The organism is Verrucosispora sp. WMMC514, assembly GCF_027497295.1.
Taxonomy (GTDB): Bacteria; Actinomycetota; Actinomycetes; order Mycobacteriales; family Micromonosporaceae; genus Micromonospora; species Micromonospora palythoicola.
In genome coordinates this window covers 6407708-6463133 of sequence record NZ_CP114906.1, presented here as the reverse complement: position 1 = coordinate 6463133, position 55426 = coordinate 6407708, and the positions used below count along the sequence as shown (strand labels likewise).

59 protein-coding genes and 2 pseudogenes (2 of these 61 cut by a window edge) are annotated in these 55426 nt (G+C 71.9%); 36 read left to right on the top strand and 25 right to left on the bottom strand.

Features of this window, described 5'->3' with window-relative positions; translation table 11 throughout:
- Positions 1 to 1304: the end of a LuxR family transcriptional regulator gene (locus tag O7597_RS30015; RefSeq protein ID WP_281581457.1), read on the top strand. 1459 nt of this gene lie to the left of the window's left edge; the window shows 1304 of its 2763 coding nt (coding positions 1460-2763); the start codon falls outside the window, past its left edge; it ends in the stop codon at positions 1302 to 1304.
- 76 nt (positions 1305 to 1380) lie between these two features.
- On the opposite strand, the gene O7597_RS30010 is transcribed toward O7597_RS30015, so the two are convergent.
- From O7597_RS30010 to pflB, 3 genes are all read right to left on the bottom strand, one after another.
- Positions 1381 to 2055, bottom strand: a complete 675-nt coding sequence (locus O7597_RS30010; RefSeq protein ID WP_281581456.1) for a 4'-phosphopantetheinyl transferase superfamily protein — start codon at positions 2053 to 2055, stop codon at positions 1381 to 1383.
- A gap of 202 nt (positions 2056 to 2257) precedes the next feature.
- Positions 2258 to 3037, bottom strand: a complete 780-nt coding sequence (pflA, locus tag O7597_RS30005) for a pyruvate formate-lyase-activating protein (RefSeq protein ID WP_281581455.1) — start codon at positions 3035 to 3037, stop codon at positions 2258 to 2260.
- A complete protein-coding gene (gene pflB, locus O7597_RS30000) occupies positions 3034 to 5313 on the bottom strand; it encodes a formate C-acetyltransferase (protein WP_281581454.1) in 2280 nt (759 codons plus the stop codon). The genes pflA and pflB overlap by 4 nt, the downstream gene beginning before the upstream one ends.
- Positions 5314 to 5482: 169 nt before the next feature.
- Between pflB and adhE the strand changes: the two genes are divergently transcribed.
- Entirely contained in the window at positions 5483 to 8143 is a 2661-nt protein-coding gene (gene adhE, locus O7597_RS29995; RefSeq protein ID WP_281581453.1) for a bifunctional acetaldehyde-CoA/alcohol dehydrogenase, read from the top strand.
- Between the two features lie 149 nt (positions 8144 to 8292).
- Here the strand turns inward: adhE and O7597_RS29990 are convergent, their stop codons facing one another.
- Positions 8293 to 8673 (bottom strand): VOC family protein, encoded by a 381-nt coding sequence (locus tag O7597_RS29990; protein WP_281581452.1) that lies wholly within the window; start codon positions 8671 to 8673, stop codon positions 8293 to 8295.
- A 355-nt stretch (positions 8674 to 9028) separates the two neighbouring features.
- Here O7597_RS29990 and O7597_RS29985 point away from each other — a divergent pair, with 355 nt between their 5' ends.
- From O7597_RS29985 to O7597_RS29935, 11 genes are all read left to right on the top strand, one after another.
- On the top strand, positions 9029 to 9820 hold the full coding sequence (locus tag O7597_RS29985; RefSeq protein WP_281581451.1) for a MarR family transcriptional regulator: 792 nt from the start codon (positions 9029 to 9031) through the stop codon (positions 9818 to 9820).
- A gap of 222 nt (positions 9821 to 10042) precedes the next feature.
- Complete coding sequence (locus O7597_RS29980) at positions 10043 to 11317, top strand: ATP-grasp domain-containing protein (protein ID WP_281581450.1); 1275 nt, start codon at positions 10043 to 10045, stop codon at positions 11315 to 11317.
- Positions 11314 to 12162 carry a DUF364 domain-containing protein gene (locus O7597_RS29975; protein WP_269742041.1) on the top strand — a complete coding sequence of 283 codons (849 nt, stop codon included), beginning with the start codon at positions 11314 to 11316 and terminating at the stop codon, positions 12160 to 12162. Before O7597_RS29980 ends, O7597_RS29975 begins: the two co-directional genes overlap by 4 nt.
- The gene (locus tag O7597_RS29970) at positions 12156 to 13232 is read left to right on the top strand and encodes a PLP-dependent cysteine synthase family protein (protein ID WP_281581449.1); all 1077 of its coding nucleotides are present in this window, start codon (positions 12156 to 12158) and stop codon (positions 13230 to 13232) included. Before O7597_RS29975 ends, O7597_RS29970 begins: the two co-directional genes overlap by 7 nt.
- Positions 13229 to 14251, top strand: a complete 1023-nt coding sequence (locus tag O7597_RS29965; RefSeq protein ID WP_281581448.1) for an enolase C-terminal domain-like protein — start codon at positions 13229 to 13231, stop codon at positions 14249 to 14251. The genes O7597_RS29970 and O7597_RS29965 overlap by 4 nt, the downstream gene beginning before the upstream one ends.
- Positions 14248 to 15483: an MFS transporter gene (locus tag O7597_RS29960; RefSeq protein ID WP_269742039.1), complete on the top strand. Its 1236-nt coding sequence runs from the start codon at positions 14248 to 14250 to the stop codon at positions 15481 to 15483. The genes O7597_RS29965 and O7597_RS29960 overlap by 4 nt, the downstream gene beginning before the upstream one ends.
- Complete coding sequence (locus tag O7597_RS29955; protein WP_269742038.1) at positions 15480 to 16283, top strand: class I SAM-dependent methyltransferase; 804 nt, start codon at positions 15480 to 15482, stop codon at positions 16281 to 16283. The genes O7597_RS29960 and O7597_RS29955 overlap by 4 nt, the downstream gene beginning before the upstream one ends.
- 32 nt (positions 16284 to 16315) lie before the next feature.
- A complete protein-coding gene (locus tag O7597_RS29950; protein ID WP_269742037.1) occupies positions 16316 to 17881 on the top strand; it encodes an ABC transporter substrate-binding protein in 1566 nt (521 codons plus the stop codon).
- On the top strand, positions 17878 to 18822 hold the full coding sequence (locus O7597_RS29945; protein ID WP_281581447.1) for an ABC transporter permease: 945 nt from the start codon (positions 17878 to 17880) through the stop codon (positions 18820 to 18822). Before O7597_RS29950 ends, O7597_RS29945 begins: the two co-directional genes overlap by 4 nt.
- On the top strand, positions 18819 to 21203 hold the full coding sequence (locus O7597_RS29940) for an ATP-binding cassette domain-containing protein (RefSeq protein ID WP_281581446.1): 2385 nt from the start codon (positions 18819 to 18821) through the stop codon (positions 21201 to 21203). The genes O7597_RS29945 and O7597_RS29940 overlap by 4 nt, the downstream gene beginning before the upstream one ends.
- On the top strand, positions 21200 to 21772 hold the full coding sequence (locus tag O7597_RS29935; protein ID WP_281581445.1) for a GNAT family N-acetyltransferase: 573 nt from the start codon (positions 21200 to 21202) through the stop codon (positions 21770 to 21772). Before O7597_RS29940 ends, O7597_RS29935 begins: the two co-directional genes overlap by 4 nt.
- 24 nt (positions 21773 to 21796) lie before the next feature.
- Here the strand turns inward: O7597_RS29935 and O7597_RS29930 are convergent, their stop codons facing one another.
- Both O7597_RS29930 and O7597_RS29925 read right to left on the bottom strand, forming a co-directional pair.
- Positions 21797 to 22990, bottom strand: coding sequence for an FAD-dependent oxidoreductase (locus tag O7597_RS29930; RefSeq protein ID WP_281581444.1), 1194 nt, complete (start codon positions 22988 to 22990; stop codon positions 21797 to 21799).
- Between the two features lie 181 nt (positions 22991 to 23171).
- A complete protein-coding gene (locus O7597_RS29925; RefSeq protein ID WP_281583343.1) occupies positions 23172 to 24299 on the bottom strand; it encodes a serine hydrolase domain-containing protein in 1128 nt (375 codons plus the stop codon).
- A 327-nt stretch (positions 24300 to 24626) separates the two neighbouring features.
- Between O7597_RS29925 and O7597_RS29920 the strand changes: the two genes are divergently transcribed.
- Entirely contained in the window at positions 24627 to 24773 is a 147-nt protein-coding gene (locus O7597_RS29920; protein WP_166458961.1) for a hypothetical protein, read from the top strand.
- 151 nt (positions 24774 to 24924) lie between these two features.
- Here O7597_RS29920 and O7597_RS29915 read toward each other — a convergent pair whose 3' ends face one another.
- On the bottom strand, positions 24925 to 25521 hold the full coding sequence (locus tag O7597_RS29915) for an iron transporter (RefSeq protein WP_281581443.1): 597 nt from the start codon (positions 25519 to 25521) through the stop codon (positions 24925 to 24927).
- A 241-nt stretch (positions 25522 to 25762) separates the two neighbouring features.
- Between O7597_RS29915 and O7597_RS29910 the strand changes: the two genes are divergently transcribed.
- Positions 25763 to 26530 carry a GNAT family N-acetyltransferase gene (locus O7597_RS29910; protein WP_281581442.1) on the top strand — a complete coding sequence of 256 codons (768 nt, stop codon included), beginning with the start codon at positions 25763 to 25765 and terminating at the stop codon, positions 26528 to 26530.
- A 36-nt stretch (positions 26531 to 26566) separates the two neighbouring features.
- Here the strand turns inward: O7597_RS29910 and O7597_RS29905 are convergent, their stop codons facing one another.
- Positions 26567 to 27121 (bottom strand): hypothetical protein, encoded by a 555-nt coding sequence (locus tag O7597_RS29905; protein ID WP_281581441.1) that lies wholly within the window; start codon positions 27119 to 27121, stop codon positions 26567 to 26569.
- 169 nt (positions 27122 to 27290) lie between these two features.
- Here O7597_RS29905 and coaD point away from each other — a divergent pair, with 169 nt between their 5' ends.
- The 4 genes and pseudogenes from coaD to O7597_RS29885 form a co-directional block, all read left to right on the top strand.
- Positions 27291 to 27818 carry a pantetheine-phosphate adenylyltransferase gene (coaD, locus tag O7597_RS29900; RefSeq protein WP_269742029.1) on the top strand — a complete coding sequence of 176 codons (528 nt, stop codon included), beginning with the start codon at positions 27291 to 27293 and terminating at the stop codon, positions 27816 to 27818.
- A gap of 43 nt (positions 27819 to 27861) precedes the next feature.
- The gene (locus tag O7597_RS29895; protein WP_281581440.1) at positions 27862 to 28860 is read left to right on the top strand and encodes an RNA polymerase subunit sigma-70; all 999 of its coding nucleotides are present in this window, start codon (positions 27862 to 27864) and stop codon (positions 28858 to 28860) included.
- Positions 28861 to 28992: 132 nt separating this feature from the next.
- Positions 28993 to 29451 carry a hypothetical protein gene (locus tag O7597_RS29890; protein ID WP_281581439.1) on the top strand — a complete coding sequence of 153 codons (459 nt, stop codon included), beginning with the start codon at positions 28993 to 28995 and terminating at the stop codon, positions 29449 to 29451.
- Positions 29452 to 29473: 22 nt separating this feature from the next.
- Positions 29474 to 30028, top strand: a pseudogene (locus O7597_RS29885) (GNAT family protein); the annotation flags it as partial.
- Here the strand turns inward: O7597_RS29885 and O7597_RS29880 are convergent.
- Genes O7597_RS29880 through O7597_RS29850 form a run of 7 tightly spaced genes read right to left on the bottom strand, consistent with a single transcriptional unit; the run spans position 30029 to position 35378 of the window.
- Entirely contained in the window at positions 30029 to 31045 is a 1017-nt protein-coding gene (locus O7597_RS29880) for a HAMP domain-containing sensor histidine kinase (RefSeq protein ID WP_269742026.1), read from the bottom strand.
- Positions 31042 to 31752 carry a response regulator transcription factor gene (locus O7597_RS29875; protein ID WP_281581438.1) on the bottom strand — a complete coding sequence of 237 codons (711 nt, stop codon included), beginning with the start codon at positions 31750 to 31752 and terminating at the stop codon, positions 31042 to 31044. Before O7597_RS29875 ends, O7597_RS29880 begins: the two co-directional genes overlap by 4 nt.
- A gap of 24 nt (positions 31753 to 31776) precedes the next feature.
- Complete coding sequence (locus O7597_RS29870; RefSeq protein ID WP_281581437.1) at positions 31777 to 32217, bottom strand: hypothetical protein; 441 nt, start codon at positions 32215 to 32217, stop codon at positions 31777 to 31779.
- Positions 32214 to 33428 (bottom strand): molybdopterin-dependent oxidoreductase, encoded by a 1215-nt coding sequence (locus O7597_RS29865; protein WP_281581436.1) that lies wholly within the window; start codon positions 33426 to 33428, stop codon positions 32214 to 32216. Before O7597_RS29865 ends, O7597_RS29870 begins: the two co-directional genes overlap by 4 nt.
- Complete coding sequence (locus O7597_RS29860) at positions 33425 to 34066, bottom strand: class I SAM-dependent methyltransferase (protein ID WP_281581435.1); 642 nt, start codon at positions 34064 to 34066, stop codon at positions 33425 to 33427. The genes O7597_RS29865 and O7597_RS29860 overlap by 4 nt, the downstream gene beginning before the upstream one ends.
- Positions 34063 to 34722, bottom strand: a complete 660-nt coding sequence (locus O7597_RS29855; protein WP_281581434.1) for a TIGR04282 family arsenosugar biosynthesis glycosyltransferase — start codon at positions 34720 to 34722, stop codon at positions 34063 to 34065. Before O7597_RS29855 ends, O7597_RS29860 begins: the two co-directional genes overlap by 4 nt.
- Positions 34719 to 35378, bottom strand: a complete 660-nt coding sequence (locus O7597_RS29850) for a glycosyltransferase family 2 protein (protein WP_269742020.1) — start codon at positions 35376 to 35378, stop codon at positions 34719 to 34721. The genes O7597_RS29855 and O7597_RS29850 overlap by 4 nt, the downstream gene beginning before the upstream one ends.
- A gap of 124 nt (positions 35379 to 35502) precedes the next feature.
- Here O7597_RS29850 and O7597_RS29845 point away from each other — a divergent pair, with 124 nt between their 5' ends.
- From O7597_RS29845 to O7597_RS29835, 3 genes are read left to right on the top strand one after another with little or no spacing between them, the layout of a single operon-like run.
- Positions 35503 to 36552, top strand: coding sequence for an NAD-dependent epimerase/dehydratase family protein (locus O7597_RS29845; RefSeq protein WP_269742019.1), 1050 nt, complete (start codon positions 35503 to 35505; stop codon positions 36550 to 36552).
- Complete coding sequence (locus tag O7597_RS29840; protein WP_281581433.1) at positions 36549 to 37937, top strand: hypothetical protein; 1389 nt, start codon at positions 36549 to 36551, stop codon at positions 37935 to 37937. Before O7597_RS29845 ends, O7597_RS29840 begins: the two co-directional genes overlap by 4 nt.
- A 38-nt stretch (positions 37938 to 37975) precedes the next feature.
- A complete protein-coding gene (locus tag O7597_RS29835; protein ID WP_281581432.1) occupies positions 37976 to 38779 on the top strand; it encodes an S-methyl-5'-thioadenosine phosphorylase in 804 nt (267 codons plus the stop codon).
- A gap of 98 nt (positions 38780 to 38877) precedes the next feature.
- Here O7597_RS29835 and O7597_RS29830 read toward each other — a convergent pair whose 3' ends face one another.
- Together O7597_RS29830 and O7597_RS29825 are read right to left on the bottom strand one after the other, a co-directional pair.
- The gene (locus O7597_RS29830; RefSeq protein ID WP_281581431.1) at positions 38878 to 39459 is read right to left on the bottom strand and encodes a histidine phosphatase family protein; all 582 of its coding nucleotides are present in this window, start codon (positions 39457 to 39459) and stop codon (positions 38878 to 38880) included.
- On the bottom strand, positions 39456 to 40298 hold the full coding sequence (locus O7597_RS29825; protein ID WP_281581430.1) for a PHP domain-containing protein: 843 nt from the start codon (positions 40296 to 40298) through the stop codon (positions 39456 to 39458). The genes O7597_RS29830 and O7597_RS29825 overlap by 4 nt, the downstream gene beginning before the upstream one ends.
- A gap of 131 nt (positions 40299 to 40429) precedes the next feature.
- Between O7597_RS29825 and O7597_RS29820 the strand changes: the two are divergent.
- Positions 40430 to 40732: pseudogene (locus O7597_RS29820) on the top strand (VOC family protein); the annotation flags it as partial.
- Here O7597_RS29820 and O7597_RS29815 read toward each other — a convergent pair.
- Positions 40725 to 41222 carry a DinB family protein gene (locus O7597_RS29815; protein WP_269742015.1) on the bottom strand — a complete coding sequence of 166 codons (498 nt, stop codon included), beginning with the start codon at positions 41220 to 41222 and terminating at the stop codon, positions 40725 to 40727. The pseudogene O7597_RS29820 and the gene O7597_RS29815 sit on opposite strands and share 8 nt — an antisense overlap.
- Positions 41223 to 41339: 117 nt before the next feature.
- Here O7597_RS29815 and O7597_RS29810 point away from each other — a divergent pair, with 117 nt between their 5' ends.
- Positions 41340 to 41567, top strand: coding sequence for a hypothetical protein (locus O7597_RS29810; RefSeq protein WP_269742014.1), 228 nt, complete (start codon positions 41340 to 41342; stop codon positions 41565 to 41567).
- A 32-nt stretch (positions 41568 to 41599) separates the two neighbouring features.
- Positions 41600 to 41743, top strand: coding sequence for a hypothetical protein (locus tag O7597_RS29805; protein ID WP_281581429.1), 144 nt, complete (start codon positions 41600 to 41602; stop codon positions 41741 to 41743).
- A gap of 8 nt (positions 41744 to 41751) precedes the next feature.
- Here the strand turns inward: O7597_RS29805 and O7597_RS29800 are convergent, their stop codons facing one another.
- Together O7597_RS29800 and O7597_RS29795 are read right to left on the bottom strand one after the other, a co-directional pair.
- The gene (locus O7597_RS29800) at positions 41752 to 42111 is read right to left on the bottom strand and encodes a VOC family protein (protein ID WP_281581428.1); all 360 of its coding nucleotides are present in this window, start codon (positions 42109 to 42111) and stop codon (positions 41752 to 41754) included.
- Positions 42112 to 42204: 93 nt separating this feature from the next.
- Positions 42205 to 42543, bottom strand: coding sequence for a hypothetical protein (locus O7597_RS29795; protein ID WP_269742011.1), 339 nt, complete (start codon positions 42541 to 42543; stop codon positions 42205 to 42207).
- 183 nt (positions 42544 to 42726) lie between these two features.
- Here O7597_RS29795 and O7597_RS29790 point away from each other — a divergent pair, with 183 nt between their 5' ends.
- From O7597_RS29790 to O7597_RS29780, 3 genes are all read left to right on the top strand, one after another.
- Complete coding sequence (locus O7597_RS29790) at positions 42727 to 43677, top strand: aminoglycoside phosphotransferase family protein (protein WP_281581427.1); 951 nt, start codon at positions 42727 to 42729, stop codon at positions 43675 to 43677.
- A gap of 52 nt (positions 43678 to 43729) precedes the next feature.
- Complete coding sequence (locus O7597_RS29785) at positions 43730 to 44260, top strand: GNAT family N-acetyltransferase (RefSeq protein WP_281581426.1); 531 nt, start codon at positions 43730 to 43732, stop codon at positions 44258 to 44260.
- Between the two features lie 173 nt (positions 44261 to 44433).
- Positions 44434 to 45060 carry a DUF4291 domain-containing protein gene (locus tag O7597_RS29780; protein ID WP_281581425.1) on the top strand — a complete coding sequence of 209 codons (627 nt, stop codon included), beginning with the start codon at positions 44434 to 44436 and terminating at the stop codon, positions 45058 to 45060.
- 217 nt (positions 45061 to 45277) lie between these two features.
- On the opposite strand, the gene O7597_RS29775 is transcribed toward O7597_RS29780, so the two are convergent.
- Entirely contained in the window at positions 45278 to 45685 is a 408-nt protein-coding gene (locus O7597_RS29775; protein WP_281581424.1) for a nitroreductase family deazaflavin-dependent oxidoreductase, read from the bottom strand.
- 197 nt (positions 45686 to 45882) lie between these two features.
- Between O7597_RS29775 and O7597_RS29770 the strand changes: the two genes are divergently transcribed.
- Positions 45883 to 47067 (top strand): hypothetical protein, encoded by a 1185-nt coding sequence (locus O7597_RS29770; protein WP_281581423.1) that lies wholly within the window; start codon positions 45883 to 45885, stop codon positions 47065 to 47067.
- Positions 47068 to 47083: 16 nt separating this feature from the next.
- Here the strand turns inward: O7597_RS29770 and O7597_RS29765 are convergent, their stop codons facing one another.
- Complete coding sequence (locus O7597_RS29765; protein ID WP_281581422.1) at positions 47084 to 48199, bottom strand: MerR family transcriptional regulator; 1116 nt, start codon at positions 48197 to 48199, stop codon at positions 47084 to 47086.
- On the opposite strand from O7597_RS29765, the gene O7597_RS29760 reads away from it, so the two are divergent.
- Positions 48198 to 48458, top strand: a complete 261-nt coding sequence (locus O7597_RS29760; RefSeq protein ID WP_281581421.1) for a hypothetical protein — start codon at positions 48198 to 48200, stop codon at positions 48456 to 48458. The genes O7597_RS29765 and O7597_RS29760 overlap by 2 nt on opposite strands.
- Before the next feature lie 71 nt (positions 48459 to 48529).
- On the opposite strand, the gene O7597_RS29755 is transcribed toward O7597_RS29760, so the two are convergent.
- On the bottom strand, positions 48530 to 49543 hold the full coding sequence (locus tag O7597_RS29755; protein WP_281581420.1) for a hypothetical protein: 1014 nt from the start codon (positions 49541 to 49543) through the stop codon (positions 48530 to 48532).
- Positions 49544 to 49608: 65 nt separating this feature from the next.
- Here O7597_RS29755 and O7597_RS29750 point away from each other — a divergent pair, with 65 nt between their 5' ends.
- From O7597_RS29750 to O7597_RS29740, 3 genes are all read left to right on the top strand, one after another.
- A complete protein-coding gene (locus tag O7597_RS29750; RefSeq protein WP_269742002.1) occupies positions 49609 to 50190 on the top strand; it encodes a TetR/AcrR family transcriptional regulator in 582 nt (193 codons plus the stop codon).
- Positions 50191 to 50255: 65 nt separating this feature from the next.
- Positions 50256 to 50753, top strand: a complete 498-nt coding sequence (locus O7597_RS29745; protein WP_281581419.1) for a metallophosphoesterase — start codon at positions 50256 to 50258, stop codon at positions 50751 to 50753.
- A 135-nt stretch (positions 50754 to 50888) separates the two neighbouring features.
- Entirely contained in the window at positions 50889 to 51179 is a 291-nt protein-coding gene (locus O7597_RS29740) for a DUF427 domain-containing protein (protein ID WP_269742000.1), read from the top strand.
- Between the two features lie 7 nt (positions 51180 to 51186).
- On the opposite strand, the gene O7597_RS29735 is transcribed toward O7597_RS29740, so the two are convergent.
- A complete protein-coding gene (locus tag O7597_RS29735; protein ID WP_269741999.1) occupies positions 51187 to 51780 on the bottom strand; it encodes a TetR/AcrR family transcriptional regulator in 594 nt (197 codons plus the stop codon).
- A 71-nt stretch (positions 51781 to 51851) separates the two neighbouring features.
- Here O7597_RS29735 and O7597_RS29730 point away from each other — a divergent pair, with 71 nt between their 5' ends.
- Positions 51852 to 52901, top strand: coding sequence for a zinc-binding dehydrogenase (locus tag O7597_RS29730; RefSeq protein WP_281581418.1), 1050 nt, complete (start codon positions 51852 to 51854; stop codon positions 52899 to 52901).
- A 33-nt stretch (positions 52902 to 52934) separates the two neighbouring features.
- Here the strand turns inward: O7597_RS29730 and O7597_RS29725 are convergent, their stop codons facing one another.
- The gene (locus tag O7597_RS29725; RefSeq protein ID WP_281581417.1) at positions 52935 to 53780 is read right to left on the bottom strand and encodes a MaoC family dehydratase; all 846 of its coding nucleotides are present in this window, start codon (positions 53778 to 53780) and stop codon (positions 52935 to 52937) included.
- A gap of 262 nt (positions 53781 to 54042) precedes the next feature.
- On the opposite strand from O7597_RS29725, the gene O7597_RS29720 reads away from it, so the two are divergent.
- Positions 54043 to 55002 carry an ABC transporter substrate-binding protein gene (locus tag O7597_RS29720; RefSeq protein WP_269741996.1) on the top strand — a complete coding sequence of 320 codons (960 nt, stop codon included), beginning with the start codon at positions 54043 to 54045 and terminating at the stop codon, positions 55000 to 55002.
- Positions 54999 to 55426 carry the beginning of an ABC transporter ATP-binding protein gene (locus O7597_RS29715; RefSeq protein WP_281581416.1) on the top strand. The gene runs 442 nt beyond the window's last position, so 428 of the gene's 870 nt are visible here — the first part of the coding sequence; the start codon lies at positions 54999 to 55001; its stop codon lies beyond the right edge, outside the window. The genes O7597_RS29720 and O7597_RS29715 overlap by 4 nt, the downstream gene beginning before the upstream one ends.

Below are 55426 nucleotides of genomic sequence, written 5' to 3'. Positions count from 1 at the left end.
TCATCACCCGGCCGTTGATGCTCGCGACGTACCCGTCCTTCCGGCCGCTGCTGCACCCGGGCATCCAGCCGCCGGTGGCGATGCCGACGGTGTCGGCCAGTCATCGGCTGTCGGCGGCCACCGCGCTGGCCGGGGTGCTCAGCGACGGCCCGTCGGAGCGGGCGATCGCGGTGGCCGAACGGATCCTGCGCAACTCGCGCCTGGACGAGATGAGCCTGGACACCGTGGAGAGTGCGTTGCTGGCACTCACCTACGGTGGCTGCCCGGCCAGCGCCGCGGTGTGGTGTGACGCGTTCGTCGACGAGGCGCGGATGCGACGCTCGCCGAGCCGGCAGGCGCGGCTGGCGGCGATCCGCGCGGAGATCTCGATGCGCCTGGGCGACCTGACCGGGGCACGGCAGTACGCCACCGACGCGCTGACGGTGATGCCGTCGAGCAGTTGGGGCGTCGCGGTGGGTGGTCCGCTGGCTGTTCTGATCATGGCGACCACCGCGATCGGTGACATCGGTGCGGTCCGCGACCACCTGGATCAGCCGGTGCCGGAGGAGATGTTCCAGACCCGGTTCGGACTGCACTACCTGTACGCCCGGGGCCGGTACAGCCTCGCCGTCGGTGAGCTGCCGCTGGCGTTGCGCGACTTCAGGCTCTGCGGCCAGTTGGCCGCGCAGTGGGGGATGGACACCCCCGGCCTGGTGCCGTGGCGGGTCGACGCGGCCGAGACGTTGTTGCGGATGAACGCGCCGGAGCAGGCCCAGCAGCTGGTCGAGGACCAGCTGAAGCGCTGCGGCGACGGCCAGCCGCGGGTGCGCGCCATGGCCCTGCGCCTCTACGCCGCCTGCGGTGAGCTCCGGCACCGGCCGATGTTCCTGCGCCAGGCCGCCGACCTGCACAACGGCGGTGACGACTACGAGCTGGCCCGCACCCTGGTCGACCTGACCGAGGCGTTCCAGACGCTCGGCGAGTCGCGGCGGGTCCGCCTCATCGCCCGGCGGGCGCGGGCCACGGCCGAGAAGGCGGGGGCGCTACCGCTGCTCCAGGCGCTCAGCCTGGAGTCCGGCTGGGACGAGGGGGACACCCCGGATGCGATCAACCCGGTCGTGGCGGTGGCGGTCCTGAGTGAGGCCGAGCATCGCGTCGCCGCCCTGGCGGCGGCCGGTTACAGCAACCGGGAGATCTCCGCGAAGCTGTTCATCACGATCAGCACCGTCGAGCAGCATCTGACCCGTACGTACCGCAAGTTGAACGTCGCCCGCCGTGGCGACCTGCCGGCGAGTCTGAGCCCGGACTACTCCGCCAGCGTCTGAGCGACAGGCAGCAGGCCGCACCCATCGGTGCGGCCTGCTGCCGTGGCTTCGCCAGTCGTGCGGTCCGTCCAGCGGATCAGACGACGGCGAACGCGGGTGCCACCACCGCGATGGCGGTCACGACCAGCCCGTTCCGGGCCAGCCAGCGGCCGTTGAAGCCGGTGAGCCGGCGCCCGTGCAACTGCGCCCCCGTCACCAGTATCCGGGCCTCGAAGGTGCCGGCCAGCGGGTCGAAGGTGATGTCGGCGTCCTCGAAGTCCAGCCAGCGCCCGGTCAGCGGAAACCAGGCCTTGTAGACGGACTCCTTGGCGCTGAACAGCAACCGGTCCCAGCACACGTCGGGGTGATCGCGCCGCAGCAGGCCGATCCGGTCCCGTTCCTGCGGCAGCGACACGGCCGGCAGGACATCGTCGAGCAGCGGTGCGTTCGGCTCGGCGTCGATGCCGATGGTGGTGACGACCTCGGTTTCGGCGAGCACCGCGGCGCGGTAGCCGTCGCAGTGCGTGATGCTGCCGATCAGGCCGGCCGGCCAGCGCGGTTCACCGCGTGGCCCGGGCGGTACCGACGCCGGTGCGCGACCGAGGCGGGCCATCGCCTGCCGGGCGCACCAGCGGCCGGTGGTGAACTCGCGCCGCCGTTTGTCCACCGCGGCGCGGACGACCCTTTCCTCGTCCGGAAAGAGGAATGGGTCGGGCGCCTCGGTGAAGGTGTCGACGGCGACGGTGCCGGCCGGGAGAATCGCCTCGATCATGGCACGCTCCGAACCGGTGACTGTTTCTCCATTCCCGCCGTCGATGGCGGCGGGGCGCTCTTGTCGACAGTGGGCATGTAACGAATGCTAAGGACCGGCACCGCGTACCGGAATGCGTGGCGGCGGTCTCTCGGGCTCGGACCGGCACGGTTACGGGAGGTCCAGGGCGAGTAGGGGAGTGTCGGTGGGGCCCGACGGGTGGTCACCGGGCCACCAGCCCCCGATCCGTGAACTGGGCACGGACCCGTGCGAGCAGCTCGGGGGTGGGCGGCTCGGTGTCGGCGCACGGGTAGGGCAGCCCCAGCTCGCGGTACTTGTGCGCGCCGAGCCGGTGGAACGGCAGCACCTCCACCCGCTGCACCGTGGCCAGGGTGGCGACGAAGTCGGCGACGCCCGCCACATTAGCCGGGTCGTCGGTGAGACCGGGCACGAGCACGGAGCGGATCCAGATCGGGATGCCCCGATCGGCGAGCCGGTGGGCGAAGCGCAGCGTCGGCGTGACCGTACCGGTTCGGGTGACCCGGCGGTAGGTCGCCGGATCCCGGCTCTTGATGTCCAGCAGCACCAGATCGGTCGCGTCGAGCAGCTCCGGGGTGGCGCGGTCGCCGAGGAAACCGCTGGTGTCCAGCGCGGTGTGCAGCCCCAGCTCCGTGCAGCGGCGCAGAACCGCCGCGGTGAACCGGGGCTGTTGCAGCGGCTCGCCGCCGCTGAGGGTGACGCCACCACCGGCCACCTTGATGAACCGCTCGTATCGCCGGATCTCGGTGACCAGGTCGTCCACCGTCATGGTCCGTCCGCTGCGCTGGTACCAGGTGTCCGGGCTGTGGCAGAAGCGGCAGCGCAGCGGGCAGCCGGCGAGGAAGGCCACGAAGCGGGTGCCGGGTCCGTCCACTCCGGTTGAGGTGTCGAAGGAGTGGACGGAACCGAGCACCGTGCCGGCGGGCACGTAGGACGGGCGCGACGGCCAGGCCACGGCGGTCACAGCCGGCCGTGGACGGTGCGGGAGATGACGTCGCGCTGCTGCTCGCGGGTCAACCGGACGAAGTTCACCGCGTACCCGGAGACCCGGATGGTCAGTTGCGGGTACCGCTCGGGGTGGGCCATGGCGTCTTCGAGGGTGGCCCGGTCGAGGACGTTGACGTTGAGGTGGAAACCGCCCGCGTCGGTGTAACCGTCGAGCACTCCGACGAGATTGTCTATCTGCTCGTCGCGGGTGCGACCGAGCCCGTCGGGGGTGACCGTGGTGGTGAGCGAGATGCCGTCGCGGGCGCTGGCGTACGGCAGCTTCGCCACCGACAGCGCCGCGGCGACCAGGCCGTGGGTGTCCCGGCCGTTCATCGGGTTCGCGCCCGGCGCGAAAGGCTCGCCGGCTCGACGACCGTCCGGGGTGTTGCCGGTGTGCTTGCCGTAGACCACGTTCGAGGTGATGGTGAGCACCGACAGGCTCGGCTCGGCCCCCCGGTAGGTCGGCTGCGCCCGTACCTTCGCCATGAAGCGCTCCACCAGGTCCACGGCGATGGCGTCGGCCCGGTCGTCGTTGTTGCCGAAGGCGGGGTAGTCGCCGTCGACGGTGTAGTCGGTGACCAGACCGGTGCCGTCACGCAACACCTTCACCTGGGCGTGCCGGATCGCCGAGAGGCTGTCCACGGCCACGGAGAGCCCGGCGATCCCGGTGGCGAGGAAGCGGTGCACCGGGTGGTCGTGCAGCGCCATCTCCAGCCGCTCGTAGGCGTACTTGTCGTGCATGTAGTGGATGACGTTGAGCGCCCGGACGTAGGTGCGGGCCAGCCAGTCGAGGGTCCGGTCGAAGGCGGCCAGCACGGTGTCGTAGTCCAGCACGTCGTCGGTGACCGGCGGCGTCGCGGGCGCGACCTGCTCACCGGTGATCTCGTCCCGGCCGCCGTTGATCGCGTAGAGCAGGGCCTTGGCGAGGTTGGCGCGGGCGCCGAAGTACTGCATGTCCTTGCCGACGCGCATGGCCGACACGCAGCAGGCGATCGCGGTGTCGTCGGAGTACACCGGCCGGATCAGGTCGTCGTTCTCGTACTGGATGGCGCTGGTGTCCAGCGACACCTGCGCGCAGAAGCGTTTGAAACCGGCGGGCAGGTCGGGCGACCAGAGCACGGTCAGGTTCGGTTCCGGCGCCGGACCGAGGTTGTACAGCGTCTGCAGGAAGCGGAAGCTGGTTCGGGTCACCAGCGGCCGACCGCCCGCGTCGACGCCGCCGATCGCCTCGGTCACCCAGGTGGGGTCGCCGGAGAACAACTCGTCGTACTCGGGGGTGCGCAGGAACCGGATGATCCGCAGCTTGATCACGAAGTCGTCGATCAGCTCCTGGGCGGCGGACTCGGTGAGCCGGCCCTCGGCGATGTCGCGGTCCAGGAACACGTCGACGAACGTCGACGTGCGGCCCAGCGACATGGCGGCGCCGTTCTGTTCCTTGGTGGCGGCCAGGTAGGCGAAGTAGAGCCACTGGATGGCCTCGCGGCCGGTGGTGGCGGGCGCGCTGACGTCGTAGCCGTAGCCGGCGGCCATCTCCTTGAGCTCGCCGAGGGCGCGGATCTGCTCGGCCAGTTCCTCCCGGTCCCGGATGACCTCCTCGGTGCCGGGACGGTCGTCCAGGGACGCCTTGATCGCCGCACGTTCGGCGACGAGGCGGTCGACGCCGTAGAGCGCGACCCGCCGGTAGTCGCCGATGATCCGGCCGCGGCCGTACGCGTCGGGCAGTCCGGTGACGATGTGCGAGCGCCGCGCCGCCAGCACGTCGGCGGGGTAGGCGTCGAAGACCCCGGCGTTGTGCGTCTTGCGGTACGCGGTGAAGATGTGGCGCACCTGCGGGTCCATGGCGAAGCCGTACGCGGTCAGCCCGCTCTCCACCATCCGCAGCCCACCGTTGGGCATGATCGCCCGGCGCAGCGGCGCGTCGGTCTGCAACCCGACGATCAGCTCGCGGTCGCGGTCGATCCAGCCGGGCGCGTGCGAGGTGATCGTGGCGGGGGTGTGCGGGTCGACGTCGTAGACGCCGCGCTCGCGTTCGACGGTGAACATGTCGCGTAGCCGGTCCCACAATCCGGTGGTGCGCGGGGTGGGCCCGGCGAGGAACCGGGCGTCGCCCCAGTACGGGGTCACGTTGTCCCGGACGAACGCGGCCACGTCGACGCTGTCGCGCCAGGCGTCGCCGTGGAAGCCGCGCCACGGGTCGGACCCGGCCGTGGTGTGCTGCTCGGGCCGGACTGCCGTGCTGTGCTGCTGGACCATGTCTCCTCCTGGAAGCTCTCCTCGAGCCTCTCCCGGCGCCGACCGGGCGGTCAGGGGCGAAAGACCCGGTCGGTCCGGGCCGCTGGGCACCGGCGCGGTCGCGGGGGCATCGGTGACGATCAGAGTGTGACCGGACGACGTGACCGGCACTGACGATCGGAGTATCCGGATGACCGCCGTGCCCGCGACGAGCCTCCTACCCGCCCCGGCCACGCCGCCGCAGAACGGCACCGCCGGCGCGCCCGGAACGACGATCGACACCCTGGTCGACAACGGACTGCGGGCCCTTGACGACTACGCCGCCTTCGACCAGGAGCGCGTCGACCGGATCGTGGCGAAGGCCTCGGTGGCGGCGCTGGGCCGGCACGCCGACCTGGCCCGGATGGCGGTGGCCGAGACCGGACGCGGCGTCTTCGAGGACAAGGCCGTCAAGAACATCTTCGCGTGTGAGCACGTCACCAATCACATGGCGGGTCTGAAGACGGTCGGGGTCATCTCCCGGGACGAGATCAACGGCATCGTCGAGATCGCCGAACCGGTCGGCGTGGTCTGCGCCGTCACCCCGGTCACCAATCCCACCTCGACGACCATCTTCAAGGCCCTGCTCGGCCTGAAGACCCGCAACCCGATGATCTTCGCCTTCCATCCGGCCGCCCAGCGGTGCAGTGCCGAGGCGGCCCGGGTGGTCCGGGACGCCGCCGTCGCGGCGGGCGCACCCGAGCACTGCATCCAGTGGATCGAGCAGCCCTCCGTCGAGGCCACCGGCGCGCTCATGAAGCACCCGGGCGTGTCCACCATCCTGGCCACCGGCGGCAACGGCATGGTGCGCGCGGCGTACTCGTCGGGCAAGCCGGCCCTCGGCGTCGGTGCCGGCAACGTGCCGGCGTACGTGCATCGCGGTGCGCGGCTGCGCCGGGCGGTGCACGACATCGTGCTGTCGAAGTCGTTCGACAACGGCATGGTCTGTGCCTCGGAGCAGGCGGTGATCATCGACGCCGAGGTGTACCCGGCGGCGCTCGCGGAGTTCCAGCGGCTGCACGCGTACGTGGCCACCCGGGACGAGAAGCGCCGGATCGAGGAGCTGATCTTCGGCGGTGCCGCCGGTGGCGCCGACTGCGCCGGCGGGCGCCTCAACCCGCAGGTCGTCGGCCAGAGCGCGGCGTGGATCGCCGAGCGCGCCGGGCTGACCGTGCCGGCCGACACGTCGGTGCTCCTGGTCGAGGTGGACCACGTCGGGCCGGCCGAGCCGCTCACCCGCGAGAAGCTCTGCCCCGTCCTGGCGGTGCTGCGCGCGGAGTCCACCGAGGACGGCATCCGGTACGCCGAGCAGATGGTCGAGCTGAACGGCCTCGGCCACAGCGCGGTCATCCACAGCGAGGACGAGCAACTCGTCGAGGAGTACGGACGGCGGGTCAAGGCGGTACGCATCATCTGGAACGCTCCCGCCTCCCAGGGCGGCATCGGCGACATGTACAACGCGTTCCTGCCGTCGTTGACGCTGGGCTGCGGCAGCTACGGACGCAACTCGGTGTCGAACAACGTCACCGCGGTCGACCTGGTCAACGTCAAGCGGATCGGCCGCCGGACCAACAACCTGCAGTGGTTCAAGGTCCCGCCGAGGATCTACTTCGAGCCGAACGCGATCCGCTACCTGGCCGACCTGCCCGACGTGCACCGGGTCACCGTGGTCACCGACCACACGATGACCCGGCTGGGGTACGTCGACCGGCTGATCACGGTGCTGCAGCAGCGACCCGGACGGGTGGCGTTGCAGATCATCGACGACATCGAACCGGAGCCGAGCGTCGGCACGGTGGACCGGGGCGCGGAGCTGATGCGCTCCTTCCAGCCCGACACGATCATCGCGTTGGGCGGGGGATCGGCGATGGACGCCGCCAAGGTGATGTGGCTGCGCTACGAGCACCCGGAGGTGGTCTTCGCCGACATGCGGGAGAAGTTCTTCGACATCCGCAAGCGGGCGTTCAAGTTCCCGACGCTGGGGGAGCGGGCCCGACTGGTCTGCATCCCCACCACCTCCGGCACGGGCGCCGAGGTGACGCCGTTCGCGGTCATCACCGACACCGCCACCGGGAAGAAGTTCCCCCTCGCGGACTACGCGCTGACGCCGAGCGTCGCCATTGTCGACCCGGTGCTCGCCGCCGACCTGCCGCCCAGGATCACCGCGGACAGCGGCTTCGACGCGCTGACCCACGCTACCGAGTCGTACGTCTCGGTCTACGCCAACGACTTCACCGACGGCCTCGCGTTGCAGGCCATCAAGCTGATCTTCAACTACCTGGAGCGGGCGGTACGCGACGGCGCGGCCGACGCCGAGGCCCGGGAGAAGATGCACAACGCGGGCACCATCGCCGGCATGGCCTTCGGCAGCGCCTTCCTGGGCATCGTGCACGCCATGTCGCACACCCTGGGCGCCACCTTCCACGTGGCGCACGGCCGCACCAACGCGATCCTGATGCCGCACGTCATCCGCTACAACGGTGCCACGCCGGCGAAGCTGACCGGGTGGCCCAAGTACGAGCACTACCGGGCGCCGGAGCGGTTCCAGGACATCGCCCGGATGCTGGGCCTGCCAGCCGCCACCGCGCAGCAGGGGGTCGAGTCGTACGCCGCCGCGGTGGAGCGGCTGCGCGACGCCGTCGGCATCGAGTCGTCCTTCCAGGCCGTCGGTGTGGACGAGGAGGCGTTCCTCGCGGCCCTGCCGCACCAGGCTCTCAACGCCTACGAGGACCAGTGCGCCCCGGCCAACCCGCGGATGCCGATGCTCGACGACATGCAGGAGCTGATGCGCGCCGCGTACTGCGGCAAGTGATCGCCGCCGCCGTGTCACCCTCGTCGCGGCCTCGGGTGGCCGCCGGGATCCGCTGAGCGGCGGCGGCCCGGGTGGTGTCGCCCCTGGCCGCGCCGGGCAGGCGCCCGATACTCCGGCCGATGCCGTGGGCCGCGGCCGGTCCGGTCCGCCTACCGTGCGGGCTGGAACAGCTCGATGAGGTTGCCCGCCGGGTCGCAGAGCAGAATCTGGCGACCGCCCGGCCCGCTGATGGCCTCACCGCGGAACGTCAGTCCGGCGTCGCGCAGCCTGCTGATCTCGGCGTCGAGATTCTCGACGGGCAGGTGGATCCGGTTGCGTCCGGGGCTGTTGGCGTCAGCCGGTGTGGCGCGGGCACCGGAGCTGGGGGCGCCGGAGAGCAGCAGCCGCAGCCGGCCGCGGACCACGTCGGCGAAGGCGGGCGCGGCGCTGGCGTTGAGTGTGAAGCCGAGGTGGGTGGTGTAGAAGTCGATGGCGGCCTGAACGTCATCGACGATGTACCGGACGCTGGCGTACCTGTCGTCTCCGGTCATGGGCGGGTTGCTCCTTCACATTCGTTGGCGCAGTGGCGGCAGGCTCCGGACTCGCGATGGTTCTCAGCTATGCCCTGCAGCGAGATTACATCAAACCAGATTGATGCATCAATTGGCCTTGACGTAGCGTCGATGGGTGGCTTGACGCGTCGTCCCTGACGTGGTCGCTGTCCTCCTACGAGATCGCCGGGATGCGGGGCGCCATGATTCTGGCCGCGGTGCTCAGCGCGTTCTCGGTCGTTGCGCTCCTGCGGACCCGGGTACCGGCGCAGTCGGCGGCGGTGGTCGGGGAGCAGTCGGATGGACGCGTCGCCATCAGGGATCCAACTAACTGATTCGATGTAAAGTTCCGCTTGTGTGTGCCGCCCTCGATCCGGAGCCACCGGGAGTCCTCCGTCTCGCCGCGCACCCGGTGCGTTGGCGGTTGTTGGCCGAGTTGGCGCGTAGCGACCGACAGGTTCGCGAGCTGATGGGGCTTGTCGGCCAGCAGCAGAGCCTGACCTCCTACCACCTGGGGCAGCTGCGGGCAGGCGGACTGGTCACGGTCCGCCGAAGCTCGGCGGACAAGCGGGACAGCTACTACAGCCTCAATCTGCTTGCCTGCCGCAACCTGCTTGCCGAGGCTGGTGCTTCGTTGCACGACGGCCTACAGCTTGTGCCCGCCGCGCTGGCGCCGCCCGGACCGAATCCGCGTCGACCGGATCAGCCACCGACCCGGGTGATCTTCCTCTGTACGGGCAACAGCTCCCGATCGCAGATGGCTGAGGCGATACTGCAGCAGATGGGCGGTGACCGGATCGACGTCGTCAGTGCCGGAGGGCAGCCGAAGCCGCTGCATCCGAACACGGTGCGGGTCATGGGCGAGGGCGGCGTCGACATGACCACGCGGCATCCGAAGCAGCTGAGCCATTTCCTGGAACAGCGCTTCGACTACGTGATCACCCTGTGTGACCGCCTCCGCGAGATCTGTCCCGATTTTCCCCGAGCGGGAAACGTGGCGCATTGGAGCATGCCTGATCCAGCTGCCGAGCGTGGCTACGCGCCGTTCCAGCGGACCGCAGCGGAACTCAGGACGCGGGTCGCGTTCCTTCTCCATGCGATCGACCACGCCTTGCCGGGCCGGGAGGGCCGCGAGAGGCGGGCCTGACCTTCCCCGGCTGCTGGTCGAGACGCGGCCGGCGGGCCTCCCCAACACCATCGCCGCCGGTCGGAAGGGTGGCGGATCCTCGCGACTGGCGGCAACTGCCTCCCGTTGGCGGACGGGTGGCTGAAGCGCGCCCCGCTGCCTTTCATGGGCCCGAGCTAGCCATCGCAAATGACAACCGTTATCGTCTGGTGGTCGGGATCCCCTGAACATCGGGAGCGCGCGGTGGGACATGTGCTGGTGGTCGAGAGCTGGGTCGGCGCGATGAGCACCCTGCTGCCCCGGGCGATCCGGGAAGCGGGACACCGGTTCACCTTCCTCACCAGGGACCTGCACCACTACCTGCGCCAGGGCGGTGGCGACGGGGTGCATCCGCTGCTCACCGCGGACAACGTGCTCACCGTCGAGACCAACGACCCGGCCGTGCTGCTGCCCCAGGTCCAGCGGCTGCACGAGGTGCTGCGCTTCGACGGGGTCGTCACCTCCTGCGACTACTACCTCGGCACGGTCGCCCGGCTCGCCGCGCACCTGGGGCTGCCGGGCGCCCGGCCGCAGGCCGTCGAGGAGGCCTGCCGCAAGGACCTGGCGCGGCACCGGATGCGGGCGGCCGGCCTACCCGGTCCGGCGTTCGCGGTCACCGAGGGCTGGCCGGGTACGCGGGCCGCGGCACGTGCGTTGGGCTTTCCGCTGGTGGTCAAGCCGGTCGACCTGTGCGCCGGGATGCTCGTCCGGCTGGTGACCGATCTGACTCAACTGCGCGCGGCCTTCGACGCCCTCGACGCGTTCCCGGTCAACGCGCGTGGCCAGCAGCGCTCGCCGCGCGTGCTGCTGGAGGAGGTGCTGGTCGGACCGGAGGTCAGCGTCGAAACCGTCACCGTCGACGGCGCGACGACGGTACTCGGCGTGACGGACAAGAGCCTGGCCGGTGCGCCGTGGTTCGTCGAGACGGGTCACATGTTCCCCGCCGCGCTGGACGCCGCGACGGTCACCGCGGTGCGCGACATGGCGGTCACCGCCCTCGCCGCGGTCGGCTTCGACCGGGGGGTCGCGCACACCGAGCTGCGGCTCACGGCCGCCGGGCCACGGGTGGTGGAGATCAACCCCCGGCCGGCCGGCAACCAGATCACCGAGCTGGTGCGGCGGGGTACCGGGGTGGACCTGCCCATGGTGTACACCCAGCTCGCCCTCGGTGAACAACCGGACCTCACGGTGACCGACACGGGCGTGCGTAGCGCGGCCATCTCGTTCCTGCTGCCGCCCCGCGCCGGCACCGTCGCCGGGATCGACGGTGCCGCCGCGCTCGCCGCCGCGCCCGACGTCGTCGACTGGGCGGTGAAGCCCGTCGGGCACCGCACCGGCGAGGCGGTGAGCAACAACGCCTACCTCGGGCACGTCATGGCCGTGGACACCACCGGCCTCGGCGCCCGCGCGCGGGCCGAGGAACTGGTCGCCGGTCTGCGGGTGCGCTACGCCGACGAGCTGGCCGGAGCGCTGGCGTGACGACACCGGCACCGGTCGGGACCGGTGCGCCGTTCACGTCGGTGACGGACCTGATCGAGGCCGTCAGCGCGGGCCGTCTCGGTCCTGACCCGGGCACCGAGCAGGTGAGCGTCGCGTTCACCACCCGGCAGGGTGCCCGGCACACCGGGCGCGACCGCGGCTACCGCAACCAGGTGCTGAGTCTGCGGGTGGACGCCACCGTCGGGTCCTGCGCGACGGAGCCGGACGAGCTGACCGACGACGTCGCGTACGACTGCGTGGGCCGCAGCGTCGCGGAGCTGCTCGCCCACCGGGTGCCGGCGGTCCGCGTCGCGGCCCTGGACGCCTACCTGGCCGCCGCCCGTCCGCACGCGCACACCGCCGACGACGCGGTCACCATCCCCGCCGGCACCTCGCTGGCCAAGTCGACCGCCAGGGCCGCCGCGGTGGTGGACCTGCTGACGGTTGCCCCGGGGCAGCACGTCCTGGTCGTCGGCGTGGTCAACTCCCTGCTCGGGCAGCTGCGCCAGCGCGGCCTCAGCTACCTGCCCTGCGATCTGGCGGGCGGCAGCACCGAGTGGGACGAGCCGTGCCTGCCGGACGCCGCCGCCCTGCTGGACCGCTGCGACGCGCTGCTGGTGTCCGGCATGACGCTGGGCAACGGCACCTTCGAGCCGCTGCTGCGGCACGCCCGCGCCACCGGCAAACCGATGGTGGCCTTCGCGCAGACCGGCAGCGCCGTCCTGCCCTGTTTCCTCGGCGCCGGCCTCAGCGCCGTGTCCGCCGAACCGTACCCGTTCTTCTGGCTCGACGGCGGACCGACGACGCTGTACCGCTACCGCGCCGCCGGCCGGCCGACATGCTGACCGACCCCGCGCCGACGACGTGCGCACCGCACCTGCTGGGCCTGCTGGGCCGCTCCCCGGTGGCGTTCGTCGACACCCCACTGCCGCACCCGCACGGCGGCTTCCACGCCAAGGTGGAGTATCTGAGTCCCGGCGGGATGAAGGCCCGCGCCGCCGTGGCCATGCTCCAGGCCGCCCGGCAACGCGGCGACCTGCGGCCGGGAGCCACCGTGGTGGAGTCCACGAGCGGCACCCTGGGCCTCGGGCTGGCGTTCGCCGGCCAGGCACTGGGCCACCCGGTCATCCTCGTGGTGGACCGCGAGATCGAGCGACCGATGCGCGCCTTGCTGACCGCGTACGGGGCGGTGGTCGAGCAGGTCGACCGGCCGCACCCGGTCGGCGGATGGCAACAGGCCCGCCTGGACCGACTGCACGAGATTCTGGCGCGCACCCCGGGCGCCTACTGGCCCGACCAGTACCACAACCCGGACAACGTCGCCGGCTACCACGCCCTCGCCGCCGAGCTGACCGGGCAGGTCGAGGCCGCCGACGTGCTGGTGTGCAGCGTCGGCACCGGCGGGCACAGCGCCGGCCTGGCCCGGGCGCTGCGGCGGCACTGGCCACGGCTGCGGCTCGTCGGTGTCGACACCGTCGGCTCGACGATCTTCGGACAGCCCGCGCGGCCGCGGCTCATGCGGGGTCTGGGCAGCAGCATCTTTCCCCGCAACGTCGACTACACCGCCTTCGACGAGGTGCACTGGATCGGCCCGGTGGAGGCGGTGGACACCTGCCGTAGGCTGGCCCGTTCGGCCTTCGTCACCGGCGGCTGGAGCACCGGCGCCGTCGCCCGGGTCGCCGCGTGGATCAGCCGCATGCAGCCCGGCGCCCGGGTGGTCACGGTCTTCCCGGACGGCCCGCACCGCTACCTCGACTCGATCTTCGACGACGCGTACTGCGCCGCCCACGGGCTGTTCGCCCCCGCTCCGGGCCACCCGATCGAGATCCCCCACCCGAACGCCGTCGAGGTCACCCGGTGGAGTCGCTGCCGGACCGTCCTCGACCCGCTGCGCCGCCTGGCGGTGCCGGCATGAGACTCGGCTGGCGCAGCTACCCGCTGCGGCTCCGTGAGCCGCTGCGGATCTCCCGCTCGACGATGTCGGGCCGCGACGCCGTCCAGGTCGACCTGTCCCACGACGGCGTCACCGGCCACGGCGAGGTCGTCACCAGCGCCTACTACGGCCTCGACCGGGCCACGATCCTCGATCTGCTGGCCGGTCTCGGCCAGCGGGTGTCCGACTACGGCGAACCCGGGACGCTGCTCGCGGAGCTGCCCGCGCTCGCCGCCGAACTGCCCGCCGGGGTGCTGGCGGCCCTGGACGCCGCCGTCCACGACCTGCTGGGTCGTCGCGTCGGGATGCCGGTGTACCAGTGGCTCGGCCGGCCGACCTTCGCCCCGGCGCCCACGGCCCACACCATCGGCCTGGTCAGGCCGTCCGACGCTGCCGCCACCGCACGGGCGCTGGCGCGGCGCGGCTTCCAGCTCGTCAAGGTCAAGTGCGGTGACGCCGCCGACCCGGACCGGATCGCCGCCGTACGGGCCGCCATGCCGCAGGCCCGGCTGGTGCTCGACCCCAACGGTGCCTGGACACCCGAGCAGACCGTGCGGCTGCTCGACACGCTCCGGCCGTACCGTGTCGACGCCGTCGAACAACCCATCGCGCCCGGCACACCGCGGCTGCTCGCCTGGATCAGCGCGCGCACCGACGTGCCGGTCATCGCCGACGAGGACGCGGCCACGGTGGCGCACCTCGACGCCCTCGCGGGCGCGGTCGCCGGCATCAACGTCAAGATTGCGAAGTGCGGCGGGATCCACGCCGCAGCGCGGATCGTCGCCACGGCCCGCGGGTACGGCATGGATCTCATGCTGGGGTGCCTGGTGGCCAGCTCGCTGGGCATCGCGCCGGCCGTGCACCTCACCGGCGACGCCCGCTGGATCGACCTGGACGGGCACCTGCTGCTCACCGACGACCCGTGGACCGGGATCGGCGGCCAGGACGGTGTCCTGCGGCTGACCGACGAACCCGGACTCGGCGTACGGGCGGCCCGATGAGCACGTGGACCACCCTGCGCGGCTTTCCGCTGCCGATCCGGCTGCTGGTGGTCAACCAGCTCGGCGTCAACGTCGGCTTCTACCTGCTGCTGCCCTACCTCGCCGGCCACCTGGCCGACGACGTCGGTCTGTCCGCCGCCGTGATCGGCATCGTGCTCGGCGTGCGCAACCTCAGCCAGCAGGGGCTGTTCCTGCTGGGCGGCTCGGCCGCCGACCGGCTCGGTGCCCGTGGCGTCATCATCGCCGGCTGCGCCCTGCGGGCCGTCGGCTTCGGACTGTTCGCCCTCAGCGTCTCGCTGCCGTCGCTGCTGGCCGCGTCGGTCCTGTCCGGGTTGGCCGGAGCGTTGTTCAACCCGGCCGTACGCAGCTACGTGGCGCAGGCCGCCGCCGACCGACGCGCCGAGGCGTTCGCGTTGTTCAACGTGTTCGCCAGCGCGGGCGCGCTGCTCGGACCACTGCTCGGGGCCGCACTGCTGCTCGTCGACTTCCGGGCTGCCGCGCTGAGCGCCGCGGCGGTGTTCGCCGCGCTCACCGTGGCGCAGGCGGTCTGGCTGCCCGCCCAACCGGTGACCGCCAGCGAGGCCACCGTCTGGCACGACTGGCGCACCGCCGTCACCGACCGCCGGTTCCTGGCGTTCAGCACGGCGCTGGCCGGCATGTTCGCGTTGCAGACCCAGCTGTACCTGATCCTGCCGGTGCAGGCGGAACACGTCACCGGGCAGCCCGTGGCGGTGGCCGTGCTGTTCGTCGTCTCCACCGTCGTGACCCTCACCCTGCAACTGCCCCTGACCGGCTGGCTGCATCGCCGCGCCAGCCGTGGCGCGTGCATCACCGCGGGCATGGCCGTCATGGGAGCCGGCTTCCTGCTGCCGCTGCTGCGGGTGGAATCGGCACCACCGGTGGTGCGACTGCTGCCCGTGCTGGCCGCTGCCGTCCTGCTCACCGTCGGGGTGATGATCACCCAGCCGTTCGTCCTGGAGCTGATCCCCGCCTTCGCCGGGCCGCGACTGACCGGCACCTACTTCGGCCTGTTCTACCTGGTGTCCGGAATTCTCGCCGCCGGCTGCACCGCCGCCGTCGGCGCGGCGGTGGGCAGCTCGGCCGGCGTGCCCACCACGGCGTGGCTGCTCACCGCCGGCGTCGGCCTCGCCTCGGCCGGCGCGGTGTGGCTGCTGCGCCGTGGCGGCCTGCTCACGCCCGCAGCGACCGCGGCGCCGGCGGGTGTGTCGTGAACGGCCAGAACTTCCTCACCGACAACCCGGAGCTGTACGAGCAGCAGTTCCCCGACCCGGAGCACGTCGCCGCCCGCTTCGTCGACGACCTCGTCCGCCGCTTCGCCGACCGCGTCGTCGCCACGCCGCGGTTGCTCGACGTCGGGTGCGGCACCGGCCGCGACGCCGGGCACCTCGCGACCCTCGGCTACACCGCCACCGGGCTGGACACGTCGCTGCCGATGCTGACGTACGCGCGGCGACGACATCCCGGAGTCCGGTTCGTCCACGCCGACCTGCGCACCTTCGACCTGGTCGACCGCTTCGACGTCGTCACCTGCCTGGACAGTGCGTTGCTGTACTGCCACCGCAACGCCGACCTGACCGCGTTCCTGGGGCGCTGCCACCGGCACCTGCGCCCCGGTGGGTTGCTGCTGGCGGAGATGCGCAACGGCGCGTTCTTCCTCGGCAACACCGAGCTGCTCGACGGCACCCGTACCCGCACCGTGACCTGGCGCGCCGTCACGTACACCTCGGCGACCCGGTTGTGGATCGACCACCGGGATCAGCTGCTGCGCCGTGAACGCGTCTGGACCTGGCCGGCCTGCCCGCGACCGCTGGTGCAGACCTCGGCCTGGCGGCTGCTGTTCCCCGCCGAGCTACGGCACCTGCTCGCCACCGCCGGGTTCGACGTCGTGGCCCTGTTCGACACGCCCGGCCCCCGGACCGACCCGCCCTGGCATCCGGCAGCGGCGCTGTCGGACGTCCTGTCCGGCGACCGCCTGCACCTGGTCGCCCGCCGTCGCGACGACGCGGCGTAACGCTCACCTGTGCATCGAGAGGAAAACCTATGATGATCCATCAGCCAGTCGCCGTGCCGCGCGTGTCGCGCCGCGGCCTGCTCGGCGGCGCCGCCGCCATCTCCGCCGCCCTGCTGACCGGCTGCGGCCCGAGCGGGGACCCGGCCGGCACCTCGGCCGGACAGCCCCGGCGTGGCGGTCGGTTGCGGGCGGCGTTCGCGGGCGGCGGTGTCAACGAGACGCTGGACCCGCACCTGGCGAACCTGTTCAACGAGGCGTCGCGCGCCAAGGCGATGTTCGACAAGCTCGCCGACTACGGCCCGGACGTCTCCATCCAACCCCGCCTCGCCGAACGCTGGGAGCCCAGCAGCGACCTCACCCGCTGGCGGATCACCCTGCGGCAGGCCGCATTCCACGACGGCAGGCCGGTCCGCGCCGCCGACGTGCTCTACAGCTATGCCAGGATCACCGACCCGAAGCGGGCCTTCCGCGCCAAGGCCAGCCTCGACCTGCTCGACCTGCCCAACAGCCGCGCCATCGACGACCGCACCCTGGAACTGGTCCTCAAGCGGCCCTTCGCCGAGTTCCCCAACGCGCTGGCCGCGTTCGGCGCGTACATCGTCCCGCAGGACGCCGACAGCTTCGAGCGGCCCGTCGGCTCCGGACCGTTCACCTTCGACTCCTGGCAGCCCGGCCGGTCGTTGCTGCTCAAGCGGTACGACGGCTACTGGGAGGGCGCCGCGCACCTGGACGAGCTGGAGTACCTGATCAGCAACGAGGAGTCGGCACGGGTCAACGCCCTGCTCGCCGGCCAGGTGGACTACGCGCACGACATCACCCCCACCACCGCCCGTACCCACGCCGACGGTGGCCGGATGGCCGTCACCCGGATGCCGAACAGCACCATGCAGTCGCTCGCCATGAAGGTCGACCGGCCGCCGTTCGACAACCGTGACCTGCGCGAAGCCATGTTCCTGCTCACCGACCGACAACAGCTGGTCGACACCGTCCTCGCCGGCTCCGGGCAGGTCGGCAACGACCTGTTCGGCAAGGGCTACCAGTACTACGCCGACGACATCCCCCAGCGCACCCGTGACCTCGACCGGGCCCGGTTCCTCATCGACAAGGCCGGCGCCAGGGGCCTGCGCATCCCGCTCGACACCGCCCCGGTGGCCAGTGGTTTCGTCGAGGCCGCCAGCGTCTTCGCCGACCAGGCCAAACAGGTCGGCCTCGTCATCGAACCCGTGCTGGGCAACAAGGACACCTACTGGAAGGACATCCTCAACTCCGGTGTGCTGGCCTCGTACCGCTCCGGTGCCATGCCCATCGAAACGCACATCTCCCAGCGGCTGCTGACCAACTCCACCACCAACGCCACCCGGTGGGCCCGAACCGAGTTCGACGCCCGCTACGCCGAGGCCGTCTCCAGCGCCGACGAAGCGACCCGCCGACAGGCGTACGGCGACATGCAGCGCACCCTGCACGCCGAGGGTGGATTCCTGATCTGGGGCTTCGCGGACTTCCTCGTCGCCACCGCGCCCCGCGTCGGTGGGGTGTCCGCCGACGCCCCGGCCAACACCCTCGACTGGGCCCGCTTCGACAAGGTCTGGCTGGGGTGAGTCTGCCCCGCTACGCCGCCGGGCGGTTGCTGCTCGGCCTCGGGCAGGTCGCCGGGATCACCACGATCGTGTTCGTGCTCACCGAGGCGCTGCCCGGTGACGCCGCCGTGGTGATCGCCGGCGACCACCCGGACCCGGCCCGCATCGCCGCGATCCGGGCGCAACTGGACCTCGACCAGCCGGCCTGGCAGCGCTACCTCGACTGGCTGACCGACCTGCTCCGGGGCGACCTCGGCGTCTCGCTGATCTCGCAGCGGTCGATCGTCGAACGGCTCGCCGACAGCGCGGCCGCCACCCTGCTGCTGGCGGCGGTGACCCTGCTGGTGCTGGTACCGCTCGCCGTCGCGTTGGGCATGCTGGCCGCCCGCCGGGAAGGCGGGCGACTGGACCGGGTGGTGTCCGCGGTGTCGGTCGCGCTGTACGCGGTACCCGAGTTCGCCCTGGCGATCCTGCTCATCGCCGTCTTCGGCGTCCAACTCGGCTGGCTGCCACCCACCGCGTTCGGTGCCGACCTGCTCGCCCGGCCGGCCGTGCTCGTGTTGCCGCTGCTGGTGCTGCTCGCCCGGCCGATCTGCACGATCAGCCGCCTCACCCGCGCCGGCCTGCTCGACGCCCTGCGCGGCGAGCACGTGCGCCACGCCCGACGGCTCGGTATCACCGGCGGCCGGCTCTGGCTTCGCCACGCGCTACCCGGCGCGCTGGCGCCGGTGGTGCAGCAGCTCGCCCGGACCACCGACTGGCTGCTCGGCGGCGTCATCGTCGTCGAGGCGGTGTTCGTCATCCCCGGACTCGGCACCGCCCTCGTCGACGCGGTGTCCACCCGCGACATCCCCACCGTGCAGGCGCTGTGCGTCCTCGTGGCCGTCACCACCGTGGTGGTGAACCTGGTCGCCGACCTGGTGGCGTTCCGTCTCGCACCCCGCACCGGGGTCGTGCGATGAGCCGGCTGCGCACGCTGACCGGAGCGGCGCTGCTGGCGGTGCCGCTCGCGCTGGCCGTGGCCGGCCCGTGGCTGGTCGGCGAGCCGGGTGAGCGCGCGTTCCCGTTCGCCGACGACGGGCTGCTGGGCACCGACTTCGTCGGCCGCGACGTGGCGCGGCAGGTACTGCTCGGCGGCCGGTCCGTCGTCGTGGTCGCCGTCAGCGCGACGTTGCTGGCGTACCTCCTCGGCGTGCCGGCCGGCCTGGTGGCCGCCGCCACCCGCCGCCGGTGGGTCGACGAGCTGCTCATGCGCCCCCTGGACCTGGCGCTGGCGGTGCCGTCGCTGCTGCTGCTGATCCTGCTGGCCGCCACCGCGCCGCCCGGGCCGCTCACCCTCGTCGGGATCGTCGCGCTGATCGGGTTGCCGGAGATCACCCGGATCACCCGGGCCGCCGCGCTGCCACTGGCCCACGGGCCGGCCATGGAGGCGATGCGCCTGTACCGCGAGACCTGGTGGCGACGTGGTCCCGGCTACGTCGGCACCGGCATCCGCCGGGTCCTGCTCGCCGACGCCGGAGTCCGGTTCATCGGGGCCATCTACCTGGTGGCCACCGCCAGCTTCCTGGGCATCGGCGTGGCACCCGACGCCGCGGACTGGGCCGTCATGGTGGACCGCAACCGCACCGGCCTGTTCCTGCAACCCTGGTCCGTCGCCGTGCCGGCCGCGCTCATCGTCTGCCTGGCCGTCGGTCTCAACCTGGTCACCGACCGGATGCTGGACACCCCTGCCGTCCCCAGCCCGGCACCACCGCCCGCACCGGCCACGACCGGCGCCCACGCCCACGACTCTCTCCTCCAGGTGCGGGAGCTGGCGGCCACGACCGCCGACCGGACGCTTGTCGACGGCGTCTCCTTCAGCCTGCGAGCCGGCGAGATCCTCGCCGTCATCGGCGCATCCGGCAGCGGCAAGACCACCACCGCCCGCGCCCTGCTCGGCGAGGCGACCCCTGGCGTCACCCACACCGGCACCATCACCCTGGCCGGTCGGCCGGTCACGACCGCCAGCCCGCCGGCACCCGGCACCGTCGGCTACGTACCCCAGCAACCCGGTGCCGCCCTGCACCCCGTACGCCGAATCGGTGCCGTGCTCCACGAGATCGCCCGGCACCAGGCACCCGGCGCCAGCCGCGGCACCCGCGGACGTGCGGTGGCGGCCACCCTGGAACGCGTCAGCCTGCCGACCGACCGCCGGTTCCTGCGCCGGTTCCCCCACCAGCTCTCCGGCGGACAGCAGCAACGCCTCGTCATCGCCCACGCCCTGCTGGCGCACGCCGTCCTGCTCATCGCCGACGAACCCACCACCGGACAGGACGCGCTCACCCGCGACGCCGTCGCCGCAGAGCTGACGAAACTCGCCCGCGCCGGCATCGCCGTCATCCTGCTCAGCCACGACCTGCACCTCGTCAGGGCCGTGGCCGACCAGATCCTCGTGCTGCACCGAGGTGCCGCCGTCGAATCCGGTCCGGCCGCCGAGGTGCTCGCCGTACCGCGCCACCGGCACACCCGGCAGTTGCTCGCCACACCACCGGCCCGGCCACCGGCGACGGTCCGACCGGATCGGCCGCTGCTCCGCGTCACCAACCTGAGCGCCGCCCACCGCGACGGCGGTCGGCAGCGCGACGTGCTCCGCGACGTCAACCTGGCCGTGGCCGCCGGCCGCTGCCTGGCCGTGGTCGGCCGGTCCGGAAGCGGCAAGACCACCCTCGCCAGGTGCGTCGCCGGCCTGCACCCGGCCCACACCGGACAGGTGTCCCTCGCCGGGCAGCGCCTCGCCGCGCACCTGGACCGACGCCAGCCACACGAGCTCGGCGCCATCCAGTACGTCTTCCAGGACGCCCGGGCCAGCTTCGACCCCTACCGGTCGGTCGTGGACCAGATCGGCAGGCCCGCCCGCCGCCTGCGCGACGCCACGCCGGAACAGGCCCACCACACCGCCCGGCACCTGCTCGACCGGGTGGGCCTGGCCGAACACACCGCGACCCGGCGTCCCGACCGGCTCTCCGGCGGCGAACTGCACCGCGCGGCGCTCGCCCGCGCACTCGCCAGCGAACCCCGCGTGCTCATCTGCGACGAGACGACCGCCGGGCTCGACCGCATCACCCGGCTCGGCATCCTCACCCTCCTCGACGAGCTGCGACGCGACCTCCGGCTGACCGTCGTCGTGATCACTCACGACCGCGACGTGGTGGCTCACCTCGCCGACCACGTCGTCGTCCTCGACGACGGAGTTGTCGTCGACAGTGGCCCGGCCGACGCCCTGCTCCACCACGCACACCACCCGCTGACCCGCGCGCTGCTGCACACCGACCCGGCGACCGCCCCGACACCGCCCAACCCATGACCGGAGGAACCATGCCGCAGTACCCGCACGACGTCGGCCCGTACGAGGTCCAGCCGGCCGACCGCCGGCACCTCGACGGTGCCCGCGGCGTCATGCTCGACACCTTCTACCGCGACTTCGGCTACGGCTACCGGCCCGACTGGCACCGGGACGTCATCGACCTGGCCGGCACCTACCTCGTGCCGGAGCAGCACGCCCTGTTCGTCGCCACCAAGGGCGACGAGGTGGTCGGCACCACGGCGGTACGCGCCGGCGGGCCCAAGAGCCCACCGCACCCTGGTTTCCTCGCCCGGCGCTATCCGGACGACACCACGGCCCAGCTGTTCCGGGTGTACGTGCGCCCGGAACACCGACGCTGCGGTCTGGCCCGGGCACTCGTCGGCCTCGCCGTCGACTTCGTCGCCCGGCAGCCCCGCTACCGTGCGCTCTATCTGCACACGGACCCACGCGTCGACGGCGCCGAACCGTTCTGGCGGAGCGTCGCCACGCTGATCCACGACCCACGTGGCGGCTGCGACGACACCTACCAGACGGTCCACTTCGAGATCGTGCTGTCCGGCCGCCCCTAGCGCGACCGGGCGGACCGCGTCGCGCTACGCCGGCTGGTCAGCGGCAGCCGCTACCGGGGCCTGTGCCTGGAGCAGTTGCCGACGCTTGTTGTTGCCGAGCCACCGGTGCGATCCGGGCTTGCGAGCCTCGTTCGTGAGGTGACCGACGGCGAACCGGTAGGTCAGGGCCTTGAGTCTCGCGCCGAGGCGGCCTCCGACGAACATCCTGTTCGCGGTGTCGTCCCGGCCGGCGAGTTGGTAGATGCCGGCATGCGAGCCCAGGCCGACACACATCGCGCCGAAGAAGACGCTCGCCGGCTCGGGAGCGGTGCCCGCGATGCGCCGCAGCACCGTGTCCGCGGCGTGCGCGCCGAGGCAACTGGCCGTGTACGCGCTCATCCGGTACGGCACGCCGGACGGCGCGGCCGAGTCCCCGGCCGCGACGATGCGCTCGTCGTCGAGGCTGGTCAGCGTCTCGTCGGTGATCAGGCGTCCGATGGCGTCGGTCCGCAAACCGCTGCGGGTGGCCAGATCCGGCACCCCGAAACCGGCGGTCCAGATGGTGATCGCGCTCGGCAGCGTACGACCGTCGTCGAGCCGCACCGTGTCCCGCGTGACCTCGGTGACCGTGCCACCGGGACCGGCCAGTACGTCCACGCCGATCCCACTCAGCGACCGGGCGGCGGCACGTCGTGCCGCCGGATGCAGGTACGCGCCCAGCACGCCCCCGCAGACCAGAGTGACCCGGTGGCCCCGCTCGGCCAGTTCGGCGGCGGTTTCGATGCCGGTCGGCCCGGCGCCGACGACAGTCACCGGGGTCGCCGGAGGCTGGTCGTCGAGGATCGCGCGCAGCCGCCGCGCCGCCTCGAGCGTGGCCATCGGATAGGCGAACTCGTCCGCGCCGGGAACACGTGGTGCGGCACTCGCGCTGCCCGCCGCGTAGACGAGGTGGTCGTAGCCGAGGGTGCCGCCGCCCAGCAGCGTCACCCTGCGCTGAGCCGCGTCGACTGCCGTGACGGTGTCTCGGACGAGCCGAACGCCCTCGGCCAGCACCTGTCGGTACGGGGCGACCGCGTCGTGGACGCCGGCGACCACGTGGTGCAGCCGGAGCCGGATGACGAAGTCCGGCCGTGGATTCACCATGGTCACCGAGACGTCGGCGCGTTGCGTCAGCCGATTGGCGGCCATCACGCCGGCGAATCCGCCGCCGACCACCACCACCCTGGTTCCCGCTGCCATGTCAGACTCCCTTCGCGGTCGGTTCCACCCTTCAAGACACCGGCAGCGCCCCGGATGTGACCGTCGTGGTTCTCCCAACCCCTGCCGCCACCGCCCGCACCGGGCCGTGCCGGCGGTGTGACGGCGTGATCCCCTGCCGGGATCGAGCTGCCGTCAGGGGATCACCGAGGGCGGACTCGGCTCAGGGTGCCGCCACCGCCGCGTCGTTGGTGCCCGGCAGCCGGGTGACGCCCGGCAACGGCGCAACGGTCACCGCCGAACGGCTGCCCGCCTCGTCGGCCGGGCAGATCGCGGTGCTCAGTAACGTGTTCCAGGCGATGTCGATCGGGTGCGGATCGGGCAGGCCGATCTGGTAGTGGCTGATGTTGATCCCGGACGACACCTGACGGGCGCCGTCGCGGCTGTGCAGCGAGATCGTCAGGTGACCGATGACCGCGCCGTCGTGGCCCCAGAACTCCCCGCACGGGGTCGGCAGCGAGTAGATGCCGAGACCGTAGCTGCCGGCGGCGGGCTGTTCGGGCAGCATCGGCACGGCGGTGAGCATCTCGTCGAGAGCGGCCGGGCTGAGCAGGTCACCGCCGAGCAGCGCTCGGAAGAAGGTGTTCAGGTCCGCCGTGGTGGCGATCATCTCGCCGGCCGTCCACGCCCAGCTCATGTTGAACTCGCTGAGATCCCGCACGCCGAACGGGGCGAAGTAGGCACCACTGTGTGGGCCACGGATCCGCGCGTCGGTGCCCGGAAAGAACGTGTCGGCGAGTTTCAGTGGTCGCAGAACGCGCCGCTGGACCTCGGCCGCCGCGTCGTTGCCGGTGATCGTCTCGATCAGCAGTCCGGCCAGGACGTAGTTGGTGTTCGAGTAGCTGAACCGGGCACCGGGGGCGTTCGTCGGCGGCAAGGCCAGGCCGATGGCCACCAGGTCGGCCGGAGCGTACGTGGTGACCCGCATCTGGTCGATCGCCGCGTACGAGTTGATCATGGCGTTGGTGTAGTTGCCGATGCCGCTTGTGTGGTTGAGCAGCATCCGGACGGTGACCTCGGTGCCGAGCTCGTCCGGCACGATGTCGGGCAGCCACCGCCCGATCGGGTCGTCCAGCCCCAACCGGCCCTCGTCGACGAGCTGGAGCACGGTGGTGGCGACGAACGTCTTGGTGATGCTGCCGATCCGGTGCCGCAGCTGCGGCCGCATGGGTTGCGGCCTGGTCAGGAAGGCCTGGCCGGCGGCGTCACGCCAGTCGCGCCGGCCGTCGCGCACGGCGAGCAGCACTCCCGGGGCACCGGCTTCGGGTACCGCGGCGAGGGCGGCGCGCAACGCGGCGCGATCCGGTCCGCCAGCGGCCGGCCGCGCTGCGGTGCCCGGCTGCGCGGTGGCGGATGCGGGTACGACGGCGATGGTGGTCACCAGCGCGACGCTGGTGGCCGCGATCTTCAGTGTCCGAAGAGTACGTGACATACCGACATGCTCGCCGGGACCCCGGTGGGACACATCCGGCTCAAGCCGGAGCCTCGCCTCCCACTGTGGCACGAGCCGGCGTCAACCGCTCGACGCACGATGCCGGGGCGGGCAGAGGGTTTGGCGGCCCGGACGCCGGGGGTAGAGAGCGATCCGCCCATCGTCCCATCCCCGAAGGAACACACCATGTCGGTACAGGCATTCCTCTATGTCGTCGCGGTCATCCTGCTCGTGCTGGCCGCGCTGCCCATCTCCACCCGGGGTGTCTCGCTCGCCCTGCTCGGAGCGGCGTTCGCCCTGCTGGCCTATGCCTGGCCAGTGATCACCGAATAGGTGCTGAAGGTCGTCGGTGCGCACCTGAGCCGGCCGGTCGCGGTCGGCGGCACCCGCTGACGGTCCGCTGTGCCGTGACGGTGGAACATTGCCCGGTGGGGTACGGGCAGCAGGACGAGTCACCTGCTGCCCGTACACCCTGGCCCGCTCGTCAGGTGCCGGCCGCGGTCGGCGCGGCGGGCCCTCGGGGCCGGGCATCCGGACTGGGCTTGCGCCCGTTGGCCAGGGAGACGTTGTCGAAGTGGACCTCCACCGGCCGCTCGTAGCGGCGGCCGTTGACCGGGTCGTGGCGCATGAAGCCGGCAGCCGCGACGCGGATGGTGACCCGGTAGGGGCCTTCGTCGGGGACGCTCGCGTTGATGCCGTAGTGATGCAGGAACGGATGCCACAGAAATGGCAGGTCGGCGGCGAGGATCGGGGCGCCGTCACGGCTGAGTCGCAGGTGCACGGTCAGGCCGGGGACGAATCGTCCGTCGGCGGCGTCGGCCACGGCGACCTCGAGGTGGACGTTCGCGTCCTCGGCGGCCTCCCGCCAGACGAGTTGGTCGTCGTCGAGGGCATACATGCCTTCGGCTTCCTCGTTGACGAATCCGATGAGATAGTCCCCGACCTGGGCGGTGTGCGCCCCTTCCTCCTCGGCCATGGCCCGCATGGCCCGGTGGTAGGCGTTGCCCTGAGCGCGGGCCACGTCCAGCTGCTCTTCGGTGGCCTCGTTGCTGGGCGCCATCGGCGGGCTGGTCCGCCTCATGATTTCCCCCATCTCGTCGAGATTCGGCCTCGCTGCGGGCTGGTCGCCGCTCGGGCCCGGCCACTCCTGCCGCGCGGCGCCAGAGGCTCTCCCAGTCTCGGCGACGCCTTCGCTTCCGGATACCCGGCCGTCTGTCGCGGACACTGTTGATCTGGGTTCAGCCAACGGGACCGGTTGTCCGCGGTCACCCTGTGTCCGGTCGCCCTGGGCGGGTAGACGTTGCCGAAGGGAGGCTGAGGTCATGCGCATCCCGCGAGGCATCATCGACGATCTCCGGTGGAGTATCGTCGCGCCGTCGACCCCGGAGCACGCCGCGGACCGGCTCGTGCTGCGGCCGGCGGAACGCGAGGATCTTCCGGCGACGTCCCGCGCCCATGTCGAGTTGCTTCCGATCGGGCTGTTTCCGTCGCTCGGTGCCCGCTTCGTGCGTCGTTGGCACCGCACGTTCCTGACATCGCGGTACGGGGTGGGCATGGTCGTCATCGACGCCGCTGCCCCACAGGACGAGATTGTCGGGTTCGTGCTGGGCACCGCCGATCATGCCGGGTACACCACCGAGGTGGCGAGGGACCGCCGGGCCATGGCGTCCCTCGCCCTGGCCGGCCTGGCCGCGCTGCTTCTCCGGCCCCGGGTCGCCCTGCGGGTGGTGCGGACCCGGTTCCGGCCGTGGGCCCGTCGGGTGTCGCCTCGTCGGGCGACCGTGCGCACCCGGGAGCGAGCCGAGTCGGAGTCGGCGCCCCAGGTGGCGGTCATGACCGCGCTGGCGGTGCGACCGGACTGGCGCAAGAGCGGCGTCGGGATGCTGCTGGCCGCACGGTTCGTCGAGCTGGTCGGTAGCACCGGCGCGAGGTGGGTCGAGGCGCAGACCTCTACCGGACCTCTGGGGGCGACCGGGTTCTACGAGCGTCTGGGCTGGGACGCGGGCCAGGCGCGACCCACCCCGGACGGCGACACCGTGCGTACCTACCGCCTGGCCCTCGGCGGTGCCGGTTGGACCTCGACGGCTTGACCGTGCCGGTCGAGGCTCAACCGTCGTAGGCCCGGGTCAGCTCAACCGGAAGGTGACGTTGTCGACGTCGAAGGCCGTGACGCCGTTGCCGGCCGACTCGCTGGCGAGGAAGCTGACCGTGGCGGTGCGCTCGGTCGCCGCGATCCCGGTCGACATGGTGTACTGCCGCCACTCCGGTCCGCCGTCGAAGGCCAGCGAGAACCGGGTCTTCGGGGGAATCCCGGTGACCGCCAGCCCGACGTTCAGGTAGTCGCCGCGGCTGGTCTCGGTGGTGATGGTCCGGACCCAGAAGCGGACCGTCAGGTCGCAGTTGGCCGGCACCGTGACGGTGGTACGCAGCAGGTCGGAGCGGGTCACGTCCAACCCGGCGAAGGTGGCGTATGCCCGGCCGGTGCGCGCGGGTCGGGTGGTGTCGCCGAGTACGACGATGCGGGGGCCGGCCTCCCAACCGTCGGTGCCACGCTCGAACCCCGGGTTCGGGTGGATCTGGCCGGTGCAGGACGGGTCGGCTGCCGGCTGGTCAGCGGGCGCGCTGCCGGGGGTCAGGAGCAGCAGGGCGGCGACGAGGGTGGTGGTGACGAAGGCCTTCATCAGTGCTCCCCGTGGTCAAGGCATTCGAGAGTGTCAATCGACGATGCGTCATGAGAGTTGGTGCGTCAAGCCCTTCCCACCCAGGGACGCCCGGACCGATGGCCGATATCTACAGTCGGCCCATGAGCATCGACAGGGGAGCAACGGCCCGGTCCGGTCGGTCCCGGTCGTGACGCCCGAACCACCCGCCGGACGGCCTGCGACAGGACACGGGCCTGGTCGCGCACGCGTCCGTGCCGTCTACCCCGGCAGCTTCGATCCCTTCACCGCCGGACACCTCGACGTGGTGCGCCGGGCCCGCGACCTCTTCGACGACGTGGTCGTGCTCGTCGCCGTCAACGGCGACAAGCAGCCGGGTGCCGACCAGGAGCGACGAGCGGCCGCCGTCCGGGCTGTCCTTCCGGTCGGGTGGACCTCCGTCACCGTGGTCGCCTGGCGCGGGTTGACCTCCGCCTACTGCCACGCCCACGAGGTGTCGGTGATCGTCCGCGGGGTGCGTGACACCAGCGACCTTCAGGCCGAGCACCGACTCGCCGCGATGAACCGATCACTCGGCGTACCCACGGTGTTCCTGGCTGCGCGGCCGGGACTGACCCGGCTGTCCTCGACAGCGGTGCGCACGCTGGGAACGTCACCTCGGGCCGCCCGGCCCAGCGACCCGCGGACCGACCCGGGTGATGAGTTGTCGCGCTCGTAGCCGTCATACCTACGACGGGACACGACGACGTGAGGACGATGTGATGAGTGCGGACACGCGGCCGAAGGAACTGGGTGTGGGTGGCCTGGGGGACATCGACGAGCCGGCATTCTCGGGGTTGGCGCAACGGCACCGGCGGGAACTGCACGTGCACTGTTACCGGATGCTCGGATCGTTCGAGGATGCCGAGGACACCGTGCAGGAGACGTTCCTGCGCGCCTGGCGGCGGCGGGAGACTTTTGCCGGTCGGTCCACCTTCCGGGCCTGGCTGTACCGGATCGCCACCAACGCCTGCCTGGATCTGCTCGCCAGGTGCCGCCCGGAGCCGGCGTCCGGCGGCGAGGTGCGGTGGTTGCAGCCCTATCCGGACCGGCTGCTCGACGAGCTGGCCGCCGGCGTCGAGGACGAGCCGGAGGTGGTCGCCGTCGCTCGGGAGACGATCGAGTTGGCGTACCTGGTCGCGGTCCAGCACCTGGCGCCACGCCCACGGGCCGTGCTGATCCTGCGGGATGTGCTCGGCTGGCCGGCGAAGGACGTCGCGGAGCTGCTCGGCGACTCGGTCAACTCGGTGAACAGCGCGCTGCAGCGGGCCCGCGCGGGCATGCGGGAGCACCTGCCGGCCGAGCGGCAGGACTGGACCGGCGGCGGGGAGGACGCCGGGACGCGGGAACTGGTGCGCCGCTACACCGAGGCCAGCGTGGCCACCGACATCGACGGTCTCGCCACACTGCTGTGCGAGGACGTGCGCTGCTCGATGCCGCCCACCCCGGGCCTGCACGTCGGCCGCGACGTGGTGGTCGAGGACTGGGTCAGCAGCGGCTTCGCGGGCATGACGGGCCTGCGTGCCGTCGAGACCCGGGTCAACCGGCAGCCCGCCGTCGCCTTCTACCACCTGCGCAAGCGGGAGGGCGCGTACCTGCCGCTGACCATCGACGTGCTGCGGGTCACCGGCGGGACGATCGCCGAGATCGTCACGTTCCACGACGACCAGTTCCCACGGCTCGGGCTACCGGACCGCCTGCCCGCCGACGGCACCGACTGAACCATTCGCGCTATCCGGCCGGACAGACCGCAGGTTTCGCTGACCGCCGCACCCGGGTAGCGCAGGGCGCATGAACCGCGATCTCGCCAAGGGGCTCCAGGTTGCGGGGGTATTCCGGAGTTCCGGGGCGGGTTGCGACACCTCATCGATCTCGACGAGGTGTCGGTGCTGCTGGCCACGCTGTCAGTCCCAGATCACGACCGCGAGGTGGAACGCAGCCTGTTGAGGCTGCTGCGATCCGGTCTGGACACGGTCGAGATCCGTGCGGCCGTGTTGCTGCTGCTGGAGCAGGACGACGTACGCCGGCCGCTCGTCGCGGCGGTGCGGCCGATCGTCGACCGCCCGGACCAGGCGGCGGCCATCGCCTCGGCGGCCGAGGACCCCGCGGTGCGGCGCGAGGTGCGGGCGGTGCTGGACAGCGCCCAGGTACGCGAGCTGATCTGGCAGGCGATCGACAACCAGTTCAGCGACAAGCGGCTCGGCCTGATCCGTCGGGCGGCGGTGCTGTTCGTGCGGCATTCGAGCGTCCGGCGCCTCGCCTGGGCCCTGCGCCGACACGGCGTGCTGCGCGCGCTGCGTCAGCGGTCGTGACCGGCGGCTATCCTGCCACCTCGTGGGCAGCGCACACCTTCGCACCGAACGCCTCGAGCTTCGTCCCGTGCGGGACGAGGACGTCGACCGCATGCTGGAGTACCGCAACCTGCCGGAGGTCACCCGCTGGCTGCTGCGTACCGAGGTCGATCCGGCGTCCTTCCGGGCGGCCTGGCGGCGCGCGGCGCAGGAACCCGACGACCACAGCGTCGCGGTGACCCTGGGCGGCGTGGTGATCGGGTCCGTCTCGCTCGACGTGGTCGACGGCATGGGGCAACCCGGCATGCCGGCGCGGACCGAGGCCCAGCTCGGCTACATCTTCGACCCGGCGTACGGCGGGCAGGGCTACGCGACCGAGGCGGTCACCGCGATGGTGGCGTACGCGTTCGACCGGCTGGGCGTACGCCGGATCACCGCCGGCTGTTTCGCGGACAACCTGCCCTCCGTGCGGCTTCTCGAGAAGGTCGGCATGCGTCGTGAGCAGCACGGTGTCGGCGACTCCTGGCACGCCGAGCTGGGCTGGGTGGACGGCTACACCTACGCCCTGCTCGCCGGGACGTGGCGCCAGGGCAGACCGTCAGGTGGCGGGCAGGCGTACCTCGAACCGGCAGCCGCGGTCGGTGTTGGCGACGTTCACCCGGCCGCCGTGCGCCTCGACGAGACCGCGCACGATGGCCAGGCCGAGTCCGCCGCCACCACCTGAGTCCGCCGCCGCGGGGGTGCGGGCCCGTTCACCGCGGAACGCGACGTCGAAGACCCGGTCCAGGTCCTCGCCGGGAATGCCGCCGCAGGTGTCGGAGACGGCCAGCCACACGTTGTCGGTCTCGTGGCCGGCGGCGATGTGCACGCTGCCGTCCTCCGGTGTGTAACGAACCGAGTTGATCAGCAGGTTGCTGACGATGCGGGCGAGTTCGCGCTCGCCGGCCCGGACGTCGGGCCAGCCGCTGTCGGCGGCCACCAGGTGGATCCGGCGGCGGGCGGCCAGCGGCGCGACGCCGGCGATCGCGTCGGACACCACGTCACCCAACGGCACGGTGGTGGGCATGAGCCGCAGCGCACCGGCGTTGATCCGGGACAGCTCGAACAGGTCGTCGACGAGTTGGGCCATCCGGTCGGTCTCCAGCCGGATGCGCCGGTGGTACTCGTCGACGACGGCCGGGTCGTGGATGATGCCGTCCTCGAGAGCCTCGGCCATGGCCCGCAGCCCGGCCAACGGGGTCCGCAGGTCATGCGACACCCACGCCACGAGTTCGCGTCGGCCGGCCTCCAGCCGCCGCTCGCGTTCACGGGCCGCCCTGGCCCAGACCGCCGCGGCGGCGAGTCGCCTGCCGAAGATGGCGCCGACGGCGAGGCTGATCACCGCCGAGGCGCTGACCGTGACGAGCACGACCCACAGGTCGTGCGCGGACAGGAACATCGCCTGCGCGACGGTGGCGACTCCGGCGACCACGGCGAGGACGGTGACGGTGAGCAGCACCAGGATGTGCACGAGAATGGACCGGCCCCGCAGCAGCCGTAGCGCCGCGGCGCCGGCCAGGCCGACGACCCCGCCGGCGGCGAGCGCGTAGAGCCCGATGAGCAGCGTGTCGGTCACCGGGCCGTGTCCTCCTCGAGCGGGTCGTAGCGGTATCCGACGCCCCAGACCGTGCGGATGCGCTGCGGGTCGGCCGGATCGTTCTCGATCTTCTCGCGCAGCCGACGGACGTGGACGGTGACCGTCGACTGGTCGCCGAACTGCCATCCCCAGACCTTGTCCAGCAGGTCGGTACGCGACCACGCCCGTCCCGGATGGCGCATGAAGAAGATCAGCAGATCGATCTCCCGGGCGGTGAGCGACAGCGGCGCGCCATCCAGGGTGGCGACGCGGCGGGCGCTGTCCACGGTCAGCGTCGCGTCGGTCAGCTTCGCCGAGACGGTCGGCGCGGTGGGGTGCGCGGCGGTGCGGCGCAGCACGGAGCGGATCCGCAGCACCAGTTCGCGGGGCGAGAAGGGTTTGGTGACGTAGTCGTCGGCACCGACCTCGAGCCCGAGCACCCGGTCGGCCTCCTCACCGAGCGCGGTGAGCATGACCACCGGCAGGTCGGGCAACTGCCGCCGGATCCGGCGGCAGACCTCAAGGCCGTCGATGCCGGGCATCATGAGGTCGAGGACCACGAGATCGGGACGTTGGGCGGCGATCGCGGCGAGGCCGTCGGCGCCGTCGGTGGCCAGTTGGACCTCGCAGCCGGCCTGCTCCAGATAACGTCGTACGACGTCACTGACCGTCGGGTCGTCGTCGACCACTAACACCCGGTGTCCCATCCTGACCAGGCTATCGACCACGGGTCACGGACGACCGTCGGCGGGTCTTTCGGATTCCTTACGGTCCGCCGCCGTCCCGCGTCGCCGCACCAGACAGGCCAGCAGCGTGGTGCCGGCGACGGCGAGCAGGACGCCGACCAGGTTGCGACCGTACGGCAGCGGCAGCACCGAGGAGTTGTCGGCCGCGCGTCCGAACCCCAGGGCGAGGGGGAGTCCCACCACGGTGACCGCGGCGACGGTGATCACGGCCGTCCGGATCGTCGGACGGTACCGGGACGGGACGCGGGTCAGCGCGACACCGACGGCCAGCACCGCCGCCATCCAGACGACGTCGTGCACCACCAGCACCGCGGCCAGGAAGAGCAGCACCCCGCCCGGCGTCAGGTCGGCGTCGGTGAGAGCACCGACGACGGCGTACGCCATGAGCAGGCAACCGCCGACGACCAGCACGATCCGGGTCTTCATCCTGTCCTCACCACGGTGATCCGGCTGAGCCACTTGGTCTGCAGCACGCCGGGCCGGTTGGGCGCGATCAGCCGCGCCGGATAGCCGTGGTCGAGGTGCAGGGGCTCGCCGCCCAGCCGCAGCGCGACCAGGGTCAGCGGATCTGCGACGTGTTCCGGTGGCACCGTGCAGGCCCGGTATCTGCCGCCGACCTGCAACGACTCGACCCAGGCCGACGAGCGTCGGGGATCGGCACCCACGAGCGCGACCAGATCGCCCAACCGGACGCCGGTCCACGTGCCGGTGGCGCTCCAGCCCTCCACGCAGGCGATCGGCAGCTCCGCGGTGTACTGCGGAAGTCGGTCGAGGGCGGTGAGGTCCAGGCTGACGCTGCGGTCCGGTCCGGTGATCCGCAGCCGGTACGCCGGGTCGAGGGCCGCCGCCCGCACTCCGGCACCGGCCGCGGTCCGGTTCACCGGTAGTCCCTGCGGCCCGACGTCGGGGTGGCGCGGGGCGAGCACCGCGAGACCGGTCAACGGTCGGATCGTCTGCCCGACCGTGGTCAGGGTGATCAGCCCGGACGCGGCGGCGACGCCGCCGAGCAGCGTACGCCGGTTCAGCCCGTCCCGCCGTGGCTCGCCGGTGGGGCGTTCGAGTGCGGCACGGACCGCCGGCAGGTGCACGCCGATGTGCACCAGCAGCCCACCGACCGCCAGCCAGGCCACCCAGTAGTGCCCGGCGGTGAAGAAGAACGGCATCGGCGCGTACCACCGGGAGATGTTGAGCAAGCCGCTGAACAGCAAGAACAGTGCCGCGGCGACAAGCAGGCCGAGGCTGGCGCGTTCGGCCGCGTGGACGATCGAGCGGACCGGCGGCCAGCTGAACAGGCGGGGGTACACCGACCACAGCTTGGCGCCGAGCAGCGGGATCGAGGCCAGCCCGGTCGCCACGTGCAGACCCTGCGTGAACCGGTAGAGCCCGACCGGCCGGGCCGGCCACCAGAACCAGCCCGGCGGGTGTTGGATCAGGTGGCTGAGCAGACCGGTGGCGAAGCAGACGGCGAACGCCACGCCGAGGGCGACGCCGAGCTGACTGGTCAGCCGGGTCGACCGCAGCCGGGACCGGAACACTCCGGGGCGCAGCGGTCCGCGCCGCAGCGTCACCGGTGGTGCCGGTAACGGCGCCAGGCACCACCGGGCGAGGCGTCGCAGCACCGTCGCGCGGCCGGTCATCGGGAGGCCAGGGTGGCGAACCACCGCCCCGCCTCCGTCCAGGTGTCGACCACCCGCATCCCGGTGGCGTCGGCCAGCTCCGGAAGGTCGTCGAGGGGTACGCAGGCCCAGGGCAGGGTACGGTCGGCGCCGTCCGGGGTCCGCACCGTCGTGGTTCCGGACCAGGCCGGCGTACCCGCCGGTGCCAGCTCCACGTGGAGGTGCCCGTCGACGGCCAGCAGCTGACGGCACCGGCGAAGCAACCGGAGCGGGTCACCGCCGATGCCGATGTTGCCGTCGGCCAGCAGCAGGTGCCGCCAGCGGCCGGCACCGGGCACCGGGCCGAAGACGTCGCGTTGCAGCGCGGCCGCGCCCCGGCGGCGGGCCAGCAGCACCGCGCTGGCGCTGACGTCGATACCGAGGGCCGGCCGGCCGGCGTGGCTGAGGGCGCTGGTGAGCCGGCCCGGGCCGCAGCCGACATCGAGGGTGTGACCGGTGCAGCAGCCGATCAACGCATCGTCTCCGGCGATCGTGTCCCGGCACCAGGCGGCCGGGTCGAAGCGGTAGACCTCGCCGCTGGCGTGCCGCGCCGTGAAGGCGGCCGGGATGCCGGCGGCGGCCCGGTCGAGCGCGGTGTCGAAGACCGCGACGGCGTTCACCGGGCGACCGGTGCGGGCTGCGGCACCTCGGCGGCGACGGCGCGGGCGAACCGGCTGTCCGGCGGGCACAGGTTGGCCACGGCGCGCGCGTCGGCGGCGGTGTCCACGTCGGACAGCCAGGGCAGCAGGCGTACCCGCAGGCCGCGCCGACGCAGCGCGACCACGGTGTGTTGGCCGGTGCTCGCCGTGGAGGTGGCGATGGTACGCAGCACGGTGGCGTGGCCGGGGTCGCGCAGCCCCAACGTCCACCAGCCGCCGTCGACGGCCGGGCCGAGCACCGCGTCCGGGCCGTCCGCCGAGGCGAGCAGCTCCCGGGCGGTGTCGAGGTGTTCGACGAGGAGCTGCGGGGTGTCCATGCCGATCAGCACGGCGGGCGTGCCGGGCGTACGGGCGTCCGCGAACGCGTTGGCGAGGCGGTCGCCGAGTGAGTCGCCGCGCTGGGGGAGCGTGGCCCAACCCGGCGGGGCGGGGTGGTCGCCGTCGATCACGAGAACGCGGGCGCCGGCCGGGGCGGTGGTGACGGTGTCCAGGGTGTCGGCCAGGGCGGCGGCGGCGACCCGGGCCGCCTGCTCGGGGGTGCAGGGTGGGCAGAGTCGCGTCTTGACGCGTCCGGGTGTCGGCGCCTTGGCCAGCACCAGAACCTGGGCGGCGCTCACCGGGCCAGCACCGCGCTCATGTCGCGCACGGCGCGGGCCGTGCCGAGCAGGGTGCCGGTCACCTTCGAGCGGGTGCCGGCCGCCCGGGGACCGTAGTCGACGTCGATCTCGACCACCCGCCAACCGGCCCGGCCCGCCGCGATCAGCAACTCCAGCGGGTAGCCGAACCGCCGGTCGCGCAGCCCCAACGCCAGCAGGTCGTCGCGGCGTACCGCCCGCATCGGGCCGATGTCGTGGACGTCCAGGCCGGTCGTGCGGCGCAGCCGGTGGGCGAGGAAGGCGTTGGCGGCCCGGGCGTGCAGCGGCCACACCCCCCGTCCGACCGGGCGGCGCCGGCCGGTGGCCAGCTGCGCCTGACCGGTGCGTACGCAGCCGGCCAGCCGGGGCAGTTGCGTCGGGTCGAAGGAGCCGTCGGCGTCCATCACGCACACCACCCCGTCGGCCGGGTCGGCCGCCTCGACCCCGGCGTGCACGGCGGCACCGTAGCCGGGCTCGGCGACGCTGATCACCTCCGCGCCGTGGGCCCGCGCCACCTCGGCCGAGTCGTCGGTCGAGCCGTTGTCCACCACGATCGGCCGGTAGCCGGCCGGTATCCGGGCCAGCAGGCCGGGCAGGGCCGGTGCCTCGTTCCGGCAGGGAAGTACCACATCGGTCATGTCGCGGACGCTAACCAGCATCGAGCCGGGCAGGTATTACCAGCCGATGATGAAGTCTTACGAGACGCTGACGGCTGCCCGTCACGGCCGCCGCCGGTGCCCGTCGGGCTCTAGCGTCGGCGCCGTGACCCACGTACTCGTCACCGGCGGAGCCGGCTTCATCGGGACCCACGTCGTCGCCGCGCTGCACCGGACCGGCCATCAGGTGTCCGTCGTGGACGCCGGTCACCCGGGCGCGCACCGCGCACCGCTGCCGGACACCGTGGCCGGCGCCCCGCTGCGCCAGGCCGACCTGCGCGACCGGGCCGCCGTCGCCGCCGCCCTGACCGGCGTCGACGTGGTCGTGCACCAGGCGGCCATGGTCGGGCTCGGCGTGGACCTCGACGACCTGCCCGAGTACGTCGGCTGCAACGACCTCGGCACCGCCGTGCTCCTCGCCGAGATGGCCCGCGCGGGCATCCACCGGCTCGTGCTGGCCAGCTCGATGGTGGTCTACGGCGAGGGTGCCTACAGCTGCGTCCGGCACGGCGCGGTACGCCCCGCCCCACGCGCCGCCACCGACCTGGCCGCCCGCCGCTTCGAGCCCGCCTGCTCCGCCTGCGGTGCCGCCCTGGAGCCGGGACTCGTCGACGAGGAGGCGCCACTGGACCCGCGCAGCGGGTACGCCGCCACCAAGGTGGCGCAGGAGCACCTCACGGCGGCCTGGTGCCGGCAGACCGGTGGCACCGCGGTGGCGTTGCGGTACCACAACGTCTACGGGCCCGGCATGCCGCGCGACACGCCGTACAGCGGCGTTGCGGCGATATTCCGCTCCGCGCTGGCGGCGGGCCGGGCCCCGCGCGTGTTCGAGGACGGCCGACAGCGACGCGACTTCGTCCACGTCGACGACGTGGCGGCGGCCAACCTCGCCGCGGTGACGGCCACCGGCAGCCGCACCGGCTGGCGGGCCTACAACGTCGCCTCCGGCCGGCCGGCCAGCATCGGCGAGATGGCCGCCGAACTCGCCCGGGCCACCGGCGGGCCCACGCCGGTGGTCACCGGCGAGTTCCGGCTCGGCGACGTACGCCACGTGGTCGCCTCACCGGCCCGTGCGGAGGACGAACTCGGGTTCCGCGCGGCGGTCCACCTCGCCGACGGAGTCCGGCAGTTCGCCCACGCACCGCTGCGCGGATGAGCACACCGCTGCTCGTCCGGCTGCGGCGTACCACCGCACGGGCCGACCTGATCGCCGTCGGCGTCGCCGTCGGACTGTTCGCCGCCGCCGCCGGTGTCGGTGCCCTGCTGCACCTGCTGGGACGTCCGGTGCACGCCAGTGCGGCACCGCTGTTCGCGCACTGGCGACCCCACGTCGGCCCGGGAACCCCGCTGGCCGTGGCGGTGGCCGTCCTGGTCTGCTGGCGCGGACCCGCCCTGGCGGCCCGGCTGCCGTGGCGGCGGCTGCTCGTCCTGTCCTACGCCACCGCGCTGGCGTGGACGCTGTCCCTGGCCCTGGTCGACGGCTGGCAACGCGGCATCGCCGGCCGGCTGAGCACCCGCCACGAGTACCTGCACGAGGTGCCCGGCGTCACCGACATCCCGGCCATGCTGGGCACCTTCACCACCCGGATCCTCGACTTCCAACCGGACTCCTGGACCACCCACGTGTCCGGGCACCCGCCCGGAGCGCTGCTGGTGTTCGTCTGGCTGGACCGGGTCGGGTTGGGCGGTGGCGGCTGGGCGGGGACGCTGTGCATCCTGACGGCGGCGCTCACCGCCGTCGCCGTGCCACACACCGTGCGGCTGCTCGGCACCGACGACGCGGCGCGCGCGGTGCTGCCGTTCGCGGCGTTGTTCCCGGGAGCGGTCTGGTCCGGCGTGTCCGCCGACGGCCTGTTCGCCGGGGTGACCGCCACCGGCGTCGCGCTGCTGGCGTACGGCGTCGCCCGGGGCAGCGCGCTCGGCGCGCTCGGCGGCGGCGCGCTGCTGGGCTTCGGCTGCTACCTCTCCTACGGGCTGGTGTTGATGGTTCCGGTCGCGGTGGCCGTGGTGGTCCTGGGCCACCGGCACCGGTGCACCGCCTGGTGGGCGCTCGGGGGTGCGGCGCTCGTGGCGGGCGCGTTCACGGTCGCCGGCTTCGACTGGCTGACCGGCTACCACCTGGTCGTCGAGCGCTACTACCAGGGCATCGCCAGCCGACGCGCGTACGGCTACTGGGTCTGGGCCAACCTGGCGATCGTCACCGTCGCCGCCGGCCCGGCGGTCGCCGTCATCCTCCGCCGCGCGGGGGTCGCCGGATGGCGGGCGGTCTCGTCGCGGCGGCCGGGCAGTGGTCTGCCGCGACCGCGGCACGGCACCCTCGGGTACGCCTGTTGGCTGCTGCCGCTCGCCGCGGCGGCGGCGATCGTCGCCGCGGACCTGTCCGGCTACAGCAAGGCCGAGGTCGAACGCATCTGGTTGCCCTTCACCGGGTGGCTCATGGCCGGCGCCGCCCTGATTCCCGCCACCGGCCGCCGTACCTGGCTCACCGCGCAGGCAGCGGTGGCCCTCACGATCAACCACCTGCTGCTGACCACGTGGTAGGCGGCCGTGACCCGGCCGGTAGCGAACTGGAGGTGAGCGTGTCCCCATCCGCGGAACTCGCCGTCATCGGCGGCTCGGGACTCTACGCGCTGCTCGACGGCGCGACCGAACACGTCGTCCGGACACCGTACGGTGCGCCCTCCGACGCGGTGACGATCGCCGAGGTCGGCGGCCGTAGCGTGGCGTTCCTGCCCCGGCACGGCCGCGATCATCGGCATCCCGCGCACCGGATCCCCTACCGGGCCAACCTGTGGGCGCTGCGGTCGCTCGGGGTGCGCCAGGTGCTCGCGCCGTGCGCCGTCGGTGGCCTGCGGCCGGACCTCGGGCCCGGCACGTTCGTGGTACCCGACCAGCTCGTCGACCGGACCAGCGGCCGGGTGCAGACGTACTACGAGCAGGGCGCGGTGCACGTCTCCTTCGCCGATCCGTACTGTCCGGTCGGTCGGCGTACCCTGCTGGCGGCCGCCACCGGCCGGTCGGTGCCCGCCCACGACGGCGGGACGATGGTGGTGGTGGAGGGGCCACGTTTCTCGACCCGCGCCGAGTCCCGGTGGTATGCGGCGATCGGCGGCGCGGTCATCAACATGACCGGCCACCCGGAGGCGGTCCTCGCCCGGGAACTGGCCCTCTGCTACAGCTCCATCGCCCTGGTGACCGACCTGGACGCCGGTGTGCACAGCGGTCACGGGGTGACCCAGCAGGAGGTGTTCCGGGTCTTCGGTGAGAACACCGAGCGGCTGCGCGGGCTGCTGCTCGACGCGGTCGCCGCACTTCCGGTCGAGCGGGACTGTCCCTGTCCGCACAGCCTGGACGGCATCACCCTCCCGATCGAGCTGCCCTGACCCGCGGCCGGAACCTTGTTCGTCCGGCTCACCGGGGCCGCCTCCTACCTGGTGGCGGCCGGCTGAGCCGGTGACCGGGCCGCTCCGGGCCGAGTCGATCAGGTCCATCCGGATACCTCGGGACCGGTGCTCGGGTCGGTGAAGCGAAGTCGGTAGATCGCGGGCATCGGCATCCGCCGCACCGTGGCCCAGCTGACGGGCACGCCGAAACCGGCCAACGCCCGGCAGACGAAGGTGCCGTGGCTGCCGACGAGCACCACCCGGCCGGCGTGGTGCTGGGCGAGTGCCCGCAGGGCGGCGACGGCACGGATGCCGAGCTGCTCGAGGCTCTCACCGCCCGGGCGGGCGTGGGACAGATCCGTCCAGCTCTTGACGTAATGCGACTCCCAGACCTCGGTGAAGGCAAGGCCGTCGTCCCACTCGCGCAGGTCGGTCCGGGTGCGTACGGGCAGGCCGAGCGCGTCGGCGGTCGGCTGGACGGTCTGGATCGCGCGCCGGTACGGGCTGGACCAGACCGCCGCCGGTCGTGGCTCGCTGAGCGCGGGCACCAGCTCCTGCGCCTGCCGCAGCCCGTCCCTGGTCAGCGGGCGGGTGAAGTCGTCCGGACCGTCGGCGGTCGGCGGGACGGACCGGGCGTGCCGGACCAGCACGATCTCGGTCGGCGGCCGGATGGCGCTCACCTCCGACCCCAGAGGTCGTGGGAATTCCTGCCGGGTCGGAAGCCGTGCGCCTGGGCCAGCTGCGCGGCCTCCCGGAAGCCGTGTCCGACGAAGGCCGGTAGGTGGGCGTCGCTGCCGAAGGTGATCGCGTCGCCGCCCTCCTCGTGCCACCAGCCGAGCACGGTCGCGTGCAACGGCAGCCGGGTGTTCACCTCCAGCGCCCGACCGGACAGCGCGGTCACCCGCAACGCCTCGCGGAACTCGTCCTCGAAGACGGTGGGATCGAAGGGGCCGACGTCGTCGGTCGGCCAGGAGCGGACCGGATAGTCGATGTGCGCCAGCACGTCGAACGTGTCGCTGGTGGTGACCATGGTGGCGACGTCGGCGAGGTACGCGCGGACCACCTCGTACGGATCGCGGTGCGGGTAGATCGCCCAGGGCTCGGCGAAGCCGCCCTGATCGGGCAGCGTGTGCAGGGAACCGAGGAGGCGGTCGAACCGGCCGGTGGCCAGCACCCGCGCGATCTGATCGGCGTGGCGATGGGGCTCACCCAGCTCAAGACCGCTGAGGATGCGCAGCTGGGGGAACCGCTCCCGGCAGCGTTCCACCGCTTGCAGATATCCGGCCGCGTCGAAGGCGGGCGGCGTCAGTGTCCCGCCCGGGTCGGCGAGCGAGGTGAGGTGGTCCGAGACGTACGGACCCTCGGTCGCGACCCGCCACGCGGTGTGGTCCAGGTGTTCGGTGAAGGCGATCGCCGGCAGACCGAGTTCGACGGCCCGCGCGCACGACCCTTCCATGTCACCGACCCGGGTGTCCCACGACCACTCGCTGTGCACATGGCTGTCCGGGGGCAGCGGCATCGGACGACCTCCGTTGTCGGCGGGTGTCGGACGCGGTCGGGCACCTGCCCGGTCGGCCGATCGGATGGTCGATCCGGACGGTCGGCCATTTCCATGTGCGACGGGCGTCCCATGCCGCATAGGAAGGTGCCATGGCCAACGAGGTGACCGTACCCCTGCTGCCGTGTCCGTCCGTCGACGACGTCGTCGCCTTCTATCAGGTGCTGGGCTTCCACCCGACGTACCAGCAGCGCAAACCCAACCCGTACGCGGCGTTGCGGCGGGAGGACCTGCACCTGCACTTCTTCGAGATCGCCGGTTTCGACCCGGAACAGTCGTACGGCTCCTGTCTCGTCCTCACCACTGACATCGAGGGGCTGCACCGGGCCTTCGCCGCCGGCATGCGGGCCGCGTACGGCAAGGTGCTGGTGTCCGGGACACCGCGGCTCACTCGTGCAGGAGCTGCTCGCGGAGGATGTCGGCGTGCCCGCAGTGCTGGGCGAGTTCGCGCAGCACGTGCAGATACACCCACCGCAGTGGCAGCGGGCCGCGCCGGTTGCCGGGCAAAATGTCGTCCAGCCCCAGGGACGACGTCGCCTGGCGGGACGCCGCGCAGGCCTCGCGGTGCGCCTGCTGGACGCTGGCGATCGTGTCGTCGTCGTCGAGGACGAACGATTCGTCCGGCGTCGCCGGGATGCCGATCTCCGCGCGCGACCGGCCCGTGACGGCCTCGTCGAACCAGACCTTCTCCACGAAGGTCGCGTGCTTCACCAGACCCAGCAGCGTGGTCCGGGAGACCACCAACGACCGGCGTGCCTGTTCCTCGGTCAGCCCGTCCAGGCAGCTGGTCAGCGCCCTGCGGTGCTCGTCGATGAACGTCTCGAACTGGGCCTTCGCCGGCTGTGCGACGACCTGGTCGGCGAAGGTGGGTGGATAGGACGGCATGCAAGAAGCATCCCACGACCGGGTCGACGAAGCATCGCCGGTGCCCGAGGCCGACCCGGTCCGGCCGGGCAGCGTAATTCGGTCGCGTGCGGCTCCACCTGCGAGGACGATACGGCGATGCCCGGTGTGCCTGAGGGATTCACCTACCGCCTCCGCAAGAACGGTGAGGTGGAACTGCTCCACCACGGCCGCCCCGCCGTGGTGCTCAGGGGCGCCGCCGCGGCCCGATTCCTGCTCGACGTGCACGAGGAAGATCCGCAGGAGTTGATGGCGCGCCTCACCGGCAACTACCGACGCGGCAACGAGCGGACGGCCAGGAACCACCCCCGCAACCGACGCCGGTAGCGCGCGTCGGCGCGCCGTGGCACCATCCCGACGTGGCGCCCGGGCTGCGCCCCAGCGAGTCGGAGACCTTCCGCCAGATCGCCGACGTGCTGGCCACCGGCGATCCCACCCGGTACGCCCCCGGCGCACCGCCGAACACCCACTGGTCCGAGTGGCCGGAGTCCGGGAATCTGTAGCCGGGTCGTCAGACGTCGGCTTCGAGGGCGAAGGTGTTGCCGTCCGGATCCTGGAACCACGCGATGCGCCCACCGCCGGCCCGCGCGGTGATTCCCCTGGCGTCATGTTCCAACTGGTCGTACCGAATGATCTCGACGCCGGACGAGACGAGCTCGTCGACGATCTGGTCGATGTCGTCGACGTACCAGGTCGCGAGTGTCGCGGGGCTCTTTCCGGCGGTGACCGACTGGTAGACATTCAGGGCCGGCCTGCCCCCGCAACCATAGATGCGGCTGCCGTCGGGGATGTCCGCGCTGGGTCCGGACCGCACTGCCTGAAGGCCGAGTTTGCCTTCGTAGAACGCGACTGCCCGTTCGATGTCGGACACCGCGATTGACGCTCTGAGGTCGTACCTGCGCAACGGCATGAGCCACTGTCGCACAGAGCCAGGTGACGAGCGCCACACGGCAGCATCGAATGGTCATTCGGGGTAGCCGACCAGCGGGCTTATCAGCATGATTCTGCGTCGCGGATCGGCCGACAGCCATCCCGTTGCCTGCTCGCCGGGAAGCAGCGCGGTCCAAGGGATCTCCGCACGCGTCCGCGCGCCCCGGCCGATGCGCAGCACGAACCGCCAAGGCTCCTGGCCACTGGGCCCGGACCAGGCCCGGCCACGGATACACGGATCGGCGGTCAGTAACTCGTACTGCTCGGCTACCAGACCATCACACCAGTACCACCGAAGACGCCGGTCCGCGAAGCCCTGGAACTCGGCGCGGATGCGGAACTCCATCCGTGTCCAGAAGTCCTGCTCATCCATAGCGACCTCACCGACAACCGGGTGCCACCGCACCGTACGCCACATTCGACGACTTGGCGCGCCTATCCTCTATCCGGCGGCCACCGCCGCGTCATGGTCGAGCCGCCCAGCCGCTCATGACCGACAGGCTGCCGCCGCCCGCGTACATTGCGCTCAAACCAAGAGTCAGGCGAGGACGGGTCAGTGAGTGACGTTCCGGATCTCGGTCCGCTGCCGCAGCGCGTCACCGTCGACGCGGAGCAGGTGCGTCGGCTCATCGCCGACCAGTTCCCGCACCTGGCCGACCTCCCGATCGAGCCGGTGGCCAACGGCGGTTGGGACAACTGGACCTTCCACCTCGGCTCCGACATGCTCGTGCGTCTGCCCAGCGCTGCCGAGTACGCCCTGGCGGTCGACAAGGAGCATCGGTGGCTGCCCACCCTCGCCGATCGGCTGCCGCTGCCCATCCCGATCCCGGTGGCGAGAGGCAAGCCGGACGCGGGCTATCCGCACCCGTGGTCGATCTACCGCTGGCTCGACGGCGAGCCGGCCAGCTCGGACCGTATCGCCGACCCGGTGCGATTCGCGGTCGACCTGGCCGAGTTCCTGGCGGCCCTGCAAGCCGTCGACGCCGCTGGTGGTCCGCGGCCGGGGGTCCACAACTGGTTCCGGGGCGGCACCCTGCGCACCTACGAGAAGATGGTCGAGCAGGCGCTCGTCGAGTTGGGCGACCGCGTCGACGCCGAGCTGGTGCGCGAGATCTGGGCGACGGCCCTCGGCGCCCGCTGGGACGGTGTCGACCGCTGGTTCCATGGTGACGTCGCCCAGGGAAACTTGCTCCTTGCTGACGGCCAGTTGGCGGCCGTCATCGACTTCGGGACGTGCGGCGTCGGCGACCCGGCCTGCGATCTCGCGATCGCCTGGACGCTGCTGACCGCCGATGGCCGGCAGGCATTCCGTACCCGGCTGTCGGTGGATGACGCGACGTGGGCGCGTGGCCGTGGCTGGGCCCTCTGGAAAACCCTCGCCACCTGCTCCTACACGTTCGACGCTGTTGAGGACGCGGCAGAGTACGCGGACGGCCAACGTATCCTCGCCGAGATCGTTGCCGAGTACCGGGCCAGCAGTGTCATCGAGCCCCGCCCGCCACGGTGACATCCGCTTCCGCAGGCCCTCGGCCCCCGGCCGGAACACTAGGTTGGACCAGATGCGCACCATCGCGAGCGACCGCCTGCTGCTGCGTCCCTGGCGTGACGAGGACGCCGACTTCCTGCTGGACCTCGAGTCGCGCTGGGAGGTCGTGCGGTTTCTCGGCGCGCAGCCGACAACCATGAACAGCCGCGAGGAGGCTCTCGCCTCGATCGCACGCCGACGCGCCATCGACGATCCGGTGCACGGGATCTGGGCCATGACCACCGCTACCGACGGCCAACTGGTAGGAAACCTTCTGCTCAAACCGGTTCCCCTGTCGGTTGGCGAACCTGCCGGCGGGCCGGCCGATGTCGAGATCGGCTGGCACCTGCATCCGGACGCCTGGGGACACGGCTACGCCACCGAAGCAGCGGCGGCGGCTCTGAACGACGTGTTCGGCCGAGGTCTGACGAGGGTCATCGCGGTCACGAATCCGGACAACCATGCCTCCCAGGCGGTCTGCCGCCGGCTCGGCATGACGCGCCTCGGCCAAACGACGAGGTACTACGACACGACGACCGAGCATTTCGAGAAGCTGGCCGGCTGATCGGCACATCGACCCGTCGCCGGGCTGCACGAGAAGATCGCGGCAAAGTAGCCGTGCCTCCGGCACCAGGCCGGTACCTCGCGCAAAGCTGGCGTCACGGCTGAGGTCAGCGCGGTGACCAGGACCCGGAATCCGGTGGATGACCGCCAGCCGGATCGGCGATGATCTCGGGCGTGGACGTTCGGGACAGGCAGGTTCGGGCTCGGTACACCGCCGACACCGTCACCGTCTACCAGGCGTACCCGCCGGAGATCGCGGTGCCGGCGCTGGCGGCCGGGCGGTTCGTGGCGCCGTTCAAACGGGACCGGATGACCTGGATCAAGCCGTCGTTCCTGTGGATGATGTATCGGTGCGGGTGGGCGTCCAAGCCCGGCCAGGAGCGGGTGCTGGCGGTCGAGATCCGGCGCAGCGGCTTCGAGTGGGCTCTGGCGGCAGCCGGCCTGAGTCACTTCGACCGAAGCGTGTACCCGGACCGTGCCGCGTGGACGCGGCGGGCGCAGACCAGTCCGGTGCGGGTGCAGTGGGATCCCGAGCGGTCGCTGCGCCTCGGACCGCTGCCGTACCGGTCGTTGCAGGTGGGGCTGTCCGGCGAGGCGGTCGACCGTTACCTCGACGAGTGGATCGTCGCCATCGCCGAGGTGACCGGCCTGGCGCACGCGATACGTGATCGACTTGTCGCCGGCGATGACGCCGGTGCCGCAGCCCTGCTACCCACCGAGCGGGTCTATCCGCTGCCGGCCGAGATCGGGGCCGTGATCGGCGCTGATCCGTCCGGTGCCGCCGACGGCGGCTCGCCATGAGCCACGCCGAGACGCTGAGCGCCCGGTTCCGCGCCCTGGCGGTCGGCCCGCCGCCACCACCCTGGCACCACCCTGCGACCGCGCCCGACGGCCTGGCGGTCGGTGCTGATCGCCTCCAGTTGCGGCATCACCATTCTCACCCGAGCCTGACCCGGACCTTGGTGGAGTCCTCTTTGGGCCTTCCCGAGTGCCGTCCCTGGACGTCGATCGTCGCTCGCTACGGTGCCGGTTCCAGCACGACGACCGGGATCTGGCGGCTGGTCTTCCGCTCGTAGTCGGCGAAGAACGGGTACGCCGCCTTCTGCGCGCTCCAGATCCGCTCCCGCTCGTCTTCGGCGGCGACCCGGGCGACCAACTCGACCGTGTCCGTGCCGATCTCCGCTCGCGTGCGCGGATGCGCGAGCAGGTTGTGATACCAGTCGGGGTTGGTGGGCGCGCCGGCCTTGGAGGCGAACACGGCATAGCCACCGTCCACCTTCTGGTACATCATCGGGTGTACGCGGGGCTGGCCGCTCTTGGCGCCGACCGTGTGCAACAGCAGCAGCGGCTGGCCAGCGAAGTGCCCGCCCACCTGACCGCCGTTGGCGCGAAACTCGGCGATGACCTTGTCGTTCCAGTCGCTCATGTCTTCCCCTCGACCAGTTCCGTACCGGCTCGTTGAGTCCGATTCTGACAGTCCCGCCGCACCATGACACTGACAATCGCCCCTCGACCGTGGCGCCATCCACGCCGCAGCCGGCCGCAGCCGCACTCTTTCCCGCAGCGGCGCGCTGGTTCGATCCGACGGGCTGGGCATCCGCTTCGCGCCGGTACGGTGTGCCGGTGGAAACCTTGGCCCAGGTGGCCTCCAAAGCCACGCTCGATCGGTTGCTGTGCCACCCCAGACTGCCGTTGATCGCCGGCTGGGACGCCGACCGCCCGGCGATCCGGATCTGGGAGTACGCGGTCGGGCAGTTGCGTGAGGTTGGCGGCTTCGGCGCGGACTCGGCCGGCTATGACGCCGTGGGCCATGACCGGTTCGAGCGGACACCGTCTGCCGCCTGGCATCCCGGTGAGCCGCGGCTGGTGGTAGTGGATGGCGCCAGCACGGTCTGCTGGACTCCCTCGGGTACCACTGCGATCGACGGCGTTGCGCCGACCGCACACCAACGGGATGTGGCGTTCAGTCCGGACGGTCAGACGCTCTGGCTGTCGCCCGGCGGCGGCGAGGACGGCTGGGGCTCCTCCATCGTTCTCGACATCGCCTCCGGCGCAACCACGGTCGGCCCGCAATGGGACACCGGAGTCGCGGCGCACCCGGGCGGTGGCCTGGTGGCCACCCTGCAGAGCGATCAGGGCGCCACCCTGGTGCTCTTCTGCCGGGACACCGAGGCTGTGCTGCGGCCTATGCGGCGGGCGCTGATCCTCGACTGCGACGGCTACGAGACGCCGATCTTCAGCCCGGACGGGCGGCATTTCGCGGTACGGGGCAACGCCTACGACAACTCACTTGAGCTGTTCGAGTTCCCGTCGCTGCGCCGGGTGCTTGGCCTGGTGCTCGGCGAGCCCAGTCCGGGGTACCCGTACCCGCAGGAGTGGCTGGACGGAATGCACGCCTGGTCGCGCCAGAACGTCGCGTTCGGGCCGGGTGTTCTCTGGATCGGTACGCCGGAGGGTGCGGTCGTCGAGTTCGAGATCGACGGACAACAGGTGACCGAGCACGAGGTGCTACCCGGGTCGAGGGTGACCGCCCTGGCGGCCTTCGCCACCGGCGAGCTGATCGTCGCCGGCGGCGGCACGCTTCTGGTGCTGTCGGGGAGACGGACCAGCCCAGCCGGGGCGTCAGCCGCCGCGGTCACCGAGTTCCTCGCCGGGACCGTTGAGGCCCCGGTCATCGAGGTGGACCAGCTTGACCTGACCGACGGAATCCGGACCTGGCAGTCGGATGATCTGGAGATGGTCACCGACGCGTCAGACAGCGACCCGTCGTGGCTGCGGATCCGGGCTGCCATGAATGGGCGCACCTGATCGCGACGCGGAGGCGTCAGGCGACGAGCAGGCGGAGACCGAGCTCTGCCGTGTCGAGGGCGAGCAGGTCTCGGTTGCGCTCAGCCCACCGACCCGAGGACAGGTCGTCACGGAGTCCGCTGACCGCCCGCTGCTCGGCCTGCGGTCCGACCCTGGTCCACACCGACACCGCGCGGCGGACGTGTTCGTCCAGGTACGCCTCGGGCCGGCGCCAGTACGCCTCGAAGAACCCGTCGACGCAGTCCCACGGCACCAGCACCGGCTCGGCGCGTCCGCCGATCGCGCCGGTCAGGTCGGCCAGCGACGGCCAACCGACGAGCAGGTCAGCGAATTCGGGCAGATAGTCGCGGGTGAGCCAGAACCGCTGCCGCCAGCGGGTGTCGTCGGCGTCGTAGGTGAAGACCACCACGCGGCGGGCCACCCGTCGCATCTCGCGCAGCCCGGCGACCGGGTCGGGCCAGTGGTGGACGGTGCTGACCGCCATCGCGGCGTCGAAGGACTGGTCCTCGAACGGCAGGCGCTCCGCGGCCGCGGCCACGCACGGTGCCGCGCCCGGGGGCCGCTGCGCCCGCATGACCGCCGACGGTTCCACCGCCGTGACGTCGCGGTCGGGTGGTTCGTACGAGCCGGTGCCGGCTCCGACGTTCAGCACCGTCCGGGCGTCACCCAGGGCGGCCCAGATGCGCGCGGCGATCCGTGGCTCGGTGCGCCGGGTCGCCGGGTAGGCGGATCCGATGGCGTCGTACAACTGCGTCCCGAACACTCTCAACTGTTCCTCCGGTGTCGTCCGAATTCCCCTCGCTCGCGCGTCCAGCTCCCCGTCGATGGCCGTCACCATGGCGGCAGCGCGATCGCGCTGATCGATCAGCAGGCCCCGCAGCCGGCACAGGTGCGCGACCGCGTCGGTGGTCGGATCGTCGACCAGCTCCGCGATCTCCCGCAGCCCGAAGCCGAGCCGCCGGTAGGTGAGCACCTCCCGGAGCCGCTCCACATCGTCGGCGGAGTAGGCGCGGTGTCCGGCCGAGGTGCGGGTGGACGGTTCGAGCAGGCCGATCTCGTCGTAGTGGTGCAGGGTGCGGACGCTGACGCCGGCCAGCTCCGCGACCCGTCCCACGGTCAGTTGCTCCGCCATGGCACGACTATCGGGCATCACGCCGCGTGAGGAGCAAGGGTTGGCTGCCGCGTGGTCGCCGGTCGCGGTGCCCGATGTCCGCCGCGCGCCACCCGCAGGTCCTGTTGCCTACCCTGATCGCGGGGAAGCTCGCAGGGCCAGCGTCTGGCGCGGCGACATCGCGATCGAGTTGCCGGGGCTCGCGACGCCGGTGCAGCTCTTCGTGTTCGGCGTGGTGGTCAGCATGTGGGACGCGCAGGCCGCCGCCGGAGCCGCCTGAGGCTCCACGACGCGGCGGCACGGGTCAACGCGGCGCGCACCAGGTGAACAGATTTCACCGCTTGCCGCGCGTCAGGAGCAGGTCGAGGCCTTCGCACGAATGCGGCCGTATTCGGCCAGGGCGTGGAAGGCGGCCTTCGGCGTCCACGAGCCGTCCGGCAGCACCCGTACGATCCCGCGCGCGGCCAGGTCGTAGTCGTGCGCCGGGTCTTCCGTGGTCGGTAGGTGCCGGTTCGCGAACGTGTACACGAACGCCGCCTCCACCCCGCCACGCTCGTAATCGCGCAGCAGATCCAGCAGGTAGCGGGCCTGGCCCTGCTCGTCACGTTCCAGCTCGGTGGTGAGCCGCGTGGCACGGCCCTGCTCGTCGTATTCCACCGGCTCCGTCGCGCCCGCGACGTCGGCCGCGCCGCGGAAGGTGCAGCAGCCGAACTCGGTAACCGCGTACGGCTTGCCCTGCCCCACCGCCGCGGCCAGGGTCTGCGGAAACGCCGCGGCGTTTGTCGCGTCACGGTAGCCGGCGTCGCTGGCGCTGATGTCGAACGGCGTCCAGTCGACACCCTCCAGCGGGATCGAGGCGTAGCCGACGCGGCCGCCGAAGCGTTCCCGCACCCCGGGCACCACCTCGGCGAGGAAGTCGCGTACGGCGGCTCGGGCAACCGGGACCGCCTCCCGCATCCGCATCGGATCCGCGAACAGTGCCAGCCGCTCGGCCAGGTCGCGACCGGGCAGGAAACCGTCGGTGAACAGGGAGATCTCGGAGCCGGTGAGGTACACGACCGAGGCGCCGGTACGGCGGAGCCGCTCGGCCCGCTCGGCGCCGTCGAGCAGGAACGCCATCAGTCCGGCGCGGTCGAGGCCGTTGGTGAAGGGGGAGTACCACACCTCGAGCCCCGTCTCGGCGGCGAGTCGCGCGGCCAGCTCCAGTCGATCCTGGACACCGCCGGTGATGCGTACCGCGTCGCAGCGCAACTCCTCGCGGATGACGCGCAGGTCGCGCCGTACCGTCTCGGGATCGAACGGCTCGTGGGTGGTGGAACCGGCGCTCACGAAGCCGGTGTCGTAGTTCATGCCGAAGACGCGCACGGCAGCTCTCCTCACCAAAGGGTACGTGGCGTACCTTATAGGGTACGTCTAGTACCCTGCAAGGCATGGGCACCAGACGCCGGGGCGAGGAACTGGAAGGGGCGATCCTGCGGGCGGCGGCGGAGGAACTACGCCGGTCCGGCTACGCGGGGATGACCATGGACCGGGTCGCCGCCCGGGCGGGGACCAACAAGAACGCCATCTACCGCCGATGGCCGCATCGGGCGGCGTTGGGCATCGCCGCGTACCGCCATCTCTCCGACGTCGCGATGCCGAACCCCGACACCGGCACCCTGCGGGGCGACGCGCTCGAGATGCTGCGGAAGGCGAACGAGACGTGGTCCTCGCCGCACGGAGCGGTCCTGCGCAGCCTGCTGGCCGCGGCGGCGGACGACCCGGCGCTGCTCGACCTGATGCGCCAACGGTCAGGCGCGGACACCATGGACCGCGCCTGGCTGACCATGCTCGACCGGGCGGTCGCTCGCGGTGAGGCACCGCCGACGGCCGTGCACCCGCGGGTCGCGGCGACGCCGATGATGCTGCTGAGAGCCGAGTACGCGATGCGCGGCACCCCTCCGGTTCCCGACGAGACCCTGGTCGAGATCGTCGACGAGGTCTTCCTGCCGCTCGTACGCGGTCGCGTCTGACCCCCTCGGCGGTGGGGTGGTCCGACGCGGGCGGGCCGGGGCCGGGGCGGGGCTACGCTGACCGGGTGCGGTTGGTCATCATGGCAGACACCCACCTGCCGAAACGTGCCCGTGACCTGCCGCCCGGGCTGTGGGCCGCCGTCGACGCCGCAGACCTGGTCATCCATGCCGGCGACTGGGTCAGCGCCGCCCTGCTCGACGACCTGGAGCGGCGCAGTGCCCGGCTGATCGGCGTGCACGGCAACAACGACGGTCCCGACCTGCGGGCCCGACTGCCGGAGATCGCCCGCGCGGACATCGGCGGGATGCGGATCGCGGTGGTGCACGAGACCGGGCCGGCCAGCGGCCGGGAGCGGCGGTGCGCGGCTCGCTTCCCCGACTGCGACCTGCTCGTCTTCGGCCACTCCCACATCCCCTGGGACAGCGAGGCCCCCGGCGGCCTGCGGTTGCTCAATCCCGGCTCGCCGACCGACCGGCGCCGTCAGCCGTACGCGACGTACCTCACCGCCGAACTGGCCGACGGTCGGCTCGACGCCGTCACGCTGCACGAGGTGCCGCGCTAGCGCCGCGTCCCCACACCGCTCCCATCGAATCGTGCCGCTCGGCGCGGTCGGCCGTGCCGCCGACAAGCGCCAGTCGACCGTTGCGGACGAGGCACGAGCCGCCGCCGGGCCGTGCGCCGACCTAGTCTGGGAGACATGCCGAAAGCCGTCTGGAACGACCTGGTCATCGCCGAGAGCCCGGACACCGTCGTGGTCGAGGGCAACCACTACTTTCCCCGTGCCGCGCTCCGCGACGACCTGCTGCGGGACTCCGACACCCACACGGTCTGCCCGTGGAAGGGCACCGCGTCGTACTACACGCTGGAGCACGACGGGCAGACCAGCGTGGACGCGGTCTGGTACTACCCGCAGCCGCTGCCCGAGGCCGAAATGATCCGCGACCGGGTCGCGTTCTGGAAGGACGTCAAGGTCGTCGGCGACGACTGACGTCGGATCATCGTCGCGCGCCGTCCCGTCCGCCGGTCCGGAGGCTGGCGCGAACGAGGTTACGTGCCAGCTCGGTGCTTTCCCCGAGGGTGTCGAGGGCGAGTGGTCGGGTGGCGAGAGCGCCCTCGTGCAGCACGAGGAGCCGGGTGGCGAGAGGCACGGGCCGCGCGCAGCCCGCCGCGGTGGCGAGGTCGCCGAACAGAGCCAGCAACCAGTGCTTCTGGTTCGCGGCGATGCGGTGGGCGGGATGGGCCGGGTCGGGCAGTTCGGCGAGCGCGTTGATGAACGCGCAGCCGCGGGTGCTGGTCCTGCCCCAGCTCCGCAGCGCGTCGAACGGTGCGGTGACCGCCTCGACCGGATCATCGCACGCGTCGACGGTGTCGCGCACGAGTGCGCGCCAGCGCTGGTCGCGCTCGGTGAGATACGCGGTCACCAGGTGGTCTTTCGAGCCGAACTGGTTGTACAGGGTCCGTTTGGTCAGACCCGAGTGCTCGGCGATGAGATCCACGCCGACGGCGGTGATGCCACGCTCGTAGAAAAGCTCCTCGGCGGCCGCGAGGATCCGCTGGCCAGCCCGGGTCCGGGCCCGCGTTTCCGGCATCGGGGGCTCCTCCGCACCGATCGCTGTACGGTTGTGGTTCACAGATCAGTGTACTTGCGGAGGGGGCAGCCATGGCGGTGCCGACGACGATGCGTGCCATGCGGATCGCCCGGCACGGTGGGCCGGACGTGCTGACCGAGGCGGAGGTGGCGGTGCCCGCCCTGGCGGCGGGGGAGGTGCTGGTCCGGGTCAGCGCGGTGGCGGTGAACAACACCGACCTGTGGACCAGGGAGGGCGCCTACGGCCGCCCGGGGGATCCGACGGCGCGGTCGGGCTGGCGGGGGCCGATCGAGTTCCCCCGCATCCAGGGCGCCGACGTGGCCGGACGGGTCGTGTCCGTCGGGCCCGGCGTGGACGCCGGCCTCGTCGGACGCCGCGTGGTCGTCGATCCGGCGATCTACGACACCGACGGGCCGGACGCGAACCCGGTCGGCCTGATGGGCAGCGAACGCGACGGTGGTTACGCCGAGTACGTGACCGCACCGGCATGGCAGGTGCACGACATGACCGGGTCACCGCTCACGGACGACCAGCTCGCCGCGTTGCCCACGGCGTACGGCACCGCGCTGGGCATGATCGAGCGGGGTCGGCTGCGCCCAGGGGAGACCGTCCTGGTCTCGGGCGCCTCCGGTGGCGTGGGGTTGGCGCTGGTGCAGATCGCGCGGGCACGCGGCGCGCGGGTGCTGGCCATCAGCAGCGGGGAAAAGATCGACGCGGTGCGCGCGGCGGGGGCGCACGACGTGGTGGACCGCGCGAAGGATGTCGTCGGGCAGGTCCGCGCCGTCGCCCCGGAGGGCATCGACGTCGGGCTCGACGTCGTCGCCGGCGACCTCGTGGACGAGGGTCTGCCCCTGCTGCGCGACGGCGGTCGATGGGTCGTCGCCGGCGCGCTCGGCGGCTACCAGGTGGGCTTCGACGTGCGTCGCCTCTACCTGCACAACGCGCAGCTGATCGGCTCCGCGATGCACACCCCCGCACACTTCGAACTCCTGATGGACCTGGCCCGGCGGGGTGAGATCGCACCCGTCATCGCGACGACCTTCCCGCTGCACCAGGCCGCTGACGCCCAGGACGAACTCGCCCACCGGCGTCACGTGGGAAAGATCGTCCTGGTCCCGTAGGTCCGTCGGCGGCGACGTCCTGCCGGTCGGCCGTCACGCTGGTCCGCGGCGCAGCTCCAAGACACCCCGGTCGAGGACCGGCCGGCCCCGACCGTCGGCCGCCTGGAAGAGCGCACCACCCGGCCGCCGCCACACCAGCACGGTGAGGGTGTCGCCGGGAAACAGTGGCGCGCTGAACCGGGCGCTGATCCGGTGGATCCGGTCGGGATCCCCGTCGGCCACCGCGTGCAGCAGCGTCCGGGCGGCGAAGCCGTACGTGCACAGCCCGTGCAGCACCGGACCGGGCAGCCCGGCGGCACGGGCCACGGCCGGATCCGAGTGCAGCGGATTGCGGTCGCCGCTGAGCCGGTAGAGCAGGGCCTGATCGGCGCGGATCCGATGATGGGCGGTGTGGTCGGGCTGTCCCGCCGGCCGCTGCCCGGCGGTGACCGGTGCGCGCCGTCCGCCGAAAACGCCGGCGCCGATGACGAACATGGCCCGCTCGACGGTGGCCAGCGGAGCGCCGTCGAGGCCGTGGACCTCCGAGCGGTGGTGGACCAGGGCCCCGCTGGTCTGGTCGTACACGCCGGTGACGGTGGCGGTGACGCGGGCGTGGCCGGCGGGCGGAAGCGGCCGGTGCAGGGTCAGGGTCTCACCGGCGTGCCGGACGACGGCCGGTTCGCCGAGGTATGGCGGTTCGGCGGCGAGCAGGGTGGCGAAGGTCGGCAGCGCGGCGTGCCGGTGGCCGGTGGAGTTCTCGGTGGTGAAGCGGAGTTCGTCGGCGGGGTCGGTCTGTCCGGCACCGACGCCGAGGGCGTAGCGGATCGTGTCGGCGACGGTCCACGCCCGCTCGGTCGTCGTTCGTGGGTAACAGTTCGGTGAGCAGAGTCGGGATGGCATCGCCTGTCCGCCACTTTCAGTCACCGGCCCGGATGGCGTTGCTTCCGACCCAGATTCCGGATTCGCCGCGTCTACTGGGTTGTTCAGGTACTTCACGGTCGGTGTCTCCTCGATGCGTGCTGGGGGCACCTGCCCGACTCTGGCTACTGTCTGTGTCTAGAGGCCATCGGTCGAAACTCTTGACGTTGTAAACCGCCTCACAGTAGCGTCCCATATTAAGCAACCACGACCACAATATGAGCCGCTTAAGTCTGGGGTAGCCATGAGAATGCGAGTGCGGGCCGCCGCCGCAGCCCTGCTGATGACCGTCGCCGTGGCGGGATGTTCCGAGAACCAGTCGTCCGGGGAGCCCGACGGCGAGAGCGCCGCCCCCTCCGCCGCCGTCAACTTCGGCGTCGGCGTCGACCCGGCGTACTCGCCGATCTACCTCGCCAATCAGGAAAACCTCTTCGAGCAGGCCGGTCTCAACGTGACCGTCACCCAGTACCAGGAGGGCACCGGCGGACTCGACGCCATCCTGGCCAAGCAGGGCCAGGTCACCGCCAGCACCGAGTCGAGCCTGCTCAACCGGGCGACGCGGGGCGATATCAAGGGACTCGCGGTCTTCTCCCAGTCGCCCAGCTTCATCAAGCTCGTCGCCCGCTCCGGCATCACCGACGTCGCCGGCATCAAGAAGTACGGCGTCGTGCCGGGGACCGTGAACGAGTACGCCACCAACAAGGTGCTCGACAGCGAGGGCATCAGCCGCGACGCGGTCGAGTTCGTCAACGCCTCGCCCGCCGAGATGCCGGCACTGCTGCAGCGCGGCGACGTCGACGGCTACATCATGTGGGAGCCGTGGCCGTCGCGCGGCGTCGCCAACGGCGGCACGGTGCTGCTGACCAGCGGAGACATCGGATACGTCTACAACCTGATCATCGGCGTCGACGGCGCCTGGTACGAGGCCAACACAGAAACCGCCAAGAAGGTCGTCGACACCATCGCCCAGGCGTGCGAGCAGATCACCGCCGACCCGGCCAAGGCCGGCACGGTCACCGAGGCGGCGATCAAGGTTCCGGCGGCCGAGGCGCAGTCCCTCCTCGAGGGCGTGCAGTGCCAGGTCCGGGACTTCACCGACGAGGACATCGCCCGCTACAACGAGATCGCCCAGTTCCAGCAGGAAAGCAACATCGTGGACCAGAAGGCCGACCCGGCGGCCGTCATGGTCAGGGGAGTGGTGTGAACCGCTCCGGCTCCCCGGTGTCCGTACGCGATGTCGACATCCGCTTCGACGACTTCGTGGCGGTCCGCCAGGCGAACCTGGACATCGCCGGTGGGGAGTTCGTCTGCCTGCTCGGCCCGAGCGGCTGCGGCAAGTCCACGCTGCTCAACGCGATCGCCGGGTTCGTCAAGCCGGTCGGTGGGGAGGTGACCTGCGCCGGCGCGCGGGTCACCGGCCCCGACGTGTCGCGCGGCGTGGTGTTCCAGAGCGCCGAGGCCCTCTTCCCGTGGCTGACCGTACGCCAGAACGTCGACTTCGGCCCCCGGATGCGCGGCGTCGGCAAGGCGCAGCGGGCCAGCGCCGTGGACCGCTACCTGGCCATGGTCGGGCTCAGTCACAGCGCCGACCGGTTCCCCGGTCAGCTCTCCGGCGGCATGCGCCAGCG

Excerpts from the sequence above, each read along its gene's own strand:
- O7597_RS29930 (WP_281581444.1), bottom strand. The coding sequence starts at position 22,990 with ATGGCAGCGGGAACCAGGGTGGTGGTGGTCGGCGGCGGATTCGCCGGC.
- O7597_RS29870 (WP_281581437.1), bottom strand. The coding sequence starts at position 32,217 with ATGAAGACCCGGATCGTGCTGGTCGTCGGCGGTTGCCTGCTCATGGCG.
- O7597_RS29935 (WP_281581445.1), top strand. The coding sequence starts at position 21,200 with ATGACCGGAGGAACCATGCCGCAGTACCCGCACGACGTCGGCCCGTAC.
- O7597_RS29775 (WP_281581424.1), bottom strand. The coding sequence starts at position 45,685 with ATGAGCGACTGGAACGACAAGGTCATCGCCGAGTTTCGCGCCAACGGC.
- O7597_RS29875 (WP_281581438.1), bottom strand. The coding sequence starts at position 31,752 with ATGGGACACCGGGTGTTAGTGGTCGACGACGACCCGACGGTCAGTGAC.
- O7597_RS29905 (WP_281581441.1), bottom strand. The coding sequence starts at position 27,121 with ATGAAGGCCTTCGTCACCACCACCCTCGTCGCCGCCCTGCTGCTCCTG.
- O7597_RS29920 (WP_166458961.1), top strand. The coding sequence starts at position 24,627 with ATGTCGGTACAGGCATTCCTCTATGTCGTCGCGGTCATCCTGCTCGTG.
- O7597_RS29950 (WP_269742037.1), top strand. The coding sequence starts at position 16,316 with ATGATCCATCAGCCAGTCGCCGTGCCGCGCGTGTCGCGCCGCGGCCTG.
- O7597_RS29765 (WP_281581422.1), bottom strand. The coding sequence starts at position 48,199 with ATGGCGGAGCAACTGACCGTGGGACGGGTCGCGGAGCTGGCCGGCGTC.
- O7597_RS29865 (WP_281581436.1), bottom strand. The coding sequence starts at position 33,428 with ATGACCGGCCGCGCGACGGTGCTGCGACGCCTCGCCCGGTGGTGCCTG.
- adhE (WP_281581453.1), top strand. The coding sequence starts at position 5,483 with ATGACCGCCGTGCCCGCGACGAGCCTCCTACCCGCCCCGGCCACGCCG.
- O7597_RS29960 (WP_269742039.1), top strand. The coding sequence starts at position 14,248 with ATGAGCACGTGGACCACCCTGCGCGGCTTTCCGCTGCCGATCCGGCTG.
- O7597_RS29965 (WP_281581448.1), top strand. The coding sequence starts at position 13,229 with ATGAGACTCGGCTGGCGCAGCTACCCGCTGCGGCTCCGTGAGCCGCTG.
- O7597_RS30010 (WP_281581456.1), bottom strand. The coding sequence starts at position 2,055 with ATGATCGAGGCGATTCTCCCGGCCGGCACCGTCGCCGTCGACACCTTC.
- O7597_RS29910 (WP_281581442.1), top strand. The coding sequence starts at position 25,763 with ATGCGCATCCCGCGAGGCATCATCGACGATCTCCGGTGGAGTATCGTC.
- O7597_RS29970 (WP_281581449.1), top strand. The coding sequence starts at position 12,156 with ATGCTGACCGACCCCGCGCCGACGACGTGCGCACCGCACCTGCTGGGC.
- O7597_RS29750 (WP_269742002.1), top strand. The coding sequence starts at position 49,609 with ATGGGCACCAGACGCCGGGGCGAGGAACTGGAAGGGGCGATCCTGCGG.
- O7597_RS29740 (WP_269742000.1), top strand. The coding sequence starts at position 50,889 with ATGCCGAAAGCCGTCTGGAACGACCTGGTCATCGCCGAGAGCCCGGAC.
- O7597_RS29915 (WP_281581443.1), bottom strand. The coding sequence starts at position 25,521 with ATGAGGCGGACCAGCCCGCCGATGGCGCCCAGCAACGAGGCCACCGAA.
- O7597_RS29720 (WP_269741996.1), top strand. The coding sequence starts at position 54,043 with ATGAGAATGCGAGTGCGGGCCGCCGCCGCAGCCCTGCTGATGACCGTC.
- O7597_RS29940 (WP_281581446.1), top strand. The coding sequence starts at position 18,819 with ATGAGCCGGCTGCGCACGCTGACCGGAGCGGCGCTGCTGGCGGTGCCG.
- O7597_RS29810 (WP_269742014.1), top strand. The coding sequence starts at position 41,340 with ATGCCCGGTGTGCCTGAGGGATTCACCTACCGCCTCCGCAAGAACGGT.
- pflB (WP_281581454.1), bottom strand. The coding sequence starts at position 5,313 with ATGGTCCAGCAGCACAGCACGGCAGTCCGGCCCGAGCAGCACACCACG.
- O7597_RS29815 (WP_269742015.1), bottom strand. The coding sequence starts at position 41,222 with ATGCCGTCCTATCCACCCACCTTCGCCGACCAGGTCGTCGCACAGCCG.
- O7597_RS29990 (WP_281581452.1), bottom strand. The coding sequence starts at position 8,673 with ATGACCGGAGACGACAGGTACGCCAGCGTCCGGTACATCGTCGATGAC.
- O7597_RS29895 (WP_281581440.1), top strand. The coding sequence starts at position 27,862 with ATGAGTGCGGACACGCGGCCGAAGGAACTGGGTGTGGGTGGCCTGGGG.
- O7597_RS29785 (WP_281581426.1), top strand. The coding sequence starts at position 43,730 with ATGCGCACCATCGCGAGCGACCGCCTGCTGCTGCGTCCCTGGCGTGAC.
- O7597_RS29735 (WP_269741999.1), bottom strand. The coding sequence starts at position 51,780 with ATGCCGGAAACGCGGGCCCGGACCCGGGCTGGCCAGCGGATCCTCGCG.
- O7597_RS29725 (WP_281581417.1), bottom strand. The coding sequence starts at position 53,780 with ATGCCATCCCGACTCTGCTCACCGAACTGTTACCCACGAACGACGACC.
- O7597_RS29850 (WP_269742020.1), bottom strand. The coding sequence starts at position 35,378 with ATGACCGATGTGGTACTTCCCTGCCGGAACGAGGCACCGGCCCTGCCC.
- O7597_RS29840 (WP_281581433.1), top strand. The coding sequence starts at position 36,549 with ATGAGCACACCGCTGCTCGTCCGGCTGCGGCGTACCACCGCACGGGCC.
- O7597_RS29795 (WP_269742011.1), bottom strand. The coding sequence starts at position 42,543 with ATGGATGAGCAGGACTTCTGGACACGGATGGAGTTCCGCATCCGCGCC.
- O7597_RS29730 (WP_281581418.1), top strand. The coding sequence starts at position 51,852 with ATGGCGGTGCCGACGACGATGCGTGCCATGCGGATCGCCCGGCACGGT.
- O7597_RS29825 (WP_281581430.1), bottom strand. The coding sequence starts at position 40,298 with ATGCCGCTGCCCCCGGACAGCCATGTGCACAGCGAGTGGTCGTGGGAC.
- O7597_RS29760 (WP_281581421.1), top strand. The coding sequence starts at position 48,198 with ATGGCACGACTATCGGGCATCACGCCGCGTGAGGAGCAAGGGTTGGCT.